The 56,311-nt window shown below is 70.3% G+C and carries 47 protein-coding genes, 1 tRNA gene and 4 pseudogenes (1 of these 52 running past the window's edge); 27 read left to right on the top strand and 25 right to left on the bottom strand.

Translation table 11 applies throughout. The features are described 5' to 3' along the window. The 4 genes from ACZ5CW_RS01770 to ACZ5CW_RS01755 form a co-directional block, all read right to left on the bottom strand. On the bottom strand, positions 1-2,233 hold the 5' portion of the coding sequence (locus ACZ5CW_RS01770; RefSeq protein WP_468597416.1) for a PTS fructose transporter subunit IIABC. 20 nt of this gene lie to the left of the window's left edge; only the first 2,233 of its 2,253 coding nucleotides appear in the window; the start codon lies at positions 2,231-2,233; its stop codon lies off the left edge, out of view. 160 nt (positions 2,234-2,393) lie between these two features. Beyond that, complete coding sequence (gene pfkB / locus ACZ5CW_RS01765; protein WP_468597415.1) at positions 2,394-3,341, bottom strand: 1-phosphofructokinase; 948 nt, start codon at positions 3,339-3,341, stop codon at positions 2,394-2,396. Beyond that, the gene (locus tag ACZ5CW_RS01760) at positions 3,338-4,099 is read right to left on the bottom strand and encodes a DeoR/GlpR family DNA-binding transcription regulator (protein ID WP_468597753.1); all 762 of its coding nucleotides are present in this window, start codon (positions 4,097-4,099) and stop codon (positions 3,338-3,340) included. Before ACZ5CW_RS01760 ends, pfkB begins: the two co-directional genes overlap by 4 nt. A gap of 194 nt (positions 4,100-4,293) precedes the next feature. Then, positions 4,294-5,733, bottom strand: a complete 1,440-nt coding sequence (locus ACZ5CW_RS01755) for an MFS transporter (RefSeq protein WP_468597752.1) — start codon at positions 5,731-5,733, stop codon at positions 4,294-4,296. A 170-nt stretch (positions 5,734-5,903) separates the two neighbouring features. Between ACZ5CW_RS01755 and ACZ5CW_RS01750 the strand changes: the two genes are divergently transcribed. After that, the gene (locus ACZ5CW_RS01750; RefSeq protein WP_468597413.1) at positions 5,904-6,899 is read left to right on the top strand and encodes a helix-turn-helix transcriptional regulator; all 996 of its coding nucleotides are present in this window, start codon (positions 5,904-5,906) and stop codon (positions 6,897-6,899) included. Positions 6,900-7,024: 125 nt separating this feature from the next. Here the strand turns inward: ACZ5CW_RS01750 and ACZ5CW_RS01745 are convergent, their stop codons facing one another. Next, positions 7,025-7,966, bottom strand: coding sequence for a TetR/AcrR family transcriptional regulator (locus tag ACZ5CW_RS01745; protein WP_468597412.1), 942 nt, complete (start codon positions 7,964-7,966; stop codon positions 7,025-7,027). Positions 7,967-8,474: 508 nt separating this feature from the next. Further along, positions 8,475-9,473, bottom strand: coding sequence for a sigma-70 family RNA polymerase sigma factor (locus ACZ5CW_RS01740; protein WP_468597410.1), 999 nt, complete (start codon positions 9,471-9,473; stop codon positions 8,475-8,477). 194 nt (positions 9,474-9,667) lie between these two features. Between ACZ5CW_RS01740 and ACZ5CW_RS01735 the strand changes: the two genes are divergently transcribed. Next, positions 9,668-10,183, top strand: a complete 516-nt coding sequence (locus tag ACZ5CW_RS01735) for a GNAT family N-acetyltransferase (RefSeq protein WP_468597750.1) — start codon at positions 9,668-9,670, stop codon at positions 10,181-10,183. A gap of 11 nt (positions 10,184-10,194) precedes the next feature. Here ACZ5CW_RS01735 and ACZ5CW_RS01730 read toward each other — a convergent pair whose 3' ends face one another. Next, positions 10,195-11,007 (bottom strand): dioxygenase family protein, encoded by an 813-nt coding sequence (locus ACZ5CW_RS01730; RefSeq protein ID WP_468597408.1) that lies wholly within the window; start codon positions 11,005-11,007, stop codon positions 10,195-10,197. A gap of 106 nt (positions 11,008-11,113) precedes the next feature. Here ACZ5CW_RS01730 and ACZ5CW_RS01725 point away from each other — a divergent pair, with 106 nt between their 5' ends. Further along, positions 11,114-11,623 (top strand): MarR family winged helix-turn-helix transcriptional regulator, encoded by a 510-nt coding sequence (locus ACZ5CW_RS01725; protein ID WP_468597407.1) that lies wholly within the window; start codon positions 11,114-11,116, stop codon positions 11,621-11,623. Positions 11,624-11,633: 10 nt separating this feature from the next. On the opposite strand, the gene ACZ5CW_RS01720 is transcribed toward ACZ5CW_RS01725, so the two are convergent. After that, positions 11,634-13,172: an MFS transporter gene (locus ACZ5CW_RS01720; protein WP_468597406.1), complete on the bottom strand. Its 1,539-nt coding sequence runs from the start codon at positions 13,170-13,172 to the stop codon at positions 11,634-11,636. Between the two features lie 257 nt (positions 13,173-13,429). Beyond that, positions 13,430-14,077: a TetR/AcrR family transcriptional regulator gene (locus tag ACZ5CW_RS01715; protein ID WP_468597404.1), complete on the bottom strand. Its 648-nt coding sequence runs from the start codon at positions 14,075-14,077 to the stop codon at positions 13,430-13,432. Positions 14,078-14,355: 278 nt separating this feature from the next. On the opposite strand from ACZ5CW_RS01715, the gene ACZ5CW_RS01710 reads away from it, so the two are divergent. From ACZ5CW_RS01710 to ACZ5CW_RS01700, 3 genes are all read left to right on the top strand, one after another. Next, a complete protein-coding gene (locus ACZ5CW_RS01710; RefSeq protein WP_468597402.1) occupies positions 14,356-15,678 on the top strand; it encodes a M6 family metalloprotease domain-containing protein in 1,323 nt (440 codons plus the stop codon). A 238-nt stretch (positions 15,679-15,916) separates the two neighbouring features. After that, complete coding sequence (locus ACZ5CW_RS01705; RefSeq protein ID WP_468597401.1) at positions 15,917-17,656, top strand: IclR family transcriptional regulator domain-containing protein; 1,740 nt, start codon at positions 15,917-15,919, stop codon at positions 17,654-17,656. 82 nt (positions 17,657-17,738) lie between these two features. Further along, a tRNA-Arg gene (locus tag ACZ5CW_RS01700) sits at positions 17,739-17,814 on the top strand. Between the two features lie 68 nt (positions 17,815-17,882). On the opposite strand, the pseudogene ACZ5CW_RS01695 reads toward ACZ5CW_RS01700, so the two are convergent. The 3 genes and pseudogenes from ACZ5CW_RS01695 to ACZ5CW_RS01685 all read right to left on the bottom strand — a co-directional run. Then, positions 17,883-18,272 (bottom strand): annotated as a pseudogene (locus ACZ5CW_RS01695) (site-specific integrase); the annotation flags it as partial. Then, the gene (locus ACZ5CW_RS01690) at positions 18,269-19,030 is read right to left on the bottom strand and encodes a hypothetical protein (protein ID WP_468597400.1); all 762 of its coding nucleotides are present in this window, start codon (positions 19,028-19,030) and stop codon (positions 18,269-18,271) included. The pseudogene ACZ5CW_RS01695 and the gene ACZ5CW_RS01690, both read right to left, overlap by 4 nt. A gap of 719 nt (positions 19,031-19,749) precedes the next feature. Further along, entirely contained in the window at positions 19,750-20,031 is a 282-nt protein-coding gene (locus tag ACZ5CW_RS01685) for a hypothetical protein (RefSeq protein WP_468597398.1), read from the bottom strand. A 96-nt stretch (positions 20,032-20,127) separates the two neighbouring features. On the opposite strand from ACZ5CW_RS01685, the gene ACZ5CW_RS01680 reads away from it, so the two are divergent. The 3 genes from ACZ5CW_RS01680 (at position 20,128) to ACZ5CW_RS01670 (ending at position 23,173) form a co-directional block, all read left to right on the top strand. Continuing rightward, positions 20,128-21,102 (top strand): STAS domain-containing protein, encoded by a 975-nt coding sequence (locus ACZ5CW_RS01680; RefSeq protein ID WP_468597397.1) that lies wholly within the window; start codon positions 20,128-20,130, stop codon positions 21,100-21,102. A gap of 229 nt (positions 21,103-21,331) precedes the next feature. Beyond that, the gene (locus tag ACZ5CW_RS01675; protein ID WP_468597396.1) at positions 21,332-21,844 is read left to right on the top strand and encodes a DUF5994 family protein; all 513 of its coding nucleotides are present in this window, start codon (positions 21,332-21,334) and stop codon (positions 21,842-21,844) included. A gap of 135 nt (positions 21,845-21,979) precedes the next feature. After that, positions 21,980-23,173 (top strand): PP2C family protein-serine/threonine phosphatase, encoded by a 1,194-nt coding sequence (locus tag ACZ5CW_RS01670; protein ID WP_468597748.1) that lies wholly within the window; start codon positions 21,980-21,982, stop codon positions 23,171-23,173. 47 nt (positions 23,174-23,220) lie between these two features. Here ACZ5CW_RS01670 and ACZ5CW_RS01665 read toward each other — a convergent pair whose 3' ends face one another. After that, positions 23,221-23,703, bottom strand: coding sequence for a DUF5994 family protein (locus ACZ5CW_RS01665; RefSeq protein ID WP_468597395.1), 483 nt, complete (start codon positions 23,701-23,703; stop codon positions 23,221-23,223). Positions 23,704-23,936: 233 nt separating this feature from the next. Between ACZ5CW_RS01665 and ACZ5CW_RS01660 the strand changes: the two genes are divergently transcribed. Then, the gene (locus tag ACZ5CW_RS01660) at positions 23,937-24,362 is read left to right on the top strand and encodes a TetR-like C-terminal domain-containing protein (protein WP_468597746.1); all 426 of its coding nucleotides are present in this window, start codon (positions 23,937-23,939) and stop codon (positions 24,360-24,362) included. A 163-nt stretch (positions 24,363-24,525) separates the two neighbouring features. Continuing rightward, a complete protein-coding gene (locus ACZ5CW_RS01655; protein ID WP_468597393.1) occupies positions 24,526-27,306 on the top strand; it encodes a helix-turn-helix transcriptional regulator in 2,781 nt (926 codons plus the stop codon). Between the two features lie 58 nt (positions 27,307-27,364). Here the strand turns inward: ACZ5CW_RS01655 and ACZ5CW_RS01650 are convergent. The 3 genes and pseudogenes from ACZ5CW_RS01650 to ACZ5CW_RS01640 all read right to left on the bottom strand — a co-directional run. Continuing rightward, positions 27,365-27,612, bottom strand: a pseudogene (locus tag ACZ5CW_RS01650) (LCP family protein); the annotation flags it as partial. Positions 27,613-27,836: 224 nt separating this feature from the next. Next, complete coding sequence (locus ACZ5CW_RS01645) at positions 27,837-29,522, bottom strand: glycosyltransferase (protein ID WP_468597392.1); 1,686 nt, start codon at positions 29,520-29,522, stop codon at positions 27,837-27,839. After that, entirely contained in the window at positions 29,519-30,790 is a 1,272-nt protein-coding gene (locus ACZ5CW_RS01640; RefSeq protein WP_468597391.1) for a nucleotide sugar dehydrogenase, read from the bottom strand. The genes ACZ5CW_RS01645 and ACZ5CW_RS01640 overlap by 4 nt, the downstream gene beginning before the upstream one ends. 104 nt (positions 30,791-30,894) lie before the next feature. On the opposite strand from ACZ5CW_RS01640, the pseudogene ACZ5CW_RS01635 reads away from it, so the two are divergent. The 5 genes and pseudogenes from ACZ5CW_RS01635 to ACZ5CW_RS01615 form a co-directional block, all read left to right on the top strand. After that, positions 30,895-31,121, top strand: a pseudogene (locus ACZ5CW_RS01635) (transposase); the annotation flags it as partial. Between the two features lie 378 nt (positions 31,122-31,499). After that, on the top strand, positions 31,500-31,946 hold the full coding sequence (locus tag ACZ5CW_RS01630; protein WP_468597389.1) for a DUF6069 family protein: 447 nt from the start codon (positions 31,500-31,502) through the stop codon (positions 31,944-31,946). An 833-nt stretch (positions 31,947-32,779) separates the two neighbouring features. Further along, positions 32,780-33,193, top strand: a complete 414-nt coding sequence (locus ACZ5CW_RS01625; RefSeq protein ID WP_468597387.1) for a DUF6069 family protein — start codon at positions 32,780-32,782, stop codon at positions 33,191-33,193. 141 nt (positions 33,194-33,334) lie between these two features. After that, a complete protein-coding gene (locus ACZ5CW_RS01620) occupies positions 33,335-33,595 on the top strand; it encodes a hypothetical protein (protein ID WP_468597385.1) in 261 nt (86 codons plus the stop codon). A 460-nt stretch (positions 33,596-34,055) separates the two neighbouring features. Then, a complete protein-coding gene (locus ACZ5CW_RS01615; protein WP_468597384.1) occupies positions 34,056-36,143 on the top strand; it encodes a pentapeptide repeat-containing protein in 2,088 nt (695 codons plus the stop codon). Positions 36,144-36,276: 133 nt separating this feature from the next. Here ACZ5CW_RS01615 and ACZ5CW_RS01610 read toward each other — a convergent pair whose 3' ends face one another. Then, entirely contained in the window at positions 36,277-37,077 is an 801-nt protein-coding gene (locus tag ACZ5CW_RS01610; RefSeq protein WP_468597382.1) for a maleylpyruvate isomerase family mycothiol-dependent enzyme, read from the bottom strand. A gap of 406 nt (positions 37,078-37,483) precedes the next feature. Between ACZ5CW_RS01610 and ACZ5CW_RS01605 the strand changes: the two genes are divergently transcribed. Then, the gene (locus tag ACZ5CW_RS01605) at positions 37,484-38,395 is read left to right on the top strand and encodes a hypothetical protein (RefSeq protein ID WP_468597381.1); all 912 of its coding nucleotides are present in this window, start codon (positions 37,484-37,486) and stop codon (positions 38,393-38,395) included. A 116-nt stretch (positions 38,396-38,511) separates the two neighbouring features. Here ACZ5CW_RS01605 and ACZ5CW_RS01600 read toward each other — a convergent pair whose 3' ends face one another. The 3 genes from ACZ5CW_RS01600 to ACZ5CW_RS01590 all read right to left on the bottom strand — a co-directional run bounded on the left by ACZ5CW_RS01600 (position 38,512) and on the right by ACZ5CW_RS01590 (position 40,924). After that, complete coding sequence (locus tag ACZ5CW_RS01600) at positions 38,512-39,039, bottom strand: hypothetical protein (RefSeq protein ID WP_468597379.1); 528 nt, start codon at positions 39,037-39,039, stop codon at positions 38,512-38,514. Between the two features lie 6 nt (positions 39,040-39,045). Next, entirely contained in the window at positions 39,046-40,353 is a 1,308-nt protein-coding gene (locus tag ACZ5CW_RS01595; RefSeq protein WP_468597378.1) for a hypothetical protein, read from the bottom strand. A 217-nt stretch (positions 40,354-40,570) separates the two neighbouring features. Beyond that, positions 40,571-40,924, bottom strand: coding sequence for an LmrA/YxaF family transcription factor (locus tag ACZ5CW_RS01590; RefSeq protein ID WP_468597376.1), 354 nt, complete (start codon positions 40,922-40,924; stop codon positions 40,571-40,573). Between the two features lie 95 nt (positions 40,925-41,019). Here ACZ5CW_RS01590 and ACZ5CW_RS01585 point away from each other — a divergent pair, with 95 nt between their 5' ends. Then, positions 41,020-41,718, top strand: coding sequence for a Crp/Fnr family transcriptional regulator (locus tag ACZ5CW_RS01585; RefSeq protein WP_468597374.1), 699 nt, complete (start codon positions 41,020-41,022; stop codon positions 41,716-41,718). Positions 41,719-41,792: 74 nt separating this feature from the next. On the opposite strand, the gene ACZ5CW_RS01580 is transcribed toward ACZ5CW_RS01585, so the two are convergent. Continuing rightward, a complete protein-coding gene (locus tag ACZ5CW_RS01580) occupies positions 41,793-42,311 on the bottom strand; it encodes a Pycsar system effector family protein (protein ID WP_468597372.1) in 519 nt (172 codons plus the stop codon). Between the two features lie 329 nt (positions 42,312-42,640). On the opposite strand from ACZ5CW_RS01580, the gene ACZ5CW_RS01575 reads away from it, so the two are divergent. The 5 genes from ACZ5CW_RS01575 (at position 42,641) to ACZ5CW_RS01555 (ending at position 49,472) form a co-directional block, all read left to right on the top strand. Further along, positions 42,641-43,393 carry a hypothetical protein gene (locus ACZ5CW_RS01575; protein WP_468597370.1) on the top strand — a complete coding sequence of 251 codons (753 nt, stop codon included), beginning with the start codon at positions 42,641-42,643 and terminating at the stop codon, positions 43,391-43,393. An 18-nt stretch (positions 43,394-43,411) separates the two neighbouring features. Then, a complete protein-coding gene (locus tag ACZ5CW_RS01570; RefSeq protein WP_468597369.1) occupies positions 43,412-45,562 on the top strand; it encodes a hypothetical protein in 2,151 nt (716 codons plus the stop codon). Between the two features lie 5 nt (positions 45,563-45,567). Then, complete coding sequence (locus ACZ5CW_RS01565) at positions 45,568-47,091, top strand: hypothetical protein (RefSeq protein WP_468597367.1); 1,524 nt, start codon at positions 45,568-45,570, stop codon at positions 47,089-47,091. Then, positions 47,081-48,427 carry a DUF4407 domain-containing protein gene (locus tag ACZ5CW_RS01560; RefSeq protein ID WP_468597365.1) on the top strand — a complete coding sequence of 449 codons (1,347 nt, stop codon included), beginning with the start codon at positions 47,081-47,083 and terminating at the stop codon, positions 48,425-48,427. The genes ACZ5CW_RS01565 and ACZ5CW_RS01560 overlap by 11 nt, the downstream gene beginning before the upstream one ends. A 193-nt stretch (positions 48,428-48,620) precedes the next feature. Further along, complete coding sequence (locus ACZ5CW_RS01555) at positions 48,621-49,472, top strand: slipin family protein (protein WP_468597363.1); 852 nt, start codon at positions 48,621-48,623, stop codon at positions 49,470-49,472. Here ACZ5CW_RS01555 and ACZ5CW_RS01550 read toward each other — a convergent pair. Further along, positions 49,393-50,607, bottom strand: a complete 1,215-nt coding sequence (locus ACZ5CW_RS01550) for an MFS transporter (protein WP_468597362.1) — start codon at positions 50,605-50,607, stop codon at positions 49,393-49,395. The genes ACZ5CW_RS01555 and ACZ5CW_RS01550 overlap by 80 nt on opposite strands. A gap of 84 nt (positions 50,608-50,691) precedes the next feature. Here ACZ5CW_RS01550 and ACZ5CW_RS01545 point away from each other — a divergent pair, with 84 nt between their 5' ends. The 3 genes from ACZ5CW_RS01545 to ACZ5CW_RS01535 all read left to right on the top strand — a co-directional run bounded on the left by ACZ5CW_RS01545 (position 50,692) and on the right by ACZ5CW_RS01535 (position 53,150). Then, the gene (locus ACZ5CW_RS01545) at positions 50,692-51,702 is read left to right on the top strand and encodes a helix-turn-helix domain-containing protein (protein ID WP_468597360.1); all 1,011 of its coding nucleotides are present in this window, start codon (positions 50,692-50,694) and stop codon (positions 51,700-51,702) included. Continuing rightward, positions 51,689-52,189: a glutathione peroxidase gene (locus ACZ5CW_RS01540; RefSeq protein WP_468597358.1), complete on the top strand. Its 501-nt coding sequence runs from the start codon at positions 51,689-51,691 to the stop codon at positions 52,187-52,189. Before ACZ5CW_RS01545 ends, ACZ5CW_RS01540 begins: the two co-directional genes overlap by 14 nt. A 94-nt stretch (positions 52,190-52,283) precedes the next feature. Beyond that, positions 52,284-53,150: a MerR family transcriptional regulator gene (locus ACZ5CW_RS01535; RefSeq protein ID WP_468597357.1), complete on the top strand. Its 867-nt coding sequence runs from the start codon at positions 52,284-52,286 to the stop codon at positions 53,148-53,150. Between the two features lie 138 nt (positions 53,151-53,288). Here the strand turns inward: ACZ5CW_RS01535 and ACZ5CW_RS01530 are convergent, their stop codons facing one another. The 3 genes from ACZ5CW_RS01530 to ACZ5CW_RS01520 form a co-directional block, all read right to left on the bottom strand. Next, positions 53,289-53,480, bottom strand: coding sequence for a DUF397 domain-containing protein (locus ACZ5CW_RS01530; RefSeq protein ID WP_468597355.1), 192 nt, complete (start codon positions 53,478-53,480; stop codon positions 53,289-53,291). A 189-nt stretch (positions 53,481-53,669) separates the two neighbouring features. Next, positions 53,670-54,527: a helix-turn-helix domain-containing protein gene (locus tag ACZ5CW_RS01525; protein WP_468597353.1), complete on the bottom strand. Its 858-nt coding sequence runs from the start codon at positions 54,525-54,527 to the stop codon at positions 53,670-53,672. 251 nt (positions 54,528-54,778) lie between these two features. Beyond that, complete coding sequence (locus tag ACZ5CW_RS01520; RefSeq protein WP_468597351.1) at positions 54,779-55,534, bottom strand: GOLPH3/VPS74 family protein; 756 nt, start codon at positions 55,532-55,534, stop codon at positions 54,779-54,781. A gap of 181 nt (positions 55,535-55,715) precedes the next feature. Between ACZ5CW_RS01520 and ACZ5CW_RS01515 the strand changes: the two are divergent. Next, positions 55,716-56,311 (top strand): annotated as a pseudogene (locus tag ACZ5CW_RS01515) (D-alanyl-D-alanine carboxypeptidase); the annotation flags it as partial.

Here is a 56,311-nt window from a genome sequence, read left to right as displayed (position 1 = left end):
TCGTATCCCTCGCGGGCGTGGTGGCGTTCGCGGCCGGATCGGTGGCCGTGGTCCCGGGGGCCTGCTTGCGCATCCCCTTCAGGAGGACCACCAGGGCGGCGGTGGCACAGACGCCGGCCGCGATGGCGACCAGGTACAGGAACGAGTTGCCGATCAGCGGGACCACGAAGACGCCGCCGTGCGGGGCGCGCAGGGTGGCGCCGAAGACCATGGACAGGGCGCCGGTGAGCGCGCCGCCCACCATGGCGGACGGGATGACCCGCAGCGGGTCCGCCGCCGCGAACGGGATCGCGCCCTCGGAGATGAAGGAGGCGCCCAGGACCCAGGCGGCCTTGCCGTTCTCCCGCTCGGTCTGGGTGAAGAGCCTGCCGCGCACCGTGGTGGCCAGAGCCATCGCCAGCGGCGGGACCATGCCGGCCGCCATCACCGCGGCCATGATCTTCATCGCGGAGTCGCTGGGGTCGGAGACCGCGATGCCGGCGGTGGCGAAGGTGTAGGCCACCTTGTTGACCGGGCCGCCGAGGTCGAAGCACATCATCAGGCCGAGCAGGGCGCCGAGCAGGACGGCGTTGGTGCCGGTGAGGCCGTTGAGCCAGTCGGTCATGCCCTTCTGCGCGGAGGCGATGGGCTTGCCGATCACGACGAACATCAGGAACCCGACGATCGCCGAGGAGATCAGCGGGATCACCACCACCGGCATGATGCCCCGCAACGCCGCCGGGATGCCGATCCGCTGGATCGCCATCACCACGCCGCCGGCGATCAGACCGGCCGCCAGACCGCCGAGGAAGCCCGCGTTGATGGTCAGCGAGATGGCGCCGCCCACGAAACCGGGGACCAGACCGGGCCGGTCCGCCATGCCGTAGGCGATGTAGCCGGCGAGGACCGGGACGAGGAAGCCGAAGGCGACGACGCCGATCTGGAAGAACAGCGCGCCCCAGCTGTCGGCCTGCGTCCACACGAAGTGGTCCATCACCGACGGCGCCTTGTTGATCTTGTAGCCGCCGATCGCGAAGCCGAGGGCGATGAGCAGACCGCCCGCGGCGACGAACGGGACCATGTAGCTGACGCCGGACATCAGCCACTTGCGGAGCCTGGTGCCGTAGCCCTCGGTGGAGTCGCCCGCGCGCTCGACCGGCGTGCCGCCCGACGCGGCCGCCGGGGCGCTCGTCTCGCCACGCGCCGCCTTGTCGCGGACCTCCGCGATGAGGTCGGCGGGGCGGTTGATGCCCGCCTTCACCCCGACGTCGACGGTCGGCTTGCCCGCGAAGCGGTCCTTGTCGCGTACGGGGATGTCGTGCGCGAAGATCACGCCGTCCGCCGCCGCGATCACCGCCGGGTCCAGCCGGGTGAAGCCGGCCGAGCCCTGCGTCTCGACGGCCAGCTCGACGCCCGCGTCGCGGCCCGCGTTCTCCAGGGACTCGGCCGCCATGTAGGTGTGGGCGATGCCGGTCGGACAGGAGGTGACGGCGACGACGCGGAAGGGGCGATCGCCGGTGTCGGCGCCCTCGGCGTGTGCCGGGACGGACGCGTCCGCCGGGGGTTCCGTATTGCCCGCCGCGGCACCGGCGGAGGCCGCCACCGGGGCCGCGGCGGAGTCTTCGGAGGCGCTCACGGCGCCCTGGGCGGCACTCGAAGCCTCTCGAGCGCCCGCCCTGTCCGCTTCCGTGACCGTGCCTGTTTCCGAGACCGAGCCTGTTTCCGAGACCGTGTCCGTTTCCGTGACCGCTTCCGTGTCCGGTGCGCCACCGGAGCCGGCCGCGGCGTCCCGTGCGCTCTCCCCCGACGGCGCCTCGTCCCCCCGGATCAGCGCCGCGGCCGTCGCCGCGTCTCCCGCCGTGCGCAGCGCGGAGGTGAACTCGGCGTTCATCAGCTGCCGGGCCAGCGAGGAGAGGATCGTCAGGTGGGCGTCGTCGGCACCGGCGGGGGCGGCGATCAGGAAGATCAGGTCGGCCGGGCCGTCCGGGGCGCCGAAGTCGATACCGGCGGCGCTGCGGCCGAAGGCGAGGGTCGGCTCGGTGACGTGGGTACTGCGGCAGTGCGGGATGCCGATGCCGCCGTCGAGTCCGGTCGGCATCTGGGCCTCGCGGGCGGCCACGTCGGCGAGGAAGCCCTCCAGGTCGGTCACCCGGCCCTGGGCCACCATGCGCTCGGCGAGGGCGCGCGCCGCCGCTTCCTTGGTGTCGGCGGACAGGTCGAGGTCGACCAGGTCCGCGGTGATCATGTAGCTCATCGCGGGCTCCTATGCACGCGTATCGCCCGTGGGGAGGGGCGGGCGGAGGAGGGGACGGGGGTGCGGTGGGGAGAGGTGGTCGGTGTGGGGGTCGTGGCGGTCGACGGGGAGTCTCGCCACGGCCGGTACGGAGCGGTCGTACGGGAGCGGATCGGGCCGTTCATGTCACCGGCTCCGTCAGTTCGCGCTCCAGCGGGATCTCGGTGGTGACGGTCACCGCGGCCGGGTCCAGGTCGGTCGGGGTCGGCATCACGCTGCCGGGGAGCTGGACGGCGGCGGCGCCGTGGGCGACGGCGGAGGCGAGGGCCTCCGGGCCGCTGCCGCCGGCGATGAGGAAGCCGGCCAGGGAGGAGTCACCGGCGCCCACGTTGCTGCGGACGGTGTCCACGCGCGCGCTGCCGAACCATGCGCCGTTGTCCGCCACGAGGAGCTGGCCGTCGGCGCCCAGGCTCGCGAGCACGGCGCGCGCGCCCATCCCGCGCAGCTCCTCGGCCGCCTTGAGCGCGTCGCCCACGGTCGTCAGGGGGTGTCCCGCGGCCTGCGCGAGTTCCTCGGCGTTGGGCTTCACCACGTCGGGCCGCGCGCGCAGCGCCTCCAGGAGCGCGCGCCCCGAGGTGTCCAGGGCGATGCGCGCACCCCCGGCGTGCGCCCGCGTGACGACGTGGGCGTACCAGGAGGGCGCGAGACCCCGGGGCAGGCTGCCGCAGCACGCGATCCAGTCGGCGTCGTGGGACTGCGCGCGGACGGTGTCCAGGAGGAGTTCCTGTTCCGCCACCGACAGGGCGGGGCCCGGGGCGTTGATCTTCGTGAGTACTCCGTCGGACTCCGCGAGGGCGATGTTGGAGCGGGTGGCTCCGGCGATCGGGACCGGCGCGACCTCGATGCCCTGCGCGTCGAGCAGGTCGGCGACGAGCGCCCCCGGCGCACCCCCCAGGGGCAGGACGGCGACCGTGTGCCGGCCGGCGGCGGCGACGGCGCGCGAGACGTTCACACCCTTGCCGCCGGGGTCCATGCGCTCCGTCTCGGCGCGGATGACCTCGCCGCGCTTGAGGGCCTGGACCTCGTAGGTGCGGTCGAGGGACGGGTTGGGGGTGACGGTGAGGATCATGCGCGCACTACTTCCGTGCCGCCGCGCTCGATGGCGGCGGCGTCTTCGGGGCTCAGCCCGCTGTCGGTGATCAGCAGGTCCACGTCGCTCAGGTCGCCGAAGCGGGCGAAGTGCTCCTGGCCGTGCTTGGCGGAGTCGGCGAGGAGGACGACCCGGCGGGCGGCGGCGACCGCGGCCCGCTTGACCGCGGCCTCGGCGAGGTCGGGGGTGGTCAGGCCGTGCTCGACGGAGAAGCCGTTCGCCGCCACGAGCAGCACGTCCGCGCGGATCTCGCCGTACGCGCGCAGCGCCCAGGCGTCCACGGCGGCGCGCGTGCGGTGCCGTACGCGTCCTCCGACCAGGTGGAGCTGGATGCCCGGGTGGTCGGCGAGGCGGGCGGCGATGGGCAGGCTGTGCGTGACGACGGTGACGGAGGCCTCCAGCGGGAGCGCCGCGGCGACCCGGGCCACCGTCGTCCCCGCGTCGAGGATCATCGTGCCCTCGGTCGGCAGTTCGGCGAGGGCGGCCTTGGCGATGCGGTCCTTCTCGTCGGCGGCGAAGGACTCGCGCTCGGCGAGGTCCGGCTCGAAGTCGAGGCGTCCGACCGGTATGGCGCCACCGTGCACCCGGCGGACCAGGCCGGCGCGGTCGAGGGCCTTCAGGTCCCGGCGGATCGTCTCCGCCGTGACCTGGAACTCCTCGGCCAGCGACAGCACGTCCACCCGGCCCCCGTCCCGGGCGAGCCGGAGGATCTCCTGCTGCCGCTCCGGTGCGTACATGTCCGATCGCCTCCGACTCATGCCCGAACGTGTGGTTTCACGGCGAGGCTACGCCCGGGCTTCCGGAAAGTAAACAGGTTCGGGCCACAACCGGGCATGAACGGGCTTCCTGGTTCGGCCCGGGCAGCGGAAAGGCCCGGTACCTGGTCGGTACCGGGCCGCTCACCGTGCCTGGACGCAGTCGTCGTGTCCGGTCAGGACACGAGTTCGCGCTCCTTCTCCACCACCGAAGGCTCGGCGTCGGCGGCTCCCTCCACATGCTGGGCCGGCCGCTTCGGCAGCGCGGCCATCAGCAGGAAGATCGCGCCCATGATCCCGGCGACCCACCACAGCGCGTTCTGGAAGGCGTGCACGAAGGCCGGTCCGACCTGGGCCGGGGTCAGCCGGTCGCCGATCTCCCCGAAGAACACCACCGACACGAGCCCGAGCCCGAGCGCGTTGCCCATCTGCTGCACGGTGTTGATCAGACCCGACGCGGAACCGGCGTGCTCGCGCGGCACCTCCGAGAGCACCGCGTCGGTCAGCGGGGCGACGATCAGACCCATGCCGACGCCCATCACGACCAGCGGGAGGGCCATCTGCCAGGGAGCGATGGACAGGCCGTAGCGGTGGGCCTCCCACAGGTAGAGCAGCACGCCCGCGCCCATCACCAGCGCGCCCGCCTGGAGCACCTTGCGGCCGAACCGCGGGACCAGCTTCTGCACCGACATCCCGGCCGCCGTCGACACCGCGAGGGAGAACGGCACGCCGGTCAGACCGGCCCGCAGCGGGCTCCAGCCGAGGCCGATCTGCATGTACAGCGTCCAGACCAGGAAGAAGATGCCGAGCGCGACACCGAAGACGGTCTGTACGGCGATGCCGGCGGCGAAGCTCTTCACGCGGAACAGCGACAGCTCGATCAGCGGGGAGCCGTCCCGGGCCGCCTTGCGCCGCTCGTACGCCACCAGCGCCGCGAAGACGCCGAGCGCGCCGGCCATCGAGACGTAGCCCCACAGCGGCCAGCCCAGCTCGCGGCCGCGGGTGAGCGGGTAGAGCAGCATCAGCAGGCCGAGCGAGACCAGGGCGACGCCGACGAGGTCCAGCTTGAGCGCCTTCGGGGCGCGGGACTCGGTGATGAAACGGCGGCCGAGGAACCAGGAGGCGATGCCGACCGGCAGGTTGATGAGGAAGATGGGCCGCCATTCCAGGCCGAACAGGTTCCACTCCGTCAGCAGCGCGCCGAGCAGCGGACCCGAGACCGCGCCCAGGCCGACGATCGCGCCGAACAGGCCGAAGACCTTTCCGCGTTCATGGGCGGGGAAGGTGGCGTGCACGATCGACAGCACCTGCGGCACCATCATCGCCGCCATGCCGCCTTGCAGGAGGCGCGAGGCGACCAGCATCTCCGGGTTCACGGCGAAGCCGCACAGCGCCGAGGCGAGCGTGAAGCCGCCGATGCCCATCAGGAACAGCCGCCTGCGGCCATGGATGTCGCCGAGACGGCCACCGGTGATCAGACCGGCGGCGAAGGCGAGGGCGTAGCCGGCCGTTATCCACTGGATCTGGCCCACGGAGGCGTGGGCGGTCCGCTGGATCGAGGGGATGGCGATGTTGACGATCGTGACGTCGACCAGGTCCATGAAGGCCGCGGTCATGACGATGGCCAGGGCCAGCCAGCGGGTTCGGTCGGGAGTCGGTTCGGGGAGCGCCGTCGCGGTGGCTGCGGTGTGCCCTTGCTCGGCAGTGCGGTCGATCGAGGTCATGAAGTGAAGGTAGAACCCCAGTAGGTCAGATCGTGTCCTAGATACACGGCATTCTGGTACGCATGACTACGGACACACCGGCCCGGCTGCTTCAGCTGCTCTCCCTCCTGCAGACGCCCCGCGAGTGGCCCGGCGGTGAGCTGGCCGAACGGCTCGGGGTGTCCAGGCGTACCGTGCGGCGGGACATCGACCGGCTGCGGGAGCTGGGTTATCCGGTGCAGGCCACCATGGGCACGGACGGCGGCTACCGGCTGGTCGCGGGCAAGGCGATGCCGCCGCTGGTGCTGGACGACGAGGAGGCGGTCGCGATCGCGGTCGGCCTGCGCGCCGGCGCCGGGCACGCCCTGGAGGGCGTGGACGAGGCGTCGGTACGGGCCCTGGCCAAGCTGGAGCAGGTGCTGCCGGCCCGGCTGCGGCACCGGGTGGCCACGCTGCAGGCCGCGACCACGCCGCTGACCAGCGGGGACGGGCCGAGCATCGCGCCGGAGACGCTGACCGTGATGGCTTCGACGGTGGCGGGACACGAACGGCTGCGGTTCGCCTACCGCGACAAGGACGGCAGCGAGTCACGGCGCCTCACCGAGCCGTACCGGCTGGTGTCCACCGGACGCCGGTGGTACCTGGTCGCCTACGACCTCGACCGCGCGGACTGGCGCACCTTCCGGGTGGACCGGGTCAGCGCGCCGTTCGCGACCGGAGTCCGGTTCGCGCCCAGGGAGTTGCCGGAGGGGAGCGCCGCCGAGTACCTGCGGCGCTCCATCCACCGGCGGCGCGAGACGTACGAGTTCGAGGTGCGGTTCGCCGCGTCGGCGGAGCGGGTCTCCGCACGGGTGCCGGCGTGGGTCGGGGCGCCCGCGGACGACGGCCGGGGCGGCTGCGTCCTGCGCGGCACCGCGGGCGATCCCGTGGAGTGGCTGGCGGTGCGGCTGGTGATGGTGGGGTGCGAGTTCGCGGTCCGCGAGCCGGCGGAACTGGTGACGTGCGTACGGGAGTTGGGCGGGCGGTTGAGCCGGGCGGGCGGGGTGAGCGCGGGGCGGTCCGCGCTCGCTCGGCCGTAGACCCGGGAGGTGCCGGGACTCTCCCGGAGCCCGGTCCGCCGCCACCCCCCGCCGGGGCGGACCAGGGGGTTTCGTCTGGATCAGCGTCGGACCCCTGCTGACCCGAACGAAGCCCCCTCGCCCCCCTAGCCCTCCGCCTCCCAGCCGAAGTCCCGCAGCGCGCGCAGGTTCCGCAGAGCCAGGGCCGCCGGACCCTCGGGGCCCGTGGGCGGGGCGTCGGTGGCGGCCCAGGACTCCACGGCCACCCGGACGGCGGCGCCGGCCACGGCCGCGGCGAAGCGGAGGGCCGGGGTGAGGCCGGCGGAGGCGGAGGTGACCTGCGCAAGGGGCGGGGTCACGTCCGCGGAGGCCCGGGGGGCGTCCTCGGGGGCCAGGGTCATGCCCGCGTCGGGCCGGGCGACGCCCTCGGGGGGTTGGGCGACATCCGCGGGGTGCCGGGTCAGGCCCGCGGGGGTCTGGGTGACGTCCTCAGCGCCGGGGGTGACCTGCGCGGTGGACGGGGCGTTCGCGGGGGCCGGGGGCGGGGAGGCAACGTTGTCGGGGCTGCCGGCTCCGCCCGCGCGGCCCGCGTTCTTGGTGGTGGTCAGTCGTGTCGCGAGGATCTCTCCCAGCGCTCCCTCCGAGGCCTGGCACACCTCCGCCCAGACCTTGCGCAGGGCGGGGCTGGTGTCGGCCAGGCGGATCAGGGTGCGGACCCACTCCCAGGACGCGGCGGAGACGCCGGCTCCGGGACTGAGGGTGTGACGGACTGCGTGTTCCAGTGCCTCCGGGACGGCGAGGGGGGCCGGGGCCGTACGGACCGCTTCCGTCCAACACTGGGCGCCCGCCGCGTAGAGGGGGGCGACCGCCTCTTCCTTGGTGGCGAAATAGCGGTAGAACGTGCGCGGTGCGATGCCCGCGGCCTGGGCGATGTCCTCGGCGCGGGTGGCCCGCAGGCCCTGCTGGACGAACAGGCCGGCCGCCGCCCGGGCGATCTCCATCCGGGTCTCGGCCTTCCGGCGTTCGGTGAGGGAGACCGGCGCGGAGGCGGAAAACGGCTGGTGGGCGGTGTTGCGGGTGGTGCTCATCTCGGCAGGCTATGCCCATGTGGCAGAATCTGCCATCCGACGGTCCACCCCGGGGTTCAGGTACGGGGTGGGCCGCCGTTTCCACGCGCCCACCTCTGGCGGCGCTCCCGGTCTGCCGCACGAGGAGGAACCGGGCCCCGGCGCCTGGGGGGGGGTAGGCGCCGAAGCCCGGCTCTGGAAGGTCCCGGCGCCGGGGGGGATGTGCGTCGGGACGTGGCTTCACATGGGTCGGCCTGGGTGCGATGCCGCGTGGGGGGCGGCAAGGACGACGGCCTGGTGCGGTGGGGTGGCCGATGGTCTGCCGGCCGGTGGTGCGAATGGCGAGTGGTGCGGTGAGATGGGGAGTGCGGTGAGTGCGGTTCCCGGGCCCCGCTCCTGGGCCTGGAAGGGTTGTTCCCCCGGGCCCGGTGCTTGAAGCGACGGGACCACGCCATGTTTGCGCCGTCTTTCGCCACCGGGCGCGCGCACCGCGTACACCCCGCACGCCCCCTGCCGCCGCCCGCGCTCGTTACGCCGCCGCGTCGAAGCCGGTGTCGCGGGCCAGCTTCTTCAGTTCGAGAAGGGCGTGCTTCTCGATCTGGCGGATGCGCTCGCGCGTCAGGCCGTGCTCCTTGCCGACCTCGGTCAGGGTGCGCTCGCGGCCGTCCTCGATGCCGTACCGCATCTTGATGATGGAGGCCGTGCGCTGGTCCAGGCGGCCGATCAGGTCGTCCAGTTCCTCACTGCGGAGCAGGGTCAGGACGGACTGCTCGGGGGAGACCGCCGAGGTGTCCTCCAGCAGGTCGCCGAACTGGGTCTCGCCCTCGTCGTCCACCGACATGTTCAGCGAGACCGGGTCACGGGCCCAGTCGAGCACGTCGATGACGCGCTCCGGCGTCGTGCCCAGCTCCGTGGCGATCTCCGCGGGCTCCGGGTCGCGGCCGTTCTCACGGTTGAACTCGCGCTGCACCCGGCGGATACGGCCCAGCTCTTCCACCAGGTGGACGGGGAGCCGGATCGTGCGGGACTGGTCGGCGATGGAGCGGGTGATGGCCTGACGGATCCACCAGGTGGCGTACGTCGAGAACTTGAAGCCCTTGCGGTAGTCGAACTTCTCGACGGCGCGCACCAGGCCGGCGTTGCCCTCCTGGATCAGGTCGAGCAGGGGCAGGCCACTGCGCGGGTAGCGCCGGGCGACCGCGACGACCAGACGGAGGTTGGAGCGGATGAAGACGTCCTTGGCCCGCTCGCCGGCGGCGAACAACGCCTCCAGCTCCTCACGGGTGGCGCCCGAGGCGCTCTCCTCGAACCCGTCGAGGACCTGCCGCGCGAACACACCCGCCTCGATGGTCTGGGACAGCTCGACCTCCTTGGCGGCGTCCAGCAGCGGCGTACGCGCGATCTCGTCGAGGTACATGCCGACCAGGTCGCGATCGGCGATCTCGCCGCCATGGGCGCGAACACTGCTTGCCGAGTCGGCCGTCTCGCCGGTGGCGGACTGACGACGGGCGACGGCACGGGTTGCCATGCGTGCTCCCTTGCGATGGTGGGCTGGCGGGTGGTCCTGGTGAACGCTCAGCACTCCGGGACTGTCTCTGGGACTCTCCTCGAGTGCCCTGCATCCGTGGGAAACAACGACTGGAATCCGGACAGAATTCCCAACCTGCCCCCCGATTTTTCTGATCATGCAGTACCCTGTCGGCCCCACCGGGAGGCAGGATGATGTCAGCCCCTACAGAGGTGCAGGTCAGGCCGGGAGTCGAGGGGGATCTGGAACCCCTCACGGCCCTCTACAACCACTATGTACGTGAGACGGCCATCACATTTGACACGGCGGTGTTCACTGCGGAAGAGCGCCGCCCTTGGCTGCTCTCCCACCCGGAAGACGGCCCGCACCGGCTGTTGGTTGCCACGGACGCGCGTTCACAGGAGATTCTGGGGTACGCCACATCCAGCCCTTATCGGCCGAAGCCCGCGTACGTGACGTCCGTGGAGACCTCGGTGTACGTCGCCCCCGGCACGGGCCGGCGCGGGATCGGCAGCCTGCTCTACGACGCGCTCTTCAAGGCGCTGGCGAACGAGGACGTCCATCGCGCCTACGCGGGCATCGCCCAGCCCAACGAGGCCTCCGAGCGACTGCACGCCCGCTTCGGCTTCCGGCACGTCGGCACCTACCGCGAGGTGGGCCGCAAATTCGGCCGTTACCGGGACGTGGCCTGGTACGAGAAGGACCTGTAGCCGACCCGCACTCAGCCGAACTGCACCGACCGCTTGGCCATTCCCATCCAGAACCCGTCGATCACGGACTTCTGCGCGTCCAGCTCGCCGCCCGCCTCCGCCGCGCCCATGGTGACGAAGAGCGGGGCGAAGTGCTCGGTGCGCGGGTGGGCGTAGCGGCCGGCCGGGGCCTTGTTCAGGAAGTCGAGCAGCGCGTCCCAGTCGCGGGCCTGAAGGGCCCGCCTGCCCCAGTCGTCGAACTCGGAGGACCAGCTGGGGACGCCACCGGCGTACCGCAGTGCGGCGAGGTTGTGGGTGAAGAAGCCGGAGCCGACGATCAGCACGCCCTCGTCGCGCAAGGGGGCGAGCTTGCGGCCGATGTCCATCAGGCGGACCGGGTCGAGGGTGGGCAGGGAGATCTGCAGGACGGGGATGTCGGCGGCCGGGAACATCTCGACGAGGGGGACGTAGGCGCCGTGGTCGAGGCCGCGGTCGGGGATGTCCTGGACGGGGATGCCGGGGGCGCGCAGCAGTTTGCGGACGGACTCGGCCAGCCCGGGTGCGCCGGGAGCGGCGTACCGGACCCGGTAGTAGTGCTCGGGGAAGCCCCAGAAGTCGTAGACGAGCGGGACGGTCTCCACCGCGCCGAGTGCCAGCGGGGCCTCCTCCCAGTGGGCGGAGACCATGAGGACGGCCTTGGGGCGGGGCAGTCCGGCGGACCAGGCGGCGAGCTGACCGGGCCAGACCGGATCGTCGGCGAGCGGCGGGGCGCCGTGGCTGAGATAGAGGGCGGGCATGCGCTCCTGGGCGGCGCCCCGAGCGGCGTCCTGGGCAGTGGCGGACATGGTCGCGGCTCCTGATCGTCCAGATGCTTTAACTCTCAAGCTCTTGTACGCGAGCGTACGCCTGACTTGTTCAAGTTTCAAGGAGCCGGCTCGTACAGTGGGACGCATGACTACGGCACCGGACTCCACCGCGGGGCACCGCTGGCTCACCGACGAGGAACAGCGCGTCTGGCGCGCCTACCTGCACGCCACCACCCTGCTGGAGGACCACCTCGACCGGCAGCTGCAGCGCGACGCGGGCATGCCGCACATCTACTACGGCCTCCTCGTCGGCCTCGCCGAGGCGCCGCGCCGCCGGCTGCGGATGACCGAGCTGGCGATGCAGGCGAAGATCACCCGGTCCCGGCTGTCCCATGCGATCGCCCGGCTGGAGAAGAACGGCTGGGTGCGCCGCGAGGACTGCCCCTCGGACAAGCGCGGCCAGTTCGCGGTGCTCACCGACGAGGGCGTGGAGGTGCTGCGGCGCACCGCGCCCGGCCATGTGGGCGCCGTCCGGCAGGCGCTGTTCGAGCGGCTCACCTCCGCACAGCAGAAGGCCCTCGGCGAGATCATGGAGATCGTCGCCGAGGGCCTCCAGCCCAACGAAGCGGGTGCGGACCTGCCCTGGCTCCGCTAACGGCTCACGGTCAGTGGGCCACCACCGGCACCGGCACCTCGTCCTCGACACCCTCACCGGAGGCCACCGGGGTGGTGCCCGGACGGCCGGCGTTGACGAAGGTGAAGGCGATCAGGGCGGCGAGACCCAGGATGCCGACGGCGAACCAGATCGCGGCACTGTAGCCGTGCACCATGCCCTGGAGCTTCACCAGTTCCTGCTGCGGCTTGGCGGAGGCACCGGCGATGTGGTCCTTGACGTACGAGGTGGTCGCGGACGCGGCGATCGTGTTCAGCAGGGCGGTGCCGATCGCGCCGCCCACCTGCTGCGAGGTGTTGACCATCGCGGAGGCGACACCGGCGTCCCGGGGCTCGACGCCCTGGGTGGCCAGGGACATGGCCGGCATGAACGCCGTACCCATGCCGAGGCCGAGCAGCAGCATCGCCGGCAGCAGCAGGGCGGCGTACGAGGAGTCGACCTCGAGCTGGGTCAGCAGCAGCATGCCGAGCCCGGCGACCAGGAAGCCCGGGCCCATCAGCAGCCGGGGCGCGACCCGGGTCATCAGACGGGTGCCGATCTGGGTGGAGCCCGTGATCATGCCAACGATCATCGGCAGGAAGGCGAAGCCGGTCTTCACCGGCGAGTAGCCCTTCACGATCTGCAGGTAGTAGGTCAGGAAGAGGAACAGCCCGAACATCCCGATGATGGCCAGACCCAGGGAGAGGTAGATGCCGCCGCGGTTGCGGTCGGTGATCACGCGCAGCGGCAGCAGCGGGGCCTTGACCCGGGCCTCGACGACCACGAACGCGAGCAGCAGCACCACGGACGCGACGAACATCGACACGGTCACGGCGTCGCCCCAGCCGTCGGACTCGGCGCGGGTGAAGCCGTAGACGAGGGCGACCAGGCCGAGGGTGGACAGGATCACGCCGGGGATGTCGAGCGGGGAGCGGTTGCGGCCGCCCTCCGGCTCACGGATGACGAAGTTGGCGCCGAGCGCGGCGACGACCGCGAACGGGACGTTCACGAAGAAGGTCCAGCGCCAGTCCAGGTACTCGGTGAGGAAGCCGCCGAGGATCAGACCGACGGCACCGCCGCCACCGGCGATCGCGCCGTAGATGCCGAACGCCTTGGCACGCTCCTTGGCGTCCGTGAACATCACGGCGAGCAGGGACAGCGCGGCCGGGGCGAGCAGGGCGCCGAAGACACCCTGGAGGGCGCGGGCGCCGAACATCATCGCGCCGGTGGTGGCGACACCGCCGAGCACGGAGGCGGCGGCGAAGCCGGTCAGGCCCAGGACGAAGGCACGCTTGCGGCCCCACAGGTCGGCGATGCGGCCGCCGAAGAGCAGCAGACCGCCGAAGGCGAGGGCGTAGGCGGTGACGACCCACTGCCGGTTGCCGTCGGATATGCCGAGGTCGGTCTGGGCGGAGGGCAGGGCGATGTTCACGATGGTGGCGTCGAGGACGACCATCAGCTGGGCGAGCGCGATGAAGACGAGCGCTTTCCAGCGGTTGGCGTCGCCGGCCGGTGCGGCGGCGACGGGAGCCTTGAGGGCTGCTTCGGACATGGAGGTACCCACTTCGGGACTTCGTGACGGAAAAAGAGCGCGAAAGAGAAGAAAAGGACGAGAAAACGGAACTGAGGGAGCCGAGGAGGACGGAGGCGGGCGGCTTCGGCCGCCGTGTTACTGCCGTTTGCTGCGCGTTGCTGCCGTAGGGGCGGACTGTGGTCGGGGGCGGGACTAATCGGTACCGAGTCGATCGGTGCCGGGTCGATCGGTGCCGGGTCGGCCGGCCTCGAGCCGATCGGTGCGGGACTGGCCGGTCAGGACGTGCGCAGCTCCTTGAGCGTGACGGCCGCGCCCGGCAGGGCGGAGCGGGCGGGGGCCCGCAGGCCGTCGAGGAACAGCTGGAGGTGACGGTGGACGAAGCGGTCGCCGCGGAGGCAGTCCGTGCCGGCCGGGGGCCGGCTCAGCTGAGCCACGACGATCATCAGGTCACCGACGCCGACATCGGGCCGGAGCTGCCCGGCCACCTTGGCCCGGCCCATGACCTCCTCGACGAGCTGCTCGACGCGCTCCCGGGAGGCTTCCAGGTCGGGGTGGTGCTGGTCGAAGGACTCGGAGATCATCGGGCACAGTGCGCTGATCCGCTCGTCGGCGGCGGTGTGCACGAAGCGCTCCAGGGCCGCGAAGGCGTCCCCGGTCTCGGCGAGGGCCACCTCGGCCGCCTCGGCCGTCCGGTCCATGACGGAGCAGACGACCTCGCGGACGAGGGCCTCACGATCGGGGAAATTGCGGTACACCGTGGCGTTGCCCACGCCGGCCCGACGGGCGATCTCGTCGAGCGGCACGTCCGGGCCGTACTCGACGAACATCTCCCGGGCGGCGGCGACGATCCGCTCCCGGTTGCGCACGGCATCGGCACGGGGCCGGGTCACCTTGCGCGGTGCGGGGGAGGTCGCGGTCGGCACGGCGTACTCCTTGAGACGTGGGGGGCGATCCGGGGAAGCAGTCCCCGTTTCGCTCGGACACATGGCTAAACGGGGAAACCGTCCCCGGTTATTTCCCGCCGCCGAAAAGAAGTCCTGTGACCTGAGCCACACTCACCATCCGCCGGGTTTCACCCCGTTGCGGACCGGCATTCCCACGATCGGTCTCCTCCAGCGCGCGCCCTCCACCCTGCCGACACAGGGTGATCGCAAGGGTGCAGCCGGAGACCGGCGGCTGCCGTGCAGCGAGAGGTCCATGCATGCAGCCGCAGCCGCCCCGCCGCCGCATACGCCCGCGCCGGATACGACCGCGCCGGATACGCTCGCGCCGCATACGCCCGCGCCGCGTGGCCGCCCTCGCCGTGGTGACCGTGCTGACCCTCGCGGTCAGCACCTCGGCCGGGACCGGACATCTGCCGGCGCCCACCACCTCCGGGCCCGTCGGCCTGTCCCGCTCCTCCGTGCTCTCCCCCTGCATGATCCACAGCGGTCTGGACGTGCAGATGACCGAGGGCCTCCCCACCCCCCGCGGCTACTCCCGCGCCACGGGCACGGTCCACGCCCTGACCCTGATGGTCGACTTCTCCGACGCGCCCGGCAAGGGCAACGCCATGGACCGCTTCAGCGAGTTCTTCCCGCAGACCCAGGAGTGGTTCCACAACGCCTCGTACGGCCGGCTCGACTACCGGCCCGAGACACCCGTCACCACCTGGCTGCGGATGCCGAAGACCTTCAAGGCGTACGGCATAGAGCGCGGGGCGCCCTTCGATCCCGGCTACCGGCAGCTGGTGCAGGACATCGTGGCCGCGGCCGACCCGACGGTGGACTTCCGCTCGTACGACCTGCTGAACGTGCTGGTCACACCGAACGCCGGACCGTCCGCCCTGGACACCGTGCTGTCCGTGACCTTCGCCGGGAACGAGGACGCCCCGGTCGCCGACGGCGTGCCCGTCGCGAACGCCTCCTTCGTCTACTCCCGCCAGGACGACGGCTCCGGCTCCTACGCCCGCACCGGGTACCGCGTGCTGCCGCACGAGAACGGCCACACCTTCGGCCTGCCCGACCTGTACACGCAGGACGGCGGGGGCGCCGTCGGGCACTGGGACATCATGAGCGAGGACTGGGGCGCCAACAACGATCTGCTCGGCTGGCACAAGTGGAAGCTGGGCTGGCTGGACGGCGGCCAGGTCGGCTGCGCGGCGGCACGCGGCAGCGTGGAATACCTGCTGACGCCGCTGTACAAGCCGGGCGGCGGGAAGCTGATCCTCGTGCCCGTCGACACCCGGACCGCCTACGCGCTGGAGCTGCGCGCACAGGGCGGCAACGACGAGACGGTGTGCCGTCCGGGCATCCTGATCTACAAGGTCGACGCCACGGTCGACACCGGACGCGGCCCGGTCACGGTCTACGACAGCCACCGGGGCAGCGGCGGCTGCACCCGCAGTCCCAACGTCCACGCGGAACTCTCCGACGCCCCCTTCTCCCCCGGCGAGACCTTCAAGGACCCCCGCCACGCCATCGCGGTCCACGTGGTGGGAGCGGACGAGGAGGGGAACTACCGGGTGCGGGTGACGCGGGGGTAGCCGTCGCGGAGGAGTAGGCGGGTGGGTGAGGGGGTGGGCGCCGGTCGGGTCGCCGGAGGGGGCGGTGGGGCGTCGGTGGGGTGTCGGTGGGGGCCGGCGAGGGGGGTGCGGGGCTGGGGATCAGGGGAGGGGTGCGGGGGCTGGGGATCAGGGGAGGGGTGCGGGGGCTGGGGATGGCCGGACCGGTACCGGCCGGGGTTTACCGTAGGCGTGCCTGTACGCCGTAGCCGGAGAGACGATGCCCGCGAAGACCGCCCAGGATTCCGGCGACCGTGCCGAGGACGGGCCGTCGGCCGAGACGGTCGAGCCGCCTGCCGAGGCGGTCCCGGCGGCTGCCGAGGCGGTCCCGTCGGCTGACCGGGCGAGCGAGCCGCCGGCCGGTGCCGCTCCCTCCTCCGACCGGGCGAGCGAGCTGCCCGCTGAGGTGGTCGGGCCGCTGGTGCGGGGGGTCGGGGTGCTGCGGCGGCTGACGGAGGCGGGCGGCACACTGAGCCCGAGCGCGCTGGAGCGGGCCACCGGGCTCGCCCGGTCCACGGTCGACCGGATCACCGCGACCCTGGCCCGCATGGGCCACGTCCGCCTCGACGGCCGGGACGTCGTCCTCACCCCGCGCGTGATGGAGCTGGGCAACGCCTACCTGGCCGCGCTGCGCCTGCCCGCGCTGCTCGGCGCGCACGCCGACGCCCTCGCCGACGAGCTGGACGAGTCGGTGTCGCTCGCGGTCGCCGACCTCGACGGCATCCGCTTCATCCGCCAGGCCGCCCGCCGCCGGGCGATGTCCGTGAGCTTCCGCATCGGCGACCTGCTCCCGGCGGAACGCACCGCACCCGGAGCGCTGTTCGCGGCCGAGTGGAGGGAGGCGGACTGGCAGCGGTGGCGTTCCCGGCGGCTCCAGGACCCGGCCGACACCTCCTTCCCCGCCGTACCGCCCCGCTCCCCGTCCGCCGACGACTTCGCGGAGCGGGCGGAGCGCGCCGGGCGGGACGGCTGGGCGCTGGACGACCAGCTGATCGAGCCGGGTCTGGTCGCGGTGTCCGTACCGGTACGCGAACCGGACACCGGCCGCCTCGCATGCGTGGCGAGCGTGGTCAGTCACACCAGCCGGCATTCGGCGGCCGACCTGCGCACCGCGCTGCTCCCCCGGTTGCGTACGGCGGTGGCGGCGATGGAGGCCGAGCTGCGCACGGCACCGGCGCCCGAGCCCGGGCCGCCGCCCAGGGATCTGGCCGCGTGGACCGGCGCCTCCAAGCACGAGCTGGGCCGGGACTTCGTGGAGTCCCTGGCCCGGGGCTTGACCGTGCTGACCGCGTTCGGCGAGGGCCGCCCGGCGCTGACCCTGACCGAGGTGGCGCGGGCGACCGGTCTGTCCCGCGCCACCGCCCGCCGGGCCCTGCTCACCCACGAGCACCTCGGCCTGGTGGCGGCCCGCCCCGACCGCACCTTCACCCTCACCCCGCGTGTGCTGGACCTGGGCTTCCCGCCGCTGTCGCGCAGCACGCTGCCCCGGCTGGCCGAGCCCCATCTGCGGGATCTCGCGGGCCGGTTGCGGGAGCCGACGGCGCTGGCGGTGCTGACAGGCGGGGGCACGGAGATCCAGTACACGGCGGGGGCGGGCACGAGCCGTGTGCTGACCGTGCACATCACCGTGGGCGCCCGGCTGCCGGCCGCCGCGACCTCCCTCGGCCGGGTCCTGCTGGCCGACACCGCCGCACCACCGTCCCCGGCGCTCGCCGAGGTGCGTGGCCAGGGGTACGCGCTCGTCGACGCGGAGCTGGAGTCCGGGCTGCGGTCGATCGCCGTACCGGTGCGGGACCGGGCGGGCCGGGCGGTCGCCGCGGTGAACGTGGCCACCCACGCCGCCCGGCGCACCGTGGAGGACTGTGTGCACGACCTGCTCCCCGACCTGCGCGCGACCGCCGACCGCATCCAGGACGACCTGCGCACCGCCTCCCGCTTCGCACCGGTACCGCTCCTGTGACCCGCGCGTCACGCCCTGATCCGGTACCCTGTGGTCCGAGCCCCGGATCACCCAGGGCTCGAACGAGTTCCACGCAAGCTCCGCCTTCGTAGCTCAGGGGATAGAGCACCGCTCTCCTAAAGCGGGTGTCGCAGGTTCGAATCCTGCCGGGGGCACCAGCCAAAAGGCCCCGGACCGATCATGGTCCGGGGCCTTTGACATCTACTTTTGACATCAACGCGGGCGGTCAGCCGCGACCGGGGCGCTTCTTCCTGAGGAGCCGGTCCATGTGGCTCATGGCTTCCCGCTGGGTGTCCTGCACGACGTGCGTGTACACGTCCATGGTGATGCTGATCTGGGAGTGACCGAGGATCTCCATCACGACGCGGGGCGCGACCCCGGCCGCCGTGAGGAGGGTGGCGCGTCGTGCAGCCGGATCACGTAGTCCGACTCGTTCCACCCCTCCCCCGCCCTGGCTCGGGCGTCCGCCTGACGCATGCGGTGCCAGCGCAGGGGCGCGATGCAGAGGGCGGGCAGCGGGACGGCTCGGCGCCGGCGGCTCTCAGGGTCGTCGTCGTAGAGGACGCCCCCGGCGGCGCTGGGTCTGCTGCCGGACAACCTGGCGGCGGGGGTCTACCAAGTCCCTAGAGAACTAGCGCGGTCGCCCCACCCATACTGGTGGAGATTCCGCTCTTCGTGGTAGTAATCACCCGTTGGCGAGTATGGCAGGACCTTCGACCATGTCTGGCCCATATAGTTCACATGCTCGAAGAGTTCGGTTACCGCGGTTCCAACCATTTGGAATGACGAAATTTCGTCATTGTCTCCGCCCAGTTTTGTGCGCCCCCAATTCTTTTTCACGTTGAACAAATGACCCTCCAAGTTGATGTGTTTGAAGAAGCCGGTCAACGGGTTGGGCGGGCCGAGCAATGTATTGGATGTCGAGGCGTCGTCGCCCCTGGGAAGGAAGCGTCTGTCTTGCAGGTACTGCTCAAGGCGTGTGACCTGCCGCCAGCACGCGTATAGCTGCCGATCGTCGACGGCCAGCAGGTGGTCACCGGTCAACGACGCCACGAAGTGCAACTCCTGGCCGTTGAAGCGCACAATGTCTTCGGGGTCGTACATCGTGCCATTGAGGATGAATGGCACCTCTGGGACCCTCTGCACAATGGCTTTGACCAGGTCCTGTGGTGTCTCGTCCGGGATGTTGTCAAAGTCCAGTGCCTCACCGGCGTCCTGCGCGGCTCTAAAACCCTCGCTCAGCGTTGAGAGAAGGTCGCCTGTGGACTTGATTCCGCACTTCTCCAGTTCGGCGACGCTGTCTTGAATACTCGCATCACCATCCACGATCGCAGAAAGCAACGTCAATGCCTTGTTACCAGTGGGACCGGTCATTGTGACACACCTTTGTTTATGTGGTGCGCTGACGCGTACCACCTGCACCGCGCAGCCATGCTGCGCGGAAATCATGCAGTCCGCAGTAAAGAACTAGACAGCGGGTCCCCGCAGCGGCTGCGGAGATGCCTCGCTTGGCCGGCGCGGCTATCATCCTTGCCACGGCTGGCTTCACTCAGATAGTCCCGCGCGCATATGCGGACTGCAACCGCAGCGCTAATCCAACAGGCAATTATTGATTACTTGACAGCCTGTTTCATCGACGTCTGACTGATCGCCCCAAGGCTCTTATAGATTCGCCGTTTTCTTGTGAACGTGCTGACCTACGGGGGTCTCTCGCTGGCGGCCGCACCGCGAGCGCCCGTCGTCGGTCTACCGGTCGTCCGCGATTGGGGGCACTGTGCCGGCACTGTGCGTTCCCGCTCACGGATCGATGTAGCTCAGCGGGCGGGGATGTCTGGATACGGCCGCGCGGACAGTGCATGGGGATCGCTTGTACATGCCGGTCGTGGCTTCCTCGTCGAGCGAGCGAAGCTGGGCAAGCTCACCTCGTACACCGGGCTCAACGTGACTCTGGCCAGGCGAACAGGCTGCCGTCCCTTCGACTTCGAGCGAGCTGACGAACGGGCCGCGATGGGGTATCTGCTCGGACTTATCGTGGAACGAGACCAGGAAATCGCCCCCTCAGACCCGCCTGTCATGCTGTCGGCCCTGGTGAACTACCTGGGTGCCAACGGCGCTGGCTCGCTGCGCTGCTCGCCCCCCGCGAACAGCAGCCGGAGGGCGTCCGCGACGTGCCGGGCCGCTTCGGCATCCAGGGAGACACCCTCGCCCCTCCCCGCCGTACTCCTGGCACCCTCGGCGCAGCCGCTCCCGTTGCGGGCGGCGTACGGTTGGAGTACCGAGGGTTTCACGCATTCCGGCCGCCACGCCGGGTCGTCCTCGGCGAGAGTTGAATCCGGGCCGCCCCAGTGGTCGGCGCGGAGACGGGTCGGCATCATGTCCGCCGCGGTCGAAGCAACTGCGCGCAAGCTCTGCATCGCTGCGCCGGCACCACATACCCGTACCGGCCCGGGTCCCTGCCGAGGGGAGGCGTGATGGCCCTTTCCCGGCTGGACATCCATCGGCGGAACCGAGGGGAGCGGACGCTCGTCACGCTCGCCGGTGACATCGGACCGGCCACGACACCGCTGCTGCGGGCCGCATTGGAGCAGTGTCTGCTGGACGGCGTCACTGTCATCGACGTCGACCTGACCACGGTCGGCTCCTGCGACTCCAGAGGCTTGGACGTCTTCCTGTCGGCGTCACGGCGCGCCGGCCGGGTACACGCCTCCCTGCTGCTGCACCACCCGTGCGCGCAGATCACCCAGCTCCTCGCAGTCACCGGATCTGCTTCGCTGCTTCTTGCGGCCCCCGGGGGTCCCGTGCCGGCCGCCGTGCTCGGCGACCTCACGAGTACCGGGACGCGGGCGCCTGAGGAGCTCGTTCGTCGGTCGGATCAGCCGGTCCTCAAGGACGGGATCCGCCTTCGCCGGCTGACCCGCTGGCAGGCCGAGGATGCGCGCGAGGACATCGCCGACCTGGCCGCGGAGTCTGTCGCGGGTACCTCCGGCGAGGCGTGCCACAACCGTGGAGACGTCCTGCGCTGCCTGGCGGTCAGTGCCCACCACCCCGGCTTCGCGCTGCTGCTCGCCGAGACGACGGTGCTGGTCGGTTGCGCCTTCGGTTTTCCGGTGGGCCCTGACAGTTCCGGGCGCCGGGGGTTCGACGGAACGCTCCAGGAGATCATCCAACGGCTCACTTCCCACGCCCGGTTCGTGGTCCTCACCCAGGTCGTGGCCCATCCGCACGCTCAGCACCGCGACATCGCCCGTCGTCTGCAGCAGCGTCTGCTCACAGTCCTGCACTCCTCCCTTGGAGTCGCCCTGCTGCATCCTGCCGACCGGGCGGGACAAACCGCATTCTCGAACTGGGGCTGGCAGAACATGGGAGAGGTCGTCGGGCTGCCCGGTCCTGTCGCCCCCTGCGTGTTGATCCTGCTGGGGGAAGGGCTGTCCCCTGAAGTCCGATGATCAAGCTGAGGGGCGATGGGCCGGCGGCCGTACCGGCGGTGGGGTCACTCCACCCGTCGTCTGTCGTACGGACGTAGCTGCGGGCGATGGCTGCGCGCCGCGCCGTCCCCCCACAGCCGGGAGTAGCCTGGCACGTACCGAGAGCTTTCGGGCGCACGACCACGGCGGCGCCGTTCCCGGCGAGTGGCAGACACGGGCAGCCGGAAGCCGCCTGGGACGGGATCGCACGATGAACGCCATCACCAAGCCCGCCGAAGGTACGACCCCAGGTGACGCACACACCTACCGGATGCCCTTGCCCCGGCTGAACCTCACCCCGGACGTCAGCCACGGCCCGCTGGACGGAGCGTGGTGGCCGCGCTGCGACGCACTGGAACTGGAGCTGCCCGCGCTGGTCGGCTCCTTGGATCCGAGCGTCGGCACCGTCACCCACGTCACCGTGGGGACCGCCGCCTGGCCCGATGCCCCGCAGAAGGTGATGGCGCCCGGGCATGTGATCGAGGTGGTCCTGACCGACCTCGCCGCCGAGGCGCACGCCATCACCGTGGACTGTGGCACCGTGGGACGCTGGGAACTGCTGGTGATCCCACCGGACGAGCCGGCCGGAGCGGCTACGCGGCTGCTGTCCGCTGCCGCCGACCCCGGGAACCCGCTGTCGGCTCCGCGTCTGCTGGCACTCGTCGAGAACGGCCTCGACGGACAAGACACATGGGAGTCAGAAGGAGGACCAGGGCTCAGGTGAGAGGCCCCATGCGGTCGGGCCCACGTGACCCGCCGGCCCAGGCGTCGAAGACCCTTGACGGAGCGATGACACTGGCAGCCCCTTCGTCGTCCCAGCCCGCCGTCCCGATCGGCTCGGATCATGGCGGGTGAGGAGATGACGGCCCCACGGCGCGCGGACCGCTCCGAGAGCTTCGGGGAAGCTCTGCTGGGCGAGGTCCTCGATCGCGCGCATGAACTGCCGCCCCATCTCATCGGGCCCTTGGTCGCCGACGTAATGGAGCGGCTCGGGGGCCGCCGACCGCAGGTGCTGCTGCAGGACTACGGACAACTTCTGCTGGTACCCCTGCCCGGCGACGGCCTCACGGACGGCGAACCACAGGTGATCGACGACTCCGAGGCGGGCCGCTGCTTTCTCGACGCTCACCCCGTCGAGCTGCCCGAAGACGACGGCGTGCGGGTCCACCTGCCGCTGCTGGACGGCGGCGACCAGGTCGGGGTCATGGCAGTGACGTTGGACAGCATCGATGACCACGACCGCCGCATCCTGTGCAGGATCGCCGGCCTGGTGGCCGACCTACTGGTGACCAAGCACGCCTACTCCGACCTTTTCTTCCGTGTCCGACGCGGTGAACCCATGAGCGTCGCCGCGGAGATCCAGTGGTCCCTGCTGCCGCCGCTGGCGATGATCATGCCTCGGGTCTCCGTGGCCGGGATCCTGGAACCCGCCTATGACGTGGCAGGTGACAGCTTCGACTACGCCCTCAACGGAGACGTCCTCCACGTGGCCATGATCGACGCGATGGGGCACGGACTGGACGCTGCCACGATGGCCACCGTGGCCATCGGTGCCTACCGCCACGCCCGCCGCGGCGGCACCGGCCTACCGGAGATCTACGCCTTCATGGACCGCGCAGTGGCGGACCAGTTCGGCCCCGAGCACTTCGTCACCGCGCAGATGCTGCAGCTGGACACCACGACCGGCCATCTTCAGTGGGTCAACGCCGGACACCCGTCACCGATGCTCATCCGTGATCATCGCGTCGCGCTCCGGCTGACCGGTCCGACGACCCTCCCTGTCGGCTTCGGCGGTCTGGAGCCGCAGCTGAGCGAGATGAAGCTGGAACAGGGGGACCGCCTCCTCTGCTTCACCGACGGACTGATCGAGGAGCACGAGACCGGGGAGGAGGAGTTCGGGGAGGACCAGCTGATCGACTGGGTCAACCAGTTGGACAGAACCGGCCGCGGGATCCGGGCGGTGGCGCGGTCCCTGTCCCACACGCTCAAGCGGGCGCGGGGCGGACACACCACGGACGACGCGACTCTGCTCCTGGTGGAGTGGCGCGGCTGACCTCACCGCCTTCGTGCGGTACGGCTCCGCCGGCTACGGCTCGCTCGTCAGTCCGGCGGCACCTGCGCGCTCCCGGTGTCGATGAGAATCCGTTCCGCCTGGGTGACGTTGTCGGCCCGGACGGCCTGAGCCATCGCGGCGCGGGCGGCCTCCGGTGCCGCGTCCGGCGGAACCACCAGCAGCGAGAAGATGTCCTGATCGCCGCGAGTGATCAGGACGGTGTCGTCGCCCACCGGAAAGGAGTCGATGTGCACCACCCGGTCCTCGACGACGATCCGTGTCGGGAGCCCTTCCCAGGCCGCGGTGTCCAGCCCGACGCGCGTGACGGGGCCGAGGTGGCCGGTGAGGGCGCTCAGCAGCGCGGGCAGCTCGGCACCGATGTCGCGCGACCGCGGCCACCAGGCACCATCGAGGACGCCTTCACGCGCCTCCGTGGTCTCCAGGCGGAGCAGCGCACACCCCGGCTCCACGGCCTCGTGAACGCCACTGGGCAGATGCCGGGAAACAGGCCGTGCATCGGAGCCGGTCATGAGGATCACCCGTATTCGGGAATCGGTGCGATCACGGGACTCGCCTCGCCCTTTCGACGCTACTCCTCGTGCCATGGGCAAGGATATTTCCAGAATCACCCCGTCCCGGTAGTTGTCAAGTCAAATAAGAAGTTCGCATTGCTATAAACCTTGTGGTTCCGGTTTCCTGCGTTTGGTCGGGTCGTTGATCCGAGCCTGGTCGTGGACGCGCTTGCGAGCACTTCGCCACCGACATCCCGATCCCGGACACCGGAGCCATCGAGACCGACCTGCGGGCGCTCGCGCGGGCGCTCGCGCAAAGCATGGCAGGCCCGGTGGGCAGGGCCGTGCAGACCGCGATCAACTCCGACGCCGGCCGACTGCCGGAGATCGCCGAGGCGCGGCGACGGGTCTTCGCCGACCGGTTCCGGCGGGCCGAGCCCGTGATCACCCGCGCCATCGCGCGAGGCGAACTCCCGGCAGAGACCGATCCGGTCGAGCTGCTCGAAACGCCGGCCGCTCCGATCTACTTCAGGTTGCTGGTCAGTGCCGAGCCGGTCGAAGAGGGCACCGCCGACCGGGCCGTGCGGATCACGCTCGCCGCCGCCCGCGCCAGCGCCCTGACAGAGGACTCCGCAGTAACCGTCAAGGCGACCGAAGCGGACGCCGGCCAGGCATGAAGGGCAACTGCCATTCAGAGCAAGCCATCGCTTTTATCATGCTGCGGATGGGATTCTGTGATCAGGTTCACTCTCCCCGCAGTGGCCGAATACACACCAGAGCTGTGGCTTAAATTAATCCCCACAGCTATACTTAAGCGGCTCTGCAATATGGAGGGTGACCATGATAAGCAAGCCTGGTGATTTCTTCGTCGGACGACAATCCGAGCTCGATGAACTCAATCGGTGTGCACTGCAGGCGCAACAAGGGAGACCTTGGCTCGTTTGGGTCCGTGGTGAATCTGGCGCAGGGAAGACAACGCTTCTCCGCCAGTGGCTACGCAATGACGAGGCGCAAGCATTCAGGGTACTGACGGCACGATGCGCCTCATCCGAGCAGGAATTTCCATATGGGCTTGTCGAGCAGTTGCTGCGAAAGGTACCACCATCCCTCTTGCAGGGAACTTTTCTTGAGGACGGCACCGTTCCCGAGAACGCTGCCCCTTTCCGTGTCGGCGCGCAGCTTTTGGAAGTGCTGGGGCTTCTTCAATCGCAAGGTCCAGTTGCCATAGTCGCAGATGACATACAGTGGGCGGATCGCAACTCCAAAGAGGCGCTCGGGTTTGTGCTGCGCCGACTGGAGGCCGACACGGTCATCACGATCCTCTTGCTCCGAGGGACCAGCGAAGAAAAAATCGTGGATTCTCGGGACCCCTTGATCGAGGAAGGGGTTGAGAGGGTATGCCATGTGCCGCTTTCCGGATTCTCCGTCGAAGAGGTTTCACATCTCGCCGAGCATTCACTTGACCAGGTGGATCCGCACACTGTAGAGAACCTTGCAAATCTCACCCGCGGGAACCCACTCTACGTCCAGATGCTCATCCGAGAACTTGAGCGCACGTCTGCGGTCTCACGCCCAGAGAATGCCGAATTTTCCCCGTCCCTCGCTTCCGTCATAAGCCATCAATTGGCGAATGTCCCACAGACATCGCGTCGCCTTGCCGAAGCTCTCGCAGTTCTGAACGGTCGCATTCCTCTGCTGACGGCGGCAGCAGTCGCAGGAGTTTCCGAACCATCTATCGCCATGGGGCCCCTGCTAACGGAAGGGCTCGTCGAATGGATGCGGGGAGACCCCGCAGCACCTGTCTCAATCCGACACGAACTGCAAAGATCGGCAATCTACGCCTGCCTGTCACCGGTCCGGCGAAAAGAGCTTCACGTCAAGGCAGCGGCAGCTCTTCCCCGTGACGCTTCCTGGGAACACCGAGTAGCTGCAGCGGACTCTGTAGACGGCGCACTCAGCCATGAGCTGGAAGAGGCGGCCAACGAGCAGCTTCATCTCGGCAACGTCAACCGCGCAGCGACTCTGTGGCTATGGGCTGCAGATGTGGCAAGCTCCTGCACAGAGCACGAACGCTTGCTTCAGTTGGCCGCGGCACACTTGCTTTGGATCGACGAATTCTCACGGGTAAAGCCACTACTGGTCGACATACAAGCCTGCACTCCGTCTCCCATGCGTGACCTCATATTGGGTGCCTACGCGGAGAGCCGGGGGCGTTTGAACGAGGCTGCGCCTCTGCTCACCCACGCATTGGATGCCGAAGAACGATCAACGGCCCCCGAGAGAGTCAAAATTGCCGGCATGGCTGCCAGCTGGCTTGGTCTTCTCGAACTGCTCCGCGGAAACGGGCCGGCAGCCGTGAAGGCATTCGAGCGTGTTCTGTCCATCAATGATGTCAACTCGGCGATCACATACCGAGCGAAATCTCACTTGGCCTTTGCTCATACGTTCGTTCATGGACCTCGGGCGGGGCTGGACAGCCTAACCGAATTCCTTGAGTCAGGCGACGACGCCCATCATTTCCTGTCCTTCCCTCTGATGTTCCGGGGGCTCTTGTATTCTTTCGCAGGAGAATTGAACGCGGGCATCCGTGACGTCTCCGAGGCGCTGGACATGTCGCGTCTGAGCGGACGACCGGCGATGGACGAGTTCGGATTCGTATGCCTTTCTTCCGCTCAGTTTCTGCTCGGGAAGTGGGACGAATCCTCAGTAAGCGCGAGAAACGCGTTGATCATTTCTTCCAAACGTGAAAAGCCGTGGGCTGCAGCCATGGGACATGCGGCGCTGTCACTCACCTTTAGCGGTCGCGGTGATTTTGCGCAGGCTCAGGAACATCTCGACATCGCACAGGCCGAACTCGGCAAATTTGCACCCAGCTGGGCAGTCCCTTTCACCTGCCTTGGGAATGCAGTGCTCGCTCACGCACAATCGGACACCGTACGGCTATTGTCGATCCTTGAGCCGCTCACCCATCCCCCTCTGTCGGGTCCTGCTTCACACTTCCAGGTATGGTGGCGCGCACTCTACGCGGAAGCTCTCATAGAGAACGGTCGCTCATCAGAAGCTGAAGCAGAACTGAGGTATGTGCAAGAACTTGCACGAACAGCACCCTCCCTGAGGCTTCCAGCCGTATGGCTTCACGGTAAGTATGTGGAGTCCTGTGGCGACAAATACGGGGCCATGAAGATTTATCAGTCGAAAGCCACCCGAGCGAGGGACCCTGATGACTCATTGATTTACATGGCCCTCATCCAACGCTCCCTGGGAGGCTGCCTCAAATCCGTAGGCCGTGCTTCGGACGGCGACATGTGGATCGAGCGCGGAGAGGGCACGCTAAGTGCGCTGGGCGCCAAGCCGTACATCGCGAGCGCCTCACAGGTGCACGATTCGGATCCGCTGGCCGACCTCACGCCGCGAGAACGGGACGTAGCTCACCTCGTCGGCCGCGGAATGACCAACCGGGAAGTCGGAGCAGAACTCTTCGTCAGCGCGAAAACGGTGGAGTATCACCTGGGGCACATCTTTACAAAACTCAATATAAGTAGTCGCCGGCAACTACGTGATCTGATCCTCGATCCACCGCGCGTGCTCCGATCTTCGACTTCGGGTGGGCCTGTGCGGTGATGCTTCGGTGCCTGGGCAGCGGTCAGGGCGGCGTCGTTCTGCGTTTTGTCTACCTTGATCACGCGAAATCTGTGCGGACGGCCTGCCAGAGTGTGGGGCCTGGGGTTGGGCGGCGATGAGCCGGTTGGGGTTCTTCTTGTCGTACGCCACCGGGAGCGTGATCGTCCGCGGACTGCCCAGCAGATCTTGCTCCTTGATCTGGCTCATGAGCGCGACGAGGAACTGCTGCTGAAGGCCGATGCCGCCGAGGTCGCTGCCGTCTCCGATGCGCAGGCAGTGCCTGGGTCGAGGGAGGCGTTGGCGCCCGCGCGGGAGTCGGAGCCGAGGACGAGGATGTTTAGTCCTGAAGCGGCGAGCACCATGGCCGCGACAAGCACGCTCAACGCGATCAGGACCGCGCGGCCTCTGCCCCGGCCGGCTTGGAGATGTGGCTCATCCTGATCCGAGTCCTCGCTCGACGTGCCCCGGACAGTGGTGTGCAAGCGGGACCGTAGGAAGGACAATCCGTACGGCCCCGCTTCCCGGGCGTGCTACCAGTCCTGGCCGTGGGGCCAGGAAGGATCCAGATGCTCGTCCTGGGAAGGACCCGGCTGCTGGGGTGCCTGCCGGGGCTGCTCGACGGGTGTGGAAGATCCCCACGCCACCCGCTGCTGGGAAATGCTCCAACCCTGCTGGTAGAGGTGAGATGTGGGCAGTGGCAGCTCTTGCACAACGGCCTGGCGCCGCGGGGCGGTGGTGCGCGCAAGTGCGGCACCTTCCAGGCGCATCAGCTGAAGTGTCTCGGTCACCTTCTTGTCGGAGTAGGGGTCTTCCTCTTCGAAGATCTCCGTGACCTCCGCCTCGGCTCCGCCTACGGACACCTCGACGCCTGCCTGCCGGGTGCCCCAGCTGCCCTTGCCCAGCGTGAGCAGGGCGTAGAAGCGCAGCGGGGTGAGCAAGAACAACTGGATCAACCCGTACAGCGGCGCGAGTAGGAACATGCCGAACCGCTTGGCAAAGCCCATGCCGCGGCGAGGGAAGTCGAGGTAGCGCACGTTGCGCAGGTACCCCATGAGGACCATGAAGACGGCGTAGTCGCCGATGTGGTGGAAGAACGAGGTGGGGTGGAGGATCGGCAGGATGAACAGCGAATAGACCATCGCCGTGCCGAAGAGGAGCCACAAACCCAGTTCCATGCATGTCAACCAGAAGGCGGGGCGGTACTTCTTCTGGTGCCCGAACGCCCACAGGGACTCGCGGAAGAACGACTTGTTCCAGCGCACCTGCTGGCGCAGGAAGTGCGCCAGCTTCTCCGGCACCGCCGTGTAGCCGACGGCAGTCTCCTGGAAGACGACCTGGCCTTCCATGAGGCAGTAGTTCGTCATCCGGCGGTCGTCGCCGAAAACGGCGGGCTTGCCCAGGAACTGCTGGTTGAGGAAGTCCGGGAGGTATTTGCGTACCAGCGTGCCCCGGTAGGCGGAGAGCGCCCCGCAGCAGCAGAGCACAGACTTCAGCCGCGAGTACGCGGCCCGTTCGAAGAGGAAGGAGTTGCCGTACCTGAGGTCCTGCAGGCGGGTGAAGATGTTGCTGTCGTGGTTGAGGGCCAAGACCATGCCGGTGGAGGCCATGACCCGCTCGTCGGCCAGCGGAAGCAGCAACTCGCGCACGGTGTCGCGGGCCAGGATGGTGTCGGAGTCCACACACAGGAAGATGTCCGAGTACGGGGCCGCCTCGAAGCCCAGGGCCAGCGCCTCGCGCTTTCCCTTGTTCTCCGGCTGGACGCTGACGGTGTACTTCACGCCCGTGGCTTCGAATTCACGGCGTAGCTTCTTCGCGACCCGGATACCGCCGGGATCCGCGCTGCAGTCGTCGATGATGTGGACCTCGTTGGGCAGCCGGCTCTGCGCGAGTAGGCTCCGCAGGCCCTGCTCGAACATGACCGGATCCTCGTTGTAGATCGGGATGACCGCGGTGACCCACGACTGCTCGAGGTACTCCAGCCCCTGCTGGTCTGCCTTGGCCGGACGGTAGAACAGCGCCATGAACATCTTGATGGCCAGCAGGCCCATGGCGCCAATGGAGTACAGGTGCAAGGAGCCCGCGTCGAGCCGGGTGAAGATCAGCGCGGCGAACCCCACGAAGAACAGGTACGACACCTTCAGGTGTCTGCGTCTGCGGTGTCTTTGACGGCTGTCGTCCTCGGCCGCCCCGGGTATGAACGTGTCGTCGGCGGTCACAGCTTGACCACCCTGGGGTGATCGGCGGACTTGCCGCGAGTGTCGAACAGGAGCCGGGCGCGGTCGGCCAACAGGGCGAGGTCGATCTCCCGGTGCGGCTGCAGCAGGACGGTCAGATCGGCCGACTCGGCCGCCGCCAGGTAGTCCTCCACCCGCTCGACCGGGCATCCACCCACCGTCCAGACAGGCACGTGAGGGTCGAAGTAGGCCAGTCCGGCGCCCCGGGCGCTCAGCTGCTCGGCCACCGCGAGCGCGGGGCTTTCCCGCTGGTCGGAGATGTCAGGCTTGTAGGTCACACCCAGCAGCAGGATGCGCGACCCGCGGACCGCCTTGCCCTGATCGTTGAGCAGGTCGGCCGCCCGGTTGACCACATGCACGGGCATCCGCTGGTTGATCTCCTGAGCCAGCTCCACGAAGCGGAACGGAATGCCGAGGGAACGCACCTTGTAGGACAGGTAGTTGGGGTCGATAGGGATGCAGTGGCCGCCGACTCCCGGGCCGGGGTAGAAGGGTGCGAACCCGAACGGCTTGCTGGCCGCGCACCGGATCGCATCCCACAGATCGACGCCGATCTCACGGCAGAACATCGACATCTCGTTGACCAAAGCGATGTTGACGTGCCGGTAGGTGTTCTCCAGCAGCTTGGCCATCTCGGCCTCGCGCGTGCCCTTCGCCTGCACCACGCTGCCCACGAAACGCTCGTACAGGGCGCGTGCCGCCTTGGTGCAGTCGTCCGTGATGCCGCCGACCACCTTCGGGGTGTTCTCCAAGCCGAAGCGGGGGTTGCCCGGGTCTATGCGCTCGGGGGAGAAAGCCAGATGGAAGTCCCTGCCCGCCCGAAGGCCACCGGCCTCGAGCCGTGGCCGCACAACCTCATCGGTGGTACCCGGATACGTCGTCGACTCAAGTACCACGAGGGTACCCGGAGCGAGATGGGCGGCGATGTCGTCGACCGCGGCGTGCACCGCGCCCAGGTCGGGAGAGCCGTGGTCGGTGAGCGGGGTCGGGACGCAGACGACGACCGCGGCGCCGCCGGCGATGGCCTCGGCACTATCGACCGCCTCGAAGCCTTGGTCCAGCATCGTGCGAACCTCGGCATCGGTGACGTCGTCGATGTGCGAGCGGCCAGAGTTGAGGCCGTCGACCACCTGACGACTGCGATCAAGTCCCACGACGCTCAGCCCAGCCGCCGTAGCGGAGCGGGCCAACGGCAACCCCACGTATCCGAGCCCGACAACAACAAGATCCACCGCAGTGGGTCTGCTCACCTTCGTCCCCAACCCTGTTCCAACGGGCACTACCTCGGCTCAGCCGAAAGCCCGACTGCCTCGTTTCTAGGCGTTCCGTGTACAGGGCACATCGGGGGTTCTCCCTAGTCGCACACCCGCTCGACCTGCCGGCCTGGATGCCCATGCTCGCCCTGACCGGCCAGACCGGCTCCGGGAACCGCGCCGCCTGCGGTTTCGCCTGCTCCCCGCGGCCGGTCAGCTTGTCACTACCGGCCGTCGCCGCATCCTCCGCCTCGCCCGCCACGGGCCCTGGGCTCGTGAGATCACCACCGCCCTCGAACGGCTTGCGCTGCTGCCGAACCCCGGATGACCAGCGGATTCACCTGTCCCTGCGAGAAGAGGACCGGCCCGGAGCAGTGGAACCCGGCGTCCACCCGAGACGACACCCGGGCCCTCGGCCTGCCCACCCTCCGCCATCGACAACGAAATGGGCCCCGACTCCGTCGGGGCTCCTCACGAAAGATCGAGGCTAGGGAGAACCCCCGATGTGCCCTGTACGCGGAACGCCTAGAAACGAAGCAGTCGGGCTTTCGGCTGAGCCGGCTTTCTGCCTCTTTGCACCACTACTACGGCCACCAGGCGGGCCGCGGCCCCATCCACCACGACGCCCACCACGACGCCCACCACGCCTCCCACCTCATCTGCCCGCCATCCGCTGCCCCCGACCTCTTCCAACGGAGCAACCATCGTGGCCATCACATCGTCTGCGCCAAGACCATCCGCCCGCCGCCTCACCGAAACCGACTCCCGGGTACTGCGACCGGCCGCCATCGGCATCGGTCTCCTCGCGAACCTCGCGTACGTCCTCGTCCTCACCGACGTCGCCGGGTACGACCTCAGGACTCCCGCTGTGTTCGGTCGGCCGGCCCAGTCCATCCCGATCAGCGTGGTGATCGCCGCCTCCGTCGTCCCGGCGCTGCTCGGCTGGGGACTGCTGGAGCTGCTGGAACGATTCGTCCCACGGCGGGCCACTGACATCTGGCAGGCGCTCACAGCTCTGGTGTTCGTCGCCAGTCTTCCCTTCAACGGGGCCGGCGTCACAACGTCCGACCAGCTCCTGCTGGCCCCGATGCACCTGATCGTCGGCGCGGCGGTGATCCCGGCATTCGTGAACACGCCACTGCGCCGATCCTGACGCCCGGCTCAGGCTGTCCGAACAGTCATGCACCTCAATCGCAGGGAGCATCCCAGGCTCCGTCGCTCCCGCGGTCGGCTCGACGTACCGAGGATGCGCAGGTCCACGGCGATGTCGTCGCCGCGGTGCATGGCTTCCAGATCGCGGCGCATACGGGCCTGATCAGCCGGTGATGCCGGGACGTTCCTCGACGACGCGGCCGCTGTCACCAACCTCCGGGGACAGAACACCTAGTCCGCCGGGGTGTGCGACTAGGGAAAACCCCCGATGTGCCCTCTGCGCGGAACGCCTAGAAAGGAAGGCGAGGAATCGGGAAGCCACCCAACTCAAGGTTTGATCATCATGTACGCCTGGAACGACCCTGACAGCCGTCTCGTCTTCGACGGCTCGCCCATCCTGACTCCGGTCGCCTCCTGTCCGGCGTACGGCACAGCGGGCCGGCCCGGCCCGCTCGACTGCCTCTTCCGCACCATGCCCGGGCCCCCGGTACCGCCCGCCGCGTTACGGCACGGTCGCGTTGAACGCGCGCCGAGCGCGGCGCCCAGGTAGCCGTCACCGACGGTTCGCGCAGCCTGCCCACCCTTGTCTCAGCCCTGCGTTCAGCTCGTCTCGATCATTCCGTGGGGCCCCGGCGTCAGGGACGTGGCCCTGGGCATTTCAGTGCCGGTGATCGCCCCGCCGGTTCGGCGTGCCCATCACCCTCGGCCGCAGCGGTGAAGCCTGCGGACAGCACGGCAGCCCATCTCCTCCCCGAACTCCCGACGGTGCACCGCGCTGTCGAATCCTGCCGCGCAGCGGCGGGACCGTGGACCGACGCATGACGGAGCATTCCGATGACCACCCCACCCACCCGCCCGGCCACCCCGGATCTGCGCCGCACCGCATACGCGATCGGCGGTGCTGTCCTGGCCACCACCCTGCTGTGGACCGCCGCCCACATCCTGGGCGTCGAACTCCGCATCGGGCCCGGAGGCGGATGGCCGAGCCAGGCCGTCGACCTGCCCCTCGTCGCCGGTAGCACGCTCGTCGTCTCCCTGCTCGCCTCAGCGACGCGAAAGGCACTGGACCGGTTGACCGACCCGGCCCCCACCGTCTGGACCCGACTGGCCGTCACCGTGTTGCTGGTGTCACTGGCGCCACTGACGTTCGTTCCGGCGTCCGACGGCGCCAGGGCCACCCTGGCGCTGATGCATCTGGCCGTCGCCGCCGTACTCATTCCGCTCCTGGCCCCGGCAAACGCCGATTGACCCAGGACACGGCAACAAGCCGAAGACGCCCCATCGATCCACTGACTGGCCGCGCTACCGGCCCGAAGAACCGGATGCGGAGCCCTGGGGCATTCGCTCCACGTCACGTCTACCGGCTGTCCGCCGAATCGAGGTTCCGTCATGTCTGCTGCCCGTCTGATCGGGGCTCTGATCCCCGTGTCCCTGCTGGTGATCTCTGCGGTGGGCACCTGGTGGGTGCTGCGCCAGGAGCGTTCCCGGCCGTCGTCGTACACCCGCCGTGGGGTGCCGGGGCATCTGGGTGGTGAGCCGTCGCTGGAGGAGTGGCGGCACATGTCCACGAAGGCGCAGAGCACGTACGACACGGCGGTGCTGGACGCTGCCGAGTCCGCGGAGGCGACCGCGGACCGGTTGGCGGATTGAGTTCAGGCCTCACCTCGCCTTCCCGCCGGAGACAAGGCGGCGCGATTGGTCACACCTCGTGGCCAGCTGGATGGCTTGTGGACCTGTACGTGACGCCGCACCGCATACGCGATCGGCGGTGCCCGTCCTGGCCACCACCCTGCTGTGGACCGCCGCCCACATCCTGGGCGTCGAACTCCGCATCGGGCCCGGAGGCGGATGGCCGACCCAGGCCGGGGGCACAAGGGAACGCGGGCGGTCACGGACGGCCGGGCCGCCTCCGCAGCAGGCGGTCCATGTGGCTCATGACCTCGCGTCGGGCCTCCATGGACGACGTGGGTGTACTGGCCGAACCAAGCGGACGACGGAAACCGGCGAGAACCCCTTCACGACCCACAGCGTCTTCCGTCGGCAGGGGCCGGCGCGGTCCCAGCCGTCAGTTCGTCTGTCCGGTGCCAGGGCACACCCATGGAGCTGTCACGTGAGCACACCCCCACCGCCGTCCTGGCCGCACTGCCAGCAGGGCGCCGACCCAGCCACCGATCCGATCGGCTGCCGTGGCATTCACGTTCCAGGCCATCCCATGTGCCTCGCCCACCTCACCGAAACCGATCGCAACGCCTTCCTTGCGAGCCTGGCACCCGGCGCCGATATCGACCACCGCGGCACCCCCTTCACCCAACACCTACTCAATGCCCTCCTCGATGCCCTCCGCGACCCCACCACCCACACCGCCCACGTCCAAACCGCCCGGTTCACCGAGGCGCAGTTCCTCGGCCCCGCCATGTTCAGTGGGGTGCAGTTCTCCGGCGACGCCCACTTCCGCGGGGCGCAGTTCTCCAGCATCGTCGTGTTCAACAGGGCGCAGTTCTCCAGCACCGCCCGGTTCACCGAGGCGCAGTTCTCCGGCCCCGCCATGTTCAGTGGGGCGCAGTTCTCCGGCGACGCCCACTTCAGCGACGCCCAGTTCTCCACCATCGCCACGTTCGGCAGGGCGCAGTTCTCCGGCGATGCCTGGTTCGGAGCGCAGTTCTCCGGCGACGCCCACTTCAGCGACGCCCAGTTCTCCAGCGACGCCCACTTCGGCAAGGCCCGGTTCTCCAGAGACGCCTGGTTCGGCGACGCCCAGTTCTCCGGCGACGCCTGGTTCGGAGCGCAGTTCTCCGGCGACGCCTGGTTCAGCAACGCCCAGTTCTCCAGCGACGCCTGGTTCTTCAGGGCGCGGTTCTGCGGCGACGCCTGGTTCGTCAAGGCGCAGTTCTCCGCCGACGCCCGCTTCGGCAAGGCCCAGATCTCCGGCCTCGCCGTGTTCGACGGGGCGCGATTCTCCAGCGACGCTCGGTTCGGCAAGGCGCAGTTCTCCAACGACGCCCACTTCGGCGACGCCCAGTTCTCCGGCGACGCCTGGTTCGACAGGGTGCGGTTCGAGGGTGTGCCAGTGCTGGGGCCGCTGGTGTGCGCGCGGCGCATGCACCTGTCCGGGGCGGTGTTCTCGCTGCCGGTGACGGTGGAGGTTGCGGCGCGGGAGGTGGTGTGTGAGCGAACGAGGTGGGAATCGACGGCCACCGTGCGGCTTCGATACGCGGCCGTGGACCTCACCCACGCGGTCCTCTCCGCCCCCTTGGCGGTCATCGCCCACACCAGCCCCTTCTCCACCGATGCCGGGCCTGTGAGCGAGGATCTGATGGCAGGCCCGGAAACCGTGCGGGTCACCTCCGTACAGGGTGTGGATGCCGCGCACCTGGTCCTGACCGATACCGACCTGACCGACTGCCTGTTCTCCGGGGCCTTCCACCTCGACGAGATCCGCATGGAAGGCCGCACCACCTTCGCCTCTCCACCCACCGGCCTTCACTGCCGAGGCATCTTCTTGCCAGCGCACTGGACCCGACGCCGCACCCTGTCCGAGGAACACCACTGGCGCGCGCAGACCGCCAGGCAGCCGATCCTTCCCGCCGGGACCACGCCCCCGGATGACCAGTGGCGCCCTGGCCCGCACCACCCCGACCCCCACCTCACCCCCGACCCCGTGGACGTCGCCGCTCTCTACCGGCAGCTGCGTAAAGCCTTCGAGGACGGCAAGAACGAACCCGGCGCGGCCGACTTCTACTACGGCGAGTGCGAGATGCGCCGCCACGACTCAACCGGCACCCCGAAAGTCGAACGCCTCCTGCTATGGGGGTACTGGCTGCTGTCCGGTTACGGCCTGCGTGCCTCCCGTGCCGCCGGCTGGCTGCTGGCCGCCATGTCCCTCACCGTCCTGCTGCTCATGGGCTTCGGCCTGCCCACCCACGAGCCCGACCCTGCCACCACCGGCACCCTCCACGGCAGCAAAATCAGCCTCGACACCACCACCCCCGCCCCCGCCCTGCCCGGCGGGTGGACCAAACGCATCGCCTGGGCCCGCGCAGAGAAAGCCACCCGCGTCGCCGTCAACTCAGTCGTCTTCCGCTCCAGCGGGCAGAACCTCACCACCGCCGGCACCTACATCGAGATGACCTCCCGCCTCCTCGAACCCACCCTCCTCGCCCTCGCCGCCCTCGCCGTACGCGGCCGCATCAAACGCTGACCACACCAAGCAGCGTGCGCGGTCTCCTCCCCACGAGTCCGGTCGCTCCGTGCGCCCCCGTGCACTCGGTGCGGATCCGGCCCGCTCCGGCCCCGGCCTCCCGCAGGAGGTGACGCTGCGTCATGTACAGCTCCTACGGCTCCCAGGCCTGGAGCAGGTCGAAGACGTGTCGGTCGCCGTCGAGTTTCAGGGAGTCCAGCGGAATACGGCCGTACAGGGCGAGGACCAGCTCACCGGCCGTGCCCAGGGCGGAGGCGACGGCCACGTCCGGGCCATCGCCGGCAGCGGTGTCGGGCATCGTGGCGGGCGTGGGCGGACAGGCGGTCCGTGCGCCGTCGGCGGAGAGCGAGAGGCGCCAGGAGCGGTCCTCGGTGGCGTGGAAGTCGACGACAGCGGGCTTGTGCGGCCAGGCGCTCGTCCATGCGCAGCAGGTGGACAGGAACTCGCCGACACCGTCGAGTGCCACCGCGTCCGGCAGCGGCTGCGGGGCGCCCAGGGTGATCTGGGCGTCGTAGGTGTGCACCGCGGCCTCCCGGAGCTGGTGCCGGGCGACGGCACCGCAGGTCTGCAGCGACTCCGAGGGACCCCACCTCGTCCAGCACCCGCGGTCCGGGCCGGCCTCCCGCAGCGCGTCCAGCAGCCGCTGCGTCGATGCGGCCGACCAGGCCGGCAGCGCCTCGCGTTCCCGAGGCTCAGCCTTGGCTGCGTCCGACGCGGACTCGGCGGGCGGGGCGGCAGCCGGGCCGGTGGCGACGCCGGCGGCCCAGCGGCGGTGCACCCCACCCAGGTGCTGCACCAGATCCAGCAGCGTCCACTCGGGGCAGGTCGGCACCCGCACGTCGAGGCTGGGTGCGGAGGCGACCGCGGCCCGGAACGCGATCGACCGTTCGTCGATCAGCCGCAGCAGAACGGGGAACTCGAGAGTCTCTTCCACACCGGTTGTCCATCACCGTGGTTCGCCCACCGACACGCGGTTTTCCCCGCCGCCGCGGAAGGCGCACGGCAAAGCGAGCCACGTGTTGCACCCCGCGCGGAAGTCCGAGGCGAGGCGGTATTTCCGGTGTGTCGCCACCCTGACGGGAAAATCGTCATCGGGGCGGATTCCAGGGTATGGGGGACGGCGTCGAGGTAGCGGAATCGGATTTCCACCAAACCCATGGGCGTGCGGCTCTCTTGACGCTGTGACACTTTCCGGAGCCCCACCGCTTAGTCAGCGAGGCTTGATGGCCTCCTGAAGAAGCAGTCTTCGTCCGACTTGGTCCTCAATACGGCGCATCTGGCGCGTGGTTGAGCGGCCGAGTTCGCGAGAATTCCCTGGGGGAAACTTGACGAGAAGTACGATGCCGAGCCGCATGCTGGCCCGGACGGTGGGCGCCGTGGCGGCGATGACGGTTGCGCTCACGGCTGCCCCGCTGGTGGGCACGGCGCAGGCCTACAGCGCGGAGTCGGGATCGCTGAGCTTCGGCGGAGAACCGGGCGAGCCCATTTCAGGTGGCCGGTCCTACGGGTACACGGCTGGGGCGGTCCAGATGTTCGACGTTCAGGGCAGCAGGGACGAGAACGGCCTCACCGTCGCGGTGGATGTGGAACAGGGCACGCTCTGGCGTCTCATCGTCGCCGCTCCCGACGGTCAGAAGCTGACGGAAGGCACCACGTACACCGGGGCCAGGCAGTGGCCCGACGCCCAGCCGACGGATCCGGAACTGGTGTTCAGCGGCACCGACAACGGGACCGAGAAGTGGTGCAGCACCAACTCCGGTTCCTTCACCATCGAGCACATCGCTTTCGGGCCCTACGGCTACGTCCGCGCACTCGACGCCACCTTCGAGCAGTACTGCAACGGATCGACGGTGCCTCTGCGCGGTGAGGTTCACGCGGTCATGCCCGGACCTCCGGCCGAACTCGCCGTCGGGGTGACCACCGACCCCGACGGCACGGTGGACGCCCCGGACGGTCGCGTCACCGTCGGTGGCACCGTGACGTGCAACAAGCCTGCCGGCGTCTCGCTCACCGGACAGGTCTTCCAGATCCAGAAGAAGGCGACGCCGGCCGCGTCCTACGAGACGACCGTGGCCTGCACCCCGGGCGCGCCCGTCCCCTGGTCCGTCACGCTGGCCAGCCAGGAGCCCGGCACCTCGTTCCAGCGCGGCACCGCGACGGTGCGCAGCCGGGGCCGAGCCGATGACCGGGACTACCCGGTGACCGTAGACACCGGGCAGCAGGACACGCAGGTCACACTCTCCAACGCCTGACCTCGGGCGGCCGCAGGGCCGTCAGCGGCCGGCGGGCGCGCTCCACCACGAAGCGGACGCGCCCGCCGGCCGTGCGGTCGTGCGGTCGTGCGGTCGTGCGGTCGTGGGACGGTGGCCTAGCCCGACGCCCCGTCTCCGGGGCGCCAGGCGGACTCGACGCCGTGCCACGCCGACGGGCCGCCCAGGGCCCGTAGCAGGTGTTCCTGCGAAGGGTCGAGGGATCGGCGAGCCGCGTTCACGAAGTTCGTGTGCGCCTCGTACAGGCCGCGGTGAATCGGCCGCAGCTCTTCCAGATCCGTCGGCTGCCGGCCGTGGAACAGGATCGTGAACTCCTCGATGCCGTCACAGATCCGCTCTGCCGCCGTCATGGCCTCCGGGCTCGCCACCAAGGACATCGAGTGCAGGGCCGCATTGAACGGTCCCCAGGTGACGGCGGGTGGGCGTCTGTCCACGAACGCCTCACGGAGTTCCATCTCCACGGCGCCGAAGGCTTGGAGGAACTTCTCGTAGGCGGCGGTGCGTGCGCCCTGGAGCCACTGGCGGTTCTGGCCGCGCCGCCCCACGACGCCACCCGCGATGACGCCCACGACGGTGGCGGCGACACCTCCCACGGTGGATATCAGCAGGCCCCACGGGGCAGCCATGTCCCGCTACCCCTTGTGCCGGTAAACGACCAGATACCGTTCGTTGCCCACGAGGTGGGTGAAGACACCGACCCCGGCGAAGTCGGCGACCGCTACCTCCTGCGCTCCGGGCAGCGGCTTCGGGGTGCCCGTGGCCAGCGAGAGCTGGACGGGGGCGGTGGTCCCGGTCAGGCTGTCGCCCTTCGTGAGCGAGGTGCCGTAGGCGGTGCCGTCGTCGGTGACGGAGACGAAGTCGAGGGGCTTGGTGTCGTCGGTCTCCTCGAAGCAATAGCCCTTCTTCGACCGGAGGTCGAAGGCGAGGTGGTCCGAGACGAGGTACCGGCCGTTCGGGGAGAGCGCGGAGTCGGGTGCCTGCGCCGACCCGATCAACGGCTTGGCGCACAGCGCGGACGCCTGGACCTGGCCGGTCCTGCCGTCGAGCACCGCCCACACGTTCTGGCTGCCCCCGTTCTTCTGCCCCCAGCGGGCTATGAGGTGCCCGCCGGTGCCCGGCCATACCGCACCGGTCGCGGGATCGGCCTCGGCCGGCGCGATCCGGTCGTCGTCCCAGGAGCCAGGGACTCCGAACGCGCCCGCGCCCTCGTTGAGCACCACCGGATCCCGCTCCGTCAGGGCGGCGATCTCATTGCCGTAGGAGCACGACGAACAGCCGGGCGCCTTGAGGGAATCGGTGTCGTACGAGGCGGTGCGGCCCGTGACCACGTCGAGGGCCACCGTGCGCTTGTCGGTCTGGGGTATGAGAAGCCGTTCTCCGCCGTCGCTGACGCGGCCCGTGCCGTACTCGGTCGCCGGAACCTCGACGTGGTGCGTGGGCACGACCGCCTCGCCCGAGCCGTCGGCGGCGTAGACGTCCACGGCGTACGCCTGCTTCGCCTTGGTGAGGGCGTCCTCGCCCTTCTCTCCCCGGGACCAGGTCACCAGGTACTCCTTGCCGCCGGCGGGGACGGCGAACACGCCGGGCGCCTCGCCCTCGGACAGGTCCTTGAACGGCTTGCCCGTCCAGCGGATCCGACCCGTCCCCGCATCCCGTACGGTCACCCGGTAGGTGGCTCCCTGGCTGGTCAGCGTGGCGATCGCACCGGACTTGGGCAGTACGACGTACGTGCCGAGCTGCTTCCCCGAGAGCTGCCAGCCGCGTGAGGTGTCGTACCCGGCAGGCAGCTTGAGCTTGAGCGAGGGCGCCGGCGTCGAGGAGTGCCCGGAAGGCTTCTTGCCGCCGCCGGGGGTGTCCGTACCTCCCGATCCGCCACCGCAGGCCGCGAGTGCCCCCATGGCGACGACGGCGACGGATGCCTTGACGAGTACCGGCTTCATGCACTGCCCTTTCCGTTCCGCGGAGGACAGCCCACGAGCCGAACCGCCTCCCCCGATGGCGTGATCTTGGCGGCAAGGCTACCGCCCGGACGGTTTACGACAGCCGTGAAGAGGCTGTGACCTGCTGCTCTCAGTAACGCCTGTCATAGGAGAATGCCCTGACGGTGGCCGTCCCGCGCCTGAGCCGGCCCGCGCACCCCGCCGGCCCCGGCGGACCTCAGCCCTCGACCGCCCCGGCGACGAGCGCCCGCAGCTGCTCGGCGGTGTGGTCGAGCGGCTGCGTGCTGCGCTCGGCCCGGCACATGACGACCGAGCCCTCGACGGCCGCCACGATGAGCGCGGCGAGCTGCGCGGCCCGCTCGGCATCCACGCCGTGCGCCCGCAGCGAGGCGGCCAGCAGGCTCTCCCACTCGCCGAAGACCTCGGCCGCGGCCGCCAGAGCGGGCGGGATCCCCTCGGCCGGGGGGGTTCCTCGATGGCCACGGCGAGGACGGGACAGCCTTCGTCCGGGCCGGCGACTGAGGCACCCGGCGGCGTCAGAACGGGCGGTGCCGACCGGCACGACACGCACACGGCGTTGCGGATTCGCCTGTCACCGGCCGTGGCAGCGGGCAGGATTCTGGGCGGCGACGGACAACGGATCCGGCCGGCCGGAGGGAGTGTGCCATGGCCTACGGCACCGCGGAGTGGCCCGCGCGCAGTCTGCTGGGGGCGGTGTCGCCCGAGGCCCGGCAGGAGCTGCTCGAGCTGGGCGTGCCGACGCGGTACGAGGCGGGAGAGGTGCTGTTGAGCGAGGGCGCCCGGGACCGGCACGTGCTGTTGCTGCTGTCCGGCTTCGCCAAGGTGACGGCACGCGTGGAGAACGGGGAGGAGTCGCTGCTGGCGGTCCGCGTCGGGGGCGACAGCGTCGGTGAGATGGCCGCCATGGACGGGGCGCCGCGCTCGGCCACCGTGACCGCGTGCGGCCCGCTGACCGTCCGGGTGGTGCAACCGGCCTTGCTGCACACCCTGTTGGCCCGGCGTCCGGAGGTGCACCTGATCCTGACCGGGATCGTCGCCGACCGGCTGCGCTGGGCCAACCGCAGGCGGCTGGACTTCAGGGGGTATCCGGCGAAGGTGCGGCTGGCCCGGCTGCTGGTGGAGCTGGGCACCTCGTACGGCCGTCCGGTCGAGGACGGTGTCCTCCTCGGCTGCCGGCTGACCCAGCCCGAGCTGGCCGCACTCACGGGTGCCGCCGAGACGACCGTCCACAAGGGGCTGCGCGAGCTGCGCCGGGACGGCCTGCTGAAGACGGGGTACGGCTCGACGCTCATCCGGGACCTGGCCCGCCTCCGGGAGCTGGCGGACCTGCCACCGGACGGCTGAGCCGCACCTCCAGCCGGCCGATCCGCACCCGCCGGCCGATCCGCACCCGCCGCCGGTCCGTCCGCCCGCCGTGCTCAGCCCAGCACCGGCCTGAGCACCGTCAGCAGTCCCGCGGTCACCCCCATCACCGCCGTGCACGCGACCGCGGCGGTGACGCAGCGGTACTTGTGGACGGCCACCTGGGAGAGGAACCGGATCGTCTGGGACAGTTCCCGGCGCTCCTGGTCCGGTGTGTCGCCGACGGAGCGGTCGGGCAGGATGTCGGGGCCCGAGGCGAGATGGACGAAGCTGTAGCGGTTGGCGCCGGTGGGGCGCAGCACCCGGGGGCGCAGGGTGGCGGCGAGGAAGCCCGCGCCGGCGAACATCCCGCACAGGAAGAGGGCCAGCAGGGCACCGGCGAGCACACCCGCCGCGCCGCCCGCCGCGGCGGTACGCACGGCGGGCGGGCTCCAGGCACCGGCCGTGCCGACCAGGGCCGCCTGGGCGGCGGCCAGGATCCCGGCCTTGGTGTCGGCGTGCTGGTGGGTGGTCTGCAGAGAGGTGAACATGAACTGCGCGGGACGGCTGTCCGCACGGGTACCGGTGGACGGCATGCGGCTCCTTCGGCTGCCGGTGGGCTGAGGGTCACCTCCAGTGGGCCCGCAACGCGGTCGTGAGACCTGGGATTTCTGCGGGATTCACCGCGCCGGCGGGCCGCTTTCGTCACCAACCGGCTGAACCCGTCCGTAACTTGCGTCGACCCGGATATGTTTCCGCATCCTTCCGCATCCCGTATTTCGACGGGGTTCGCGGCGTACGGGGCGTGTACGACTGGCCTACCGGCGTCCGCGTACCGGGGGAGCGGACGCCGGTGTGTTCTCGGAGCGCGCCCGGCCCACCGTCCCGGGATGCGGCTCCACTTCGGTGAGCGGGGAGTTCGAGCATGGGAACGTTCGGTCGCAGACTGCTGCTGGCGGTCGACGCGAAGGGGTACGGCGGCGTCGACGTGGCGACGCAGCGGCAGTTGCAGGAGGCCATTCAGCGGCTGCTGGGCGAGTCGGCCGCCGCGGCCGGGCTGGCGCGGGAGCGGTGGGCGACGCAGGTCGGCGGGGACTCGGTGTTCGCGGTCCTGCCGGAGGGGGCCTCCGAGCCCGACCTCGTCGACCCGTTCATGCGGCACCTGGACGCGGGGCTGCGGGAGTTCAACCGCAACCGGGTGCGTGAGGCGTGGTTGCGGCTGCGGGCCGCCGTGCACTTCGGTACGGCCTCGCCGGCCGCCAACGGCTTCGAGGGCCGGGGCCCGGTCGAGATCGGCCGGATACTCGACAGCCAGGCGCTGAGGGCGGCCCTGGCCGAGGCGCCGGACGCCTGCCTGGCCCTCGCCGTCTCGGCGACCGTCTTCAACGACGTGATCGGGGAGGCGTACACCACCATCCGCGCACAGGAGTTCCGTGAGGTGCGCATCGCGGAGAAGGAGTACGCGGGGCGGGCATGGATCCGGGTGCCGGGGTACGACGCCAGGGCCCTCGACCTCGGCGAGGCGGGGGCGTCGGGGAGCGTGGAGGGTGGTGCGGCGACCGACGTGCGCCCCCCGAGTGCGCCGAGTGCTCCAACTCCCGCATCCGACACGGTCGTTCAGGTGTTCAGCGGCGGAACCATCCACGCCCACGGAGCCGTCTTCGGGATCTCCAAGTGACCTGAGTGACGGCTGAGGATGAACACGGAACACAGCGAGCAGAGCGCCTCGGGCGAAGGTGAGCCGCAGGCGCAGGACGACGCCCCGGACACCCCTGGCGCCCCGGGCGAGGCGGGCGAGGCGGGGGCGGCGGCCCCGGAGAAGCCGGAGCCGAAGGGCGAGCCGCAGCGGGACGCGACCGCCCCGGCCGCCGGCCCGCCCCCCGGCCAGGTGCACCACAACAACGTCAACCAGTTCTTCTACGGGGAACTCAACGCCTCCCGGCCCCTCTTCGGCATCGGCACCGCCGACTCCGACAACGCCCGCCGGCGCGCCGTCGGCCGTCTCGACGCCGGAGAGGCGGACGCGATCCTCGCGCCGTACGTCAAGCCCTCCCGCTGCTTCGAGGAGGCGGCGGACGCCCTGGTGCGGGACGGGGTCGTGGTGCTGGTCGGTCCGCCCGGCTCGGGCAAGCGGTCCGGCGCGGTGGCGCTCGTCGCCGAGGTCGCCGAGCGCACGGAGTACGTCGTGCTGTCCCCGGGCCGCAGCCTGGACGACCTCGCGGGCGGCCGGGTCGCGTTCGAGAAGGGCGTCGGCTATGTGCTGCTCGACCGGATGAACGAGGACCTCTCCCAGACGGCGGACTTCGACTGGCGGCGGGTGCGGGACACGGTCCGGGAACACGGCGCGCACCTGGTCGTCACCACCGTGCATCCGGTGGACGGCGGTCTGGTCGAGGCCGTGCGGCACGTGCCCTGGCGGCTGCCCGACCTCGCCTCCGTCCTGCGGGTGCGGCTGGTGCGGGCCGGGTGCGCCCGGGACGCCGTCGAGCGGGCCGTCGCCCTGATGCCCGCCGGGTGCCGGGTCGCCGAGGTCGCCGCGGCCGCCGAGCGGATCGCGCGGGGCGCCGAGCCGGCCGGGATCTGGCAGGAGTACGGCAGCAGCGCGGCACAGCCGGTGCGCGACTGGTTCGCCCAGGACCGGACGCCGCAGGAATGGGCCGAGGTGACCACGCTGGCCTTCGTCAACGGCGCCGGCTACCGCGACTTCGAGACCTGCCAGGAACGGCTGGAGTCCTGGCTGGCCCCCGCCTTCCCGGCGCCGCTCACCGAGGAGGAGCACGCGGAGGCCGCCCGGCGGACCGTCGACCGCCGGCAGTCGCTGAGCCGCAACGCCCTCGTCGGGGTGGAGGAACTCAAGGACGGCGCGCTCACCCGCACCGCGCTGGTCTTCCCGCACGCCCACTACCGGCAGTGGGCACTGCAGGAGCTGTGGACCAAGCGCTCGACACCGTTCTGGAACGGCGTACGGGACTGGCTGACCGAACTCGTCGGCCGGCAGCCCGGCCTGGGGACGCAACTGTCCGTCGCCCAGGGGCTCGCCCTGCTCACCCGGCCCGCCTTCGACGAGGTCGCCGACAACTATCTGCGCCCCTGGGCGGCGGGTGCCGCGGGCCCCGCCGGGCAGTCCACGGCCACCCTGGTGCTGCAGTGCATGTGCCTGGACGAGAGCCTCGCCGCCACCGCCCTGGGCGTCGCCCGCGACTGGGCCCGCTCGCCCGATCCGGCGCTGCGGTCGACGGCCGCGGCGGCGTTCAGCGGGGCGCTCGGCGTGCGCTTCCCCACCGACGCCGTCACCATCCTGCTGCGGCTGGTCGTCCGCCGCGGCGGCCTGCCCGTGGACGCGTCGTTCGCGCTGGCGGGCCTGGTCGCGGTCCTCGGGGAGTGCGGGCAGGACACCGGCGCGGTGTTCCGGCCGCTCGCGTACCGGCTGCGGGCCCAGCGCGGGACGCTGACCGGGCAGCCCAAGGAGAACACCCTCGACGCCGTGCTGACCGTCCTGCGGGCGCGGGACGCGCGCACCGGCCGGCGGATGTGCGCCGGGGTCCTGGAGCGCGACCCCCGGCAGACGGACACGATCGGCGAGTTGTGGGCGGGCGTGCTGGAGAACCGGCCGCGCCGGTCCCTGGCGGTGCACGGCCTGTACGCCACGGTGCGCGACCTGCCCGCCGTGGCGGCGGAACCCGCGCGGGTGGCCGACGCCTTCGGCCGGTCCCTCGGCGCGGCCCTCGCCCCCGGTGACCGGCCACAGCTGGAGAAGGCCCTCCGGCAGGTCGCCGTGCGTGCCGACGAGGCGGCCACCCCCCTGATCGACACCTTCCTGACCGCCGTACTGAGCACGGAGGACTGACACGCATGGCTGAGAAATACCCGCTCGTCGAGCAGCGGGAGTACGGGCGGCCGGAGAAACGCGGCGGCATCCTGAAGAAGCGGGCGATGCGGGACGACGCGGAGCTGCCCCGGCTCGCCGCGCACCACGTGCGGGTCTTCCGGGTCGGCGAGGAGTACGTCGAGGACCAGGGGCAGCTGAGCGCCGACGACCCGGTGGTGGTCGGGGCCAGCTCGGTCACCGTGGTGGACCGGCGGGTCGAGACACCCGTGCTGGTGGAGACCCGTATCCCGTCGGCGGAGGCGGGCGAGTTCACCGTACGGACGTGGTTCTACTGCACGGTCACCGACCCGTGCGCCGTGGTGCGCGACGGGGTGACCGACGTGGAGGCACTGCTGCTCGCCCATCTGCGCGAGGTGCCCGGCCTCACCGAGGACGGCGGCGACCTGCTGTTCGTCGACTCCGCCGCCGTGCGCGCCCGGATCGACGCCCGGCTGACCGCGTACCACGAGATGCGCCCGGCCGCCGTGTCCGGGATGCGGGTCCGGCACGGCCTGATCGAGGTCCTCACGCCTACGGAGATGTCCGCGATCGTCGAGGACATGGCGCGCGACCGCCGGGAGCGGGAGCGCGACCGGCAGCGCGAGGAGCTGGAGCAGCAGGCGGCCCTGGACCGGGCCCTGCGCGAGGCCGAACTGGAGCTGAAGCGCGAGGAGATCCGCAACCTGAAGACGATGCGCATCGAGCAGAACCGGCAGGAGGAGCAGCTGGACAAGGAACGCAACCGGCAGGAGTACGACACGCTGCGCACCCGGTACGAGCGTCTCAGCGGCCTGGAGCAGCAGGAGCACGACCTCACACTGGAGGGCCGGCGCAACCGGTTCACCCGTGCCGAACTCGGACAGGACTTCGAGCTGATCGGCTCCGATCCGCTCGCCGCCGCCTTCCTGGCCTGGCGCAGCGGCGACATCAACGCCGACGAGGTGTTCAAGCGGCTGCACGCGGCCGAGAAGGACCGGCACACGCGCAGGGACGACCGTCTCCGTCTCGACCGCGAGGAGGACCTGCGGCGACGCACCCTGGACCGCGACGACCACCGCTGGGAGGTCGAACGCGACGACCAGCGCAAGGAGCTGCTGCGCAGGGAGGGGCGCGACGAGACGGCCGCCGACCGTGCGGAGGAGGCCCGCCGCTGGGACCTGGAGCACGAGGACCGGTTGCGCCGGCGCCAGGAGGAACGCACCGACGCCGAGCGGCTGCAGCGGGACGAGCGCGAGTGGGCGAAGGAGCAGCTGGCGGCGCGCGCCGACCTGACCCGGCAGGCCATCGACCGGGGCCTCTTCGACAGCACGGCCTACGACGCGGGCGCCTTCATCAACAGCGTCGGCGACGTGCCGTACAACCAGCGGCAGCGGGAGGCGCCCGCGACGGATGTGAAGGGCGAGCTGCACCGGGGCCCAGGGCAGGCCCCGAAGGGTGAGGCGGCCGCACCCGAGAGCGACGACGACGGGTTCGACCCCGCCAACCAGGAGGCCCACCTTGGCAACTGACACCCCGCTCCACGTCACCGCCGACGTCTCCGTCGACGCGGACCGGGGCTCCGCCCGCCCGGCGCCGCTCGCGCCCGGTCCGGCGGCCCGGCTGCGCCGGCTGATCGGCATCGAGGAACCGCTGCTCGCCTGGGTGCCGGAGGAACGCACCCGCTACACCTGGTACGGCGCGCTGGTGGTGAACACGGCCCTGCTGGGGGCGCTCTCCATGACCCTGGCGCTCGCCAGCTTCCGCTCCGACCTGCCCCTGCCGGTGGTCATCGCCGTGGCCGTGGTGTGGTTCTGGGTGGTCCTCGCCCTGGACAGCTGGCTGGTCTCCAGCACCCACGGCTCCTCGGTCAAGAAATGGACGCTGGGGATCCGCTTCTTTCTCTCGGTGCTCCTCGGCCTGTTCATAGCCGAACCGATCCTCTTCCAGATCTTCGACAAGGAGATCCGCCAGGAGATCTCCGTGGGCAATGAGCAGAAGGTCGCCGAGTACCGGGGCATGCTCGTCTCCTGCAACCCGACCGACGGCGCGTCCACCACCGGCCGCCCCGCGTGCGGCCGGTACCAGCTGAAGGTGGCGGGCTCACCGGCCGAACTGGCCCGGCAGATCAGGAGCAACACCGCCCGCGCCGCGGCACTGCGGACCCAGGTCGACGCGATCAACAAGACGCTGGGCGACAAGATGGCCACCGAGCAGCGGCTGTGCGGCCCGAAGTACTGGATCTCGCGGAACGGCGTCCGGGACGTCACCATCACCTGCGAGCGGGCCCGCAAGGCCACCTCCGAGTACCGCGCGACCAGCAAGGTCGACACCTACGAGAAGCAGCTCGCGGACCTGACCACCGAGTCCCAGGCCCTGGCCGCCCGCAAGGACAAGGCGGCCGGCGACTACCAGCCGCTGCTGCAGCGGGCCATCGACACCAAGACCCGGAAACGGGCCGCCGACCTGGACACCGACGGCATCCTCACCCGGGCCCACGGCCTGAAGGAGGTCGCCCGCTCGGACGGCTTCGCCCTCTTCCTGACGGTCGTCCTGCATCTGCTCCTGCTGTGCCTGGACGCCATGCCCGTCCTGGCCAAGGTGCTCAGCGGCGCCACCACCTACGACACCCTCCTCGGCGCCCGCTACACGGCGAGCCGCCGGCTGTACGGCGAGGAACTCCAGGTGCAGCAGGCGTGCGCGCGGCTGGAGCACGAGGTGCAGCGCCACCGGGTGGAACAGGACTCCACCGACCGCATGCGCCGCCTGGAGCACGAGTACCAGCGGGCCGAGGCGGAGCGGGCGGCGCGGGAGCGGACCGAACTGGAGGCGAGGATGGACCGGATCCTGCGGGCCCGGAGGGCGTAGCCCGGTCCGCGCGCCGGTGCGCCGGGCGGGGGACGGCCTCGGCCGGCGCCGTCCGGCCGCGCGGCCCGCTCGGCGACGTCACTGCCGTCTTCTTTACGTTTCCCTGACGCCCGGGGCGCATCCACCGGCCCCCGCCCCGGTGTCCTCCCCGGTGTCCGCAACGGACGGAAGTCGCGTCGGAGATGGGAGTGCCATGGAAGGCACCGTCGTCGCAGTGGTGGTCGTGGTCCTGCTTCTGCTGATCGTGCTCAAGAGCGGGATGCGGGTCGTGAACCAGGTGGAGCGCGGGGTCGTGTTCCGGTGGGGAAAGGCGCTGCCGAGCCACCGGCAGCCGGGCATCACCTTCCTCATCCCGTTCGCCGACCGGATGCGCAAGGTGAACGTGCAGGTCGCGACCATGCCGGTGCCGACCCAGGAGGGCATCACCCGGGACAACGTGTCGGTGAAGGTCGACGCCGTCGTCTACTTCCGGGTGACCGACCCGGTGCGCGCGGCCATCGAGGTGCAGGACTACGTCTTCGCCGTCGGGCAGGTCGCCCAGTCCTCCCTGCGGTCCATCATCGGCAAGAGCGATCTGGACGACCTGCTGAGCGACCGGGAACGGCTGCACGAGGGACTGGCGTTGATGATCGACAGCCCGGCCGCCGGCTGGGGCATCCACATCGACCGGGTCGAGATCAAGGACGTCCAGCTCCCGGAGTCGCTGAAGCGGTCCATGTCGCGGCAGGCCGAGGCCGAGCGGGAGCGGCGGGCCCGGGTCATCACCGCGGACGGTGAGTTCCAGGCCGCGCAGCAGCTCGCCAACGCCTCGCGGATCATGTCGGACACCCCCGAGGCCATGCAGCTGCGGCTGCTCCAGACCGTCGTCGAGGTGGCCGCCGAGAAGAACTCCACCCTGGTGATGCCCTTCCCCGTCGAGCTGCTGCGCTACTTCGACCGGGCCACGCAGAAGATCGACGCCGAGATCAGGACGGAGACCGTTCCGGCACAGGCTCCGAGGCAGGCTCCGGAGCAGGCCGCACCGGAGTCCGCCGAGCGGCCGTAGCCAGCGCCAGGGTCACGCACACCGAGCCCGCCGCCATCACCGCCATGGCCGCGGCGGGCGAGGTGAACTGGGCCACCGTCCCGGCCAGGGTGGCGCTCAGGCCCTGCAGGCTCAGCATGCCCGCCGAGTGCAGTCCCAGGGCCTGCCCGGCGAGTTCGCCCGGGGTCAGCTCCATCAGCCGCTCCTGCTGGATGAGGCTCGCGCCGAAGCCGGCCGAGGCGACCGTCACGCACACCGCCGCCACGGACAGCGGCGGGTGCACGGAGAACACCAGGTACGGCGCCGCCAGCAGAAGCAGCAGCGGGGTGGCCAGCCGGCGGCGCACCGCGGGCCGCAGCAGCCGGCCGACCGTCACGTCCCCGGCGAACATGCCGAACGCCCCGCAGGCGAACAGGGTGCCGGCTGCGTGCGGGGCGTACGACACGAAGAGGGACTCGCAGCCGACGACCATGCCGTTGGGCAGCCACAGCCCGAGGTAGGTGAGGCGGCGCGGCCGGGACGACCACAGCGCGGCGTTTGCGCGCCGGGTCGCCGACGCGGAGGGGCGGCCCTTGGTCCGGGGCGGGCGGGCGCTCAGGCCGAGCCGCAGGACGAGCGCGGCCGTCAGGTACAGGGCCGCCGCCAGCAGCAGGCACACGCGTGGGGAGAACGCGGCCAGCAGGGCGCCGCCGGCGGCGTACCCGGTGATCTGCAGCAGACCGCTCATCATGTTGAACAGCGACCGGCCGGGCAGGTAGCCGTCCTGGTGGAGGATCTCGTTCAGCAGGCCCCAGCGGACCCCGCCGCCGAGCGAGGCGACCACGCCCAGCAGCAGGACGACGGTGAGGAGCGCGCCGGTCGGCAGGCCGGGCAGGGCCTGGACCGCCGTACCGGCCGCGAAGGCCAGCGAGATGACGGTGAGGGCCGTACGCGGGGGCAGCCGGTCGGCGCCGGAGAGCAGGAAGGTGGCGCCCAGCACCTGGGCCAGCGAGGGGCCGAACATGCTCAGCGCCGACAGCAGCGGGGAGCCGGTCGCCCGGTACACGAGCGTGCCGAGGGCCAGTCCTGCGACGGTCCCGGCGGCGTTCTGGGCGGCGGCGCCGAGGAACAGCGGGGTGAACTCGGGCGTGCGGAAAAGGGATCGATAGCTGGGCATGCCCGGAGTCTCGGGCGGCCCGGCGCGGGCTCGTTATTGTTTCGCGGTACGGCGAAAGGCCGGCCGGCCGTGGGGGGGGATCTCTTGGGATGGTGGCAGCTCAACGCGGACACCCTGGCTCACAGCCGGTTCGTCGTCTCCCCGTTCGCCGAGACCTTCGCGAGCCTGAAGCTGCTGCATACCGGGCAGGGGACGCATCCCGGTGAGCACGCCTGGCTGGGCGCCCATCTGCCCGCCTACCGGGCCCGGCTCGCGGCCGACCCGGTGACGGCACGACTGGTGCGGGCGGGGCTCGGCCGGGACTGGACCGCCGACTTCCTGACTCCCACGCCCCGCGAGGGCGAGAGCGTCCCGGACGGGCTCGCCCGGATCCGGGCCACCCCTCCCGCGGACGCCCGCGCGCACCTGCGCACCTCCCTCGCCGGTCCGCTGCCCGCCGTACTGGACCGGGACGATCTGCCCGAGCGGTCCGCCGTACTGCTGGAGTGGGTGTGGGAGGAGACCGTACGGCCGTACTGGGAGCGGCGCCGGCGGGTGCTGGAGGCGGACGTGGTCGCGCGGACCGCGCGGGTGAGCCAGGGCGGCTGGGCGAGCGCGCTGGACTCGCTGCGGCCGGGCGGGACGCGCTGGCTCGGGGACAACCGGTTCCAGATCAACCTGCACGAGTATCCGCCGCGCGAGATATCCGGTGCGGAGCTGGTGTTCGTGCCGGTGACCGCGCAGCGGACGGGGTGGGTGTCCTGGGAGGGGCGGGAACGGTACGCCGTGGTCTATCCCTGCGCCGGTGTGCTGGCCGGGGACGGTGACCGGGCGGTGCCCGCGGGTCTGGGCGCGCTGCTCGGGGCGGCCCGGGCCGGGGTGCTCGTGCTGCTCGGCTCCCCCATGAGCACCAGCCAGCTGACCGCCGTGACCGGGCAGGGGCTGGGCTCGGTCGGACGGCATCTGAAGGTGCTGCGGGAGGCGGGGCTGGTGGAGCGGCGGCGGGCCGGACGGTCGGTGCTGTACGTGCGGACCGCCGCGGGTGACACCCTGGTCGAGGCCGGGCAAGGGGCCCGTAACCCGCCGCGGCTAGCATCCGGGCATGACGACTACTGACCACAACGTGCTGGATGTCGAGATCGGAGCCCTCACCGGCGGCTCCGCGAACCTGTCGCAGTACGCGGGCAAGGCCGTGCTCATCGTGAACGTGGCCTCCAAGTGCGGCCTGACCCCGCAGTACTCGGGCCTCGAGAGGCTCCAGGAGCGGTACGCCGAGCAGGGCTTCACGGTGCTGGGCGTGCCCTGCAACCAGTTCCTCGGGCAGGAGCCGGGCTCCGCCGAGGAGATCGCCGAGTTCTGCTCGGCGACGTACGGGGTGACCTTCCCGCTGACCGAGAAGGTGGAGGTGAACGGCGAGGGCCGGCACCCGCTGTACGAGCGGCTCGTCGGCTTCGCCGACGCCGAGGGCCACACCGGGGACATCCGCTGGAACTTCGAGAAGTTCCTGATCGGCCGGGACGGCGAGGTCGTCGCGCGCTTCTCGCCGCAGACCGAGCCCGAGTCGGCCGAGGTCGTGGCGGCCATCGAGAGCCGGCTCGGCTGAGCACCGCTTGACCTTGCCCCAGGGGCAGGGACGAACGTCCTGCGCACCGGGCGGAGAGGAACCGCCCGGTGACGGAGGAGCGAGGGAGCCGCGCGTGGACGAGGAACTTCTCACCATCGGCGCGTTCGCCGCGCGGGCCCGGCTGTCGGCCAAGGCCCTGCGGCTGTACGACCGGCTCGGCCTGCTGGCACCGGCCCATGTCGACGTGCTCAGCGGCTACCGCTATTACCGCGCCGATCAGGTCGAACGCGCCCGTCTGGTGGCCATGCTGCGGCAGCTGGACATGCCGCTCGCCCGGATCGCCGAGGTGGTGGGGGCTCGGGGCCCCGACGCCGCCGACCGGCTCGCCGCCTACTGGGCGGACGTGGAGACCCGGGTGGCCGGGCAGCGGACCCTCGCCGAGTACCTCCGTGGACGACTGTCGGGGAGGGACTCCGAGATGTACGAGAAGTTCGTGATCGACACCGTGGACGTACCGGCGCAGGTCGTGATCACCGAGTCGCGGCACACGCTGGCGGACGAGCTGCCGACCTGGATCGGCGCGTCCCTGGGGCGGCTGGAGGCGGCCGCACAGGAGTGCGGGGGCGTCACGGGGGCACCGTTCGTCGTCTACCACTCCGAGGTGTCGATGGAGAGCGACGGACCGGCCGAGTCCTGTGTGCCGGTGGCCGACGAGGCGGCGGCCCGGGCGTGGGTCGAACGGCAGGGCCGGACCTGGGAGACGAGGGTACGGGTGGTACCGGCGGAACGGCTGGCCCGCACCCGGATCACCAAGGCGCAGGTGGCCCATCCGCAGATCTTGGCCGCCTTCGAGGCCGTGGAGCGCTGGATGGCCGCGGAAGGGCTGGAGGCGGCGGGTCCCTGCCGGGAGGTCTACTTCACGGACTGGGACGCGGCCGGGCCGGGGGACCTTGTGTGCGACGTGGCGTTCCCGGTGGTGCGATCCACGGGGACGGCGTGAGCGTGCCCGGAGACAGAAGGTGCCCTCTCGGCAAGGACGGCGACTGGTCGAGAGGGCTCTCCTGGTGGTGCTTGTGCAGTTGTCCTGGCCGGACGGTGTCGTCCGACGCGTCTAGGAACGGGGGTCAGTGAGGACCCCTTACGCCTTCACCGAGGAGACGAAGGCGTTCCACGCGTCGGCGGGGAAGGCCAGGATCGGGCCCTCGGAGACCTTGGAGTCGCGGACGGCGAGTTCGGCGACGGTGGGCGACTTGACCTCGACGCAGGCGCCGTTGCCCGCGGAATAGGAGGACTTCATCCACGTCTCCGAAGCGCCCTGAATCAGTGCCATGTCCACTCCTGTTACGAGTTGCAGTAGTGCGGTTCACGCCAACCCTGTCGTCTGATTGGCGTGATCGACGCTACCGGGCAACCGCCCCCGCTGGAGGAGCCGTTCACTCGACCGGATGGCATATTCCAGGTGAGCCTTCCACTGGAGTGGATCGACGGTGTACGATCCCGCACCCTCTGTGACAGCGGCTCATTCGGCGTAGTCTTTGGCCCGTTTCGCAATGAACTGCCGGGATTGCTCCACATTGAGGGACTGTGCCCGCAGATGCTCGTACATCACGGCGTACTTCTGCACGTCCTGCGCCTTCTCCAGGTACAGGTCGCTGGTGACGCCCTCCAGGTACACCACGCTGGAGTCGGCCGCGTCGGTGAACTCCAGGATCGCGTACTGGCCGTTGAGGCCCGGGTGCGCGCCCACCTCGAAGGGCAGCACCTGCACGGTGACGTGCGGCAGCTGGGACATCTCGATCAGGTGCTCCAGCTGTTCCCGCATCACCAGCTTGCTGCCCACGACCCGCCGCAGCGCCGCCTCGTCCAGCACCACCCACAGCCGGAGCGGGTTGTGCTCGGCGGTGATACGTTCCTGTCGGCGCATGCGCACCTGTACGCGCTTCTCGATCTCCGCCGTGGACGTCTCCGGCAACGCGCCCTGCACCAGGGCCTCCGCGTAGGCGCGGGTCTGCAGCAGACCGGTCACCAGCTGGGGTTCGTACACCCGCAGCGACTCCGCGTCCGTCTCCAGGCCGATGTACACGCTGTAGGGGATGTCCCCGAACGTGTGCCACCAGCCCTGCTGTCGCGAGTCCCGGGCCATCTCCATGAGCGAATCGACGATCCGCTGGTCCTCGACCTCGTAGACACCGCACAGATCGCGTACATCGCGCTGACTGATGCTCCTGCGGCCGTTCTCCAGACGGCTGATCTTCGACTGCGACACGAGCAGCCGCTCCGCCACCTCTTCGGCCGTCATGCCCTTGAGCTCACGGAGCCTGCGCAGCTCCTGGCCCAGCCGGCGCCGCCTGACGGTGGGATTGACATTGGACGCCACGGGACGTGCACCTCCGGCTGCCTGCCTGTTACTTGACTTTCCGTATCTGCTGTTGAGCAGACTGCCACCAAGGTGCTTTCTACCGCTGGCAAACCGTGGATATGCGGCGCGTACGCGTCAGTTCGGGCACGGACTCGAACGACGGGGGCCGCCGGGGACGCAGCCGAGCGGGGCGGCGAGATCACAGGGATCTCACCGCCCCGCTCGAACCAGCGGCTCCCGAAACGGGTCTGTGGGGACCGGGTTGCGGCTCAGTGGGCCACGGCGCGTGCCATGGACCCGTGGTGCGACTGCATCGGAACCCCGCGTGCGGGTTCCGCGGCGGACCTGGCTCCGGGCCCGGCCGGCCGCCCGGCCGAGGCCGGGCCGCGGCGCGGCTGTGCGGCCGCACCGTTCTGCACGTCCATCACGGCGTGCGCGACGAGCCCGCCCATCGGATCGTGCCGGATCAGGTCCCGCAACCGGGACCTGGACGAACGCCCCTCGTTGCCGGGGTAGAGATGCTTGCCCAGTCCGACGGCGTGCGCCAGGGCGGCGAGCGCCGCGGTCCGCGGGTCCGGCGGTACGCCGGTGCGGATCGCGGAATCCAGCCGGGCTCGGATCTCCCGGCTGATCTCGTTGTCCGTCGCCTGATAACGCGTCGTCGGCAGCACCCCGCACATCTGGCCGGCCACGGCATGCACCATGCCGCACCGCTCCAGATGCGAGAGATACGTCTGACGGAGCCCCAGCCGGGGCCCGCCGATCCAATGGACGGCACGCACGGGAGCGCCGCGCCTTCGCAGCAACTCCAACGCGCAGTCCAGAGTCGGATCTCCTGTCGGCCGTGGTACCACCACGGCGATACGATCCCCGTCTGGGGCTATCCGTCCGGCCAGCGCCAGCTCCACTAGCTGTGCTCCGGCCAGACCGAGGTCGAGCGACTGCGGCTGTGCAGTGGTACCCGTGGTCGGGTCCAATGCCAGCAACAGAAGCTCCTCCGGAAGTGTTCTGCGGCTCCTGCCCATCCATGCCTCCCCGCGTGGATGAATGACAGGGTGACCCCTCTCACATTGGTCTGTCGAGGGTGCGTGACCGGTTCGTGAGGGAACCGGTAGGTATGTCGTTCTCGTCTACCACAGGGGCCAAGCCCTCACACAGGACACTGGTACATGGTTCGGACAGGGCGCGCGCTGAGGCGTGCGGCGCATGGAGGAGGCATCGGTGGCGGGCGAGTCCCCCGACAGGTCGAAGCAGCGCGAGTCGTCGGCGGAACCGACGTCGGGGAGCGCGGGTTCGGTTCCCGAGGCGCGCGATCCGCGCCTCGCGGTCGCCCGCGAAAAGGATTCCTCGAACGGAGGCGCGGCGGACACCGCGACGAAGGTGCTGTCGGTACGGGACGTGAAACGCCGGACCGCGCCCACCGATCCGAAGCAGGCGGAAGCCCCGGCGGAGGATGAGGCGACCGACGCCGAGCCCCAGGAGACGCCCAAGCAGGACGCCGCCCTGCGCGAAGCGGTCTCGGCATGGGTGCGCGGGGCGGACGCGAACGCAAAGCCGGCCACGGAGACCACCCCCAAGTCCGGCACGAAGGCCAAGCCCGAGGCGGACGCGAAGCCTGACACCGCCTCCGACACGGACACGGACGCGGAGGCGCCGCAGGCCGAGGCGGACGCGAAGCCTGACACCGCCTCCGACACGGACGCGGACGCGGAGGCCGCCGACGGCGAGGACGCCCCACAGGGGCCACCCGCGGCCGACGACGAGACCCGCACGGGTGGTGCGGGCGGGAAGGACACGGACGC

The organism is Streptomyces sp. NPDC031379 (assembly GCF_055569615.1).
This window is presented reverse-complemented; position numbering and strand designations above follow the sequence as displayed.

Bases quoted from the DNA above. Each gene is read 5' to 3' on its own strand.
- pfkB (WP_468597415.1), bottom strand. From the start codon at position 3,341: ATGATCCTCACCGTCACCCCCAACCCGTCCCTCGACCGCACCTACGAG.
- ACZ5CW_RS01760 (WP_468597753.1), bottom strand. From the start codon at position 4,099: ATGTACGCACCGGAGCGGCAGCAGGAGATCCTCCGGCTCGCCCGGGAC.
- ACZ5CW_RS01755 (WP_468597752.1), bottom strand. From the start codon at position 5,733: ATGACCGCGGCCTTCATGGACCTGGTCGACGTCACGATCGTCAACATC.
- ACZ5CW_RS01750 (WP_468597413.1), top strand. From the start codon at position 5,904: ATGACTACGGACACACCGGCCCGGCTGCTTCAGCTGCTCTCCCTCCTG.
- ACZ5CW_RS01745 (WP_468597412.1), bottom strand. From the start codon at position 7,966: ATGAGCACCACCCGCAACACCGCCCACCAGCCGTTTTCCGCCTCCGCG.
- ACZ5CW_RS01740 (WP_468597410.1), bottom strand. From the start codon at position 9,473: ATGGCAACCCGTGCCGTCGCCCGTCGTCAGTCCGCCACCGGCGAGACG.
- ACZ5CW_RS01735 (WP_468597750.1), top strand. From the start codon at position 9,668: ATGTCAGCCCCTACAGAGGTGCAGGTCAGGCCGGGAGTCGAGGGGGAT.
- ACZ5CW_RS01730 (WP_468597408.1), bottom strand. From the start codon at position 11,007: ATGTCCGCCACTGCCCAGGACGCCGCTCGGGGCGCCGCCCAGGAGCGC.
- ACZ5CW_RS01725 (WP_468597407.1), top strand. From the start codon at position 11,114: ATGACTACGGCACCGGACTCCACCGCGGGGCACCGCTGGCTCACCGAC.
- ACZ5CW_RS01720 (WP_468597406.1), bottom strand. From the start codon at position 13,172: ATGTCCGAAGCAGCCCTCAAGGCTCCCGTCGCCGCCGCACCGGCCGGC.
- ACZ5CW_RS01710 (WP_468597402.1), top strand. From the start codon at position 14,356: ATGCAGCCGCAGCCGCCCCGCCGCCGCATACGCCCGCGCCGGATACGA.
- ACZ5CW_RS01705 (WP_468597401.1), top strand. From the start codon at position 15,917: ATGCCCGCGAAGACCGCCCAGGATTCCGGCGACCGTGCCGAGGACGGG.
- ACZ5CW_RS01690 (WP_468597400.1), bottom strand. From the start codon at position 19,030: ATGACCGGTCCCACTGGTAACAAGGCATTGACGTTGCTTTCTGCGATC.
- ACZ5CW_RS01685 (WP_468597398.1), bottom strand. From the start codon at position 20,031: ATGATGCCGACCCGTCTCCGCGCCGACCACTGGGGCGGCCCGGATTCA.
- ACZ5CW_RS01680 (WP_468597397.1), top strand. From the start codon at position 20,128: ATGGCCCTTTCCCGGCTGGACATCCATCGGCGGAACCGAGGGGAGCGG.
- ACZ5CW_RS01675 (WP_468597396.1), top strand. From the start codon at position 21,332: ATGAACGCCATCACCAAGCCCGCCGAAGGTACGACCCCAGGTGACGCA.
- ACZ5CW_RS01670 (WP_468597748.1), top strand. From the start codon at position 21,980: ATGACGGCCCCACGGCGCGCGGACCGCTCCGAGAGCTTCGGGGAAGCT.
- ACZ5CW_RS01665 (WP_468597395.1), bottom strand. From the start codon at position 23,703: ATGACCGGCTCCGATGCACGGCCTGTTTCCCGGCATCTGCCCAGTGGC.
- ACZ5CW_RS01655 (WP_468597393.1), top strand. From the start codon at position 24,526: ATGATAAGCAAGCCTGGTGATTTCTTCGTCGGACGACAATCCGAGCTC.
- ACZ5CW_RS01625 (WP_468597387.1), top strand. From the start codon at position 32,780: ATGACCACCCCACCCACCCGCCCGGCCACCCCGGATCTGCGCCGCACC.
- ACZ5CW_RS01620 (WP_468597385.1), top strand. From the start codon at position 33,335: ATGTCTGCTGCCCGTCTGATCGGGGCTCTGATCCCCGTGTCCCTGCTG.
- ACZ5CW_RS01605 (WP_468597381.1), top strand. From the start codon at position 37,484: ATGCCGAGCCGCATGCTGGCCCGGACGGTGGGCGCCGTGGCGGCGATG.
- ACZ5CW_RS01600 (WP_468597379.1), bottom strand. From the start codon at position 39,039: ATGGCTGCCCCGTGGGGCCTGCTGATATCCACCGTGGGAGGTGTCGCC.
- ACZ5CW_RS01595 (WP_468597378.1), bottom strand. From the start codon at position 40,353: ATGAAGCCGGTACTCGTCAAGGCATCCGTCGCCGTCGTCGCCATGGGG.
- ACZ5CW_RS01585 (WP_468597374.1), top strand. From the start codon at position 41,020: ATGGCCTACGGCACCGCGGAGTGGCCCGCGCGCAGTCTGCTGGGGGCG.
- ACZ5CW_RS01580 (WP_468597372.1), bottom strand. From the start codon at position 42,311: ATGCCGTCCACCGGTACCCGTGCGGACAGCCGTCCCGCGCAGTTCATG.
- ACZ5CW_RS01575 (WP_468597370.1), top strand. From the start codon at position 42,641: ATGGGAACGTTCGGTCGCAGACTGCTGCTGGCGGTCGACGCGAAGGGG.
- ACZ5CW_RS01570 (WP_468597369.1), top strand. From the start codon at position 43,412: ATGAACACGGAACACAGCGAGCAGAGCGCCTCGGGCGAAGGTGAGCCG.
- ACZ5CW_RS01565 (WP_468597367.1), top strand. From the start codon at position 45,568: ATGGCTGAGAAATACCCGCTCGTCGAGCAGCGGGAGTACGGGCGGCCG.
- ACZ5CW_RS01555 (WP_468597363.1), top strand. From the start codon at position 48,621: ATGGAAGGCACCGTCGTCGCAGTGGTGGTCGTGGTCCTGCTTCTGCTG.
- ACZ5CW_RS01550 (WP_468597362.1), bottom strand. From the start codon at position 50,607: ATGCCCAGCTATCGATCCCTTTTCCGCACGCCCGAGTTCACCCCGCTG.
- ACZ5CW_RS01540 (WP_468597358.1), top strand. From the start codon at position 51,689: ATGACGACTACTGACCACAACGTGCTGGATGTCGAGATCGGAGCCCTC.
- ACZ5CW_RS01530 (WP_468597355.1), bottom strand. From the start codon at position 53,480: ATGGCACTGATTCAGGGCGCTTCGGAGACGTGGATGAAGTCCTCCTAT.
- ACZ5CW_RS01520 (WP_468597351.1), bottom strand. From the start codon at position 55,534: ATGGGCAGGAGCCGCAGAACACTTCCGGAGGAGCTTCTGTTGCTGGCA.